Annotated in this window: 51 protein-coding genes, 1 pseudogene and 1 riboswitch (1 of these 53 cut by a window edge); of the genes and pseudogenes, 39 read left to right on the top strand and 13 right to left on the bottom strand. The window is 53.5% G+C overall.

The features are described 5' to 3' along the window. From ACFQI7_RS07105 to ACFQI7_RS07070, 8 genes are all read left to right on the top strand, one after another. Positions 1-193: the end of a transporter substrate-binding domain-containing protein gene (locus ACFQI7_RS07105; protein ID WP_230414856.1), read on the top strand. The gene continues 584 nt to the left of window position 1, outside the view; the window shows 193 of its 777 coding nt (coding positions 585-777); its start codon lies off the left edge, out of view; the stop codon is at positions 191-193. Between the two features lie 206 nt (positions 194-399). Next, positions 400-1209, top strand: a complete 810-nt coding sequence (locus ACFQI7_RS07100; protein ID WP_218098568.1) for a sugar phosphate isomerase/epimerase family protein — start codon at positions 400-402, stop codon at positions 1207-1209. 215 nt (positions 1210-1424) lie between these two features. Next, on the top strand, positions 1425-2030 hold the full coding sequence (cdaS, locus tag ACFQI7_RS07095) for a sporulation-specific diadenylate cyclase CdaS (RefSeq protein ID WP_218098567.1): 606 nt from the start codon (positions 1425-1427) through the stop codon (positions 2028-2030). Between the two features lie 368 nt (positions 2031-2398). Further along, positions 2399-4015, top strand: a complete 1617-nt coding sequence (locus ACFQI7_RS07090) for an arylsulfatase (RefSeq protein ID WP_218098566.1) — start codon at positions 2399-2401, stop codon at positions 4013-4015. Positions 4016-4099: 84 nt separating this feature from the next. Continuing rightward, the gene (locus ACFQI7_RS07085) at positions 4100-4888 is read left to right on the top strand and encodes a GntR family transcriptional regulator (RefSeq protein WP_218098565.1); all 789 of its coding nucleotides are present in this window, start codon (positions 4100-4102) and stop codon (positions 4886-4888) included. A gap of 54 nt (positions 4889-4942) precedes the next feature. Then, entirely contained in the window at positions 4943-6379 is a 1437-nt protein-coding gene (locus tag ACFQI7_RS07080) for an MBL fold metallo-hydrolase (RefSeq protein ID WP_218098564.1), read from the top strand. Positions 6380-6470: 91 nt separating this feature from the next. Next, a complete protein-coding gene (locus tag ACFQI7_RS07075; protein WP_218098563.1) occupies positions 6471-7124 on the top strand; it encodes an HAD family hydrolase in 654 nt (217 codons plus the stop codon). Positions 7125-7354: 230 nt separating this feature from the next. Beyond that, positions 7355-8167, top strand: a complete 813-nt coding sequence (locus ACFQI7_RS07070; RefSeq protein ID WP_218098562.1) for an MBL fold metallo-hydrolase — start codon at positions 7355-7357, stop codon at positions 8165-8167. Positions 8168-8237: 70 nt separating this feature from the next. Here ACFQI7_RS07070 and ACFQI7_RS07065 read toward each other — a convergent pair. From ACFQI7_RS07065 to ACFQI7_RS07055, 3 genes and pseudogenes are all read right to left on the bottom strand, one after another. Further along, positions 8238-8441 (bottom strand): annotated as a pseudogene (locus ACFQI7_RS07065) (spore coat protein); the annotation flags it as partial. A gap of 86 nt (positions 8442-8527) precedes the next feature. Continuing rightward, positions 8528-9643: a glycoside hydrolase family 88/105 protein gene (locus ACFQI7_RS07060; protein ID WP_218098561.1), complete on the bottom strand. Its 1116-nt coding sequence runs from the start codon at positions 9641-9643 to the stop codon at positions 8528-8530. Between the two features lie 200 nt (positions 9644-9843). Then, a complete protein-coding gene (locus ACFQI7_RS07055; RefSeq protein ID WP_218098560.1) occupies positions 9844-10968 on the bottom strand; it encodes a glycoside hydrolase family 88 protein in 1125 nt (374 codons plus the stop codon). 170 nt (positions 10969-11138) lie between these two features. On the opposite strand from ACFQI7_RS07055, the gene ACFQI7_RS07050 reads away from it, so the two are divergent. The 8 genes from ACFQI7_RS07050 (at position 11139) to asd (ending at position 19694) form a co-directional block, all read left to right on the top strand. Further along, complete coding sequence (locus tag ACFQI7_RS07050; protein WP_218098559.1) at positions 11139-12062, top strand: S66 peptidase family protein; 924 nt, start codon at positions 11139-11141, stop codon at positions 12060-12062. Positions 12063-12165: 103 nt separating this feature from the next. Further along, positions 12166-13134 (top strand): DUF3892 domain-containing protein, encoded by a 969-nt coding sequence (locus ACFQI7_RS07045; RefSeq protein ID WP_230414854.1) that lies wholly within the window; start codon positions 12166-12168, stop codon positions 13132-13134. A 118-nt stretch (positions 13135-13252) separates the two neighbouring features. Further along, positions 13253-14806: a stage V sporulation protein B gene (spoVB, locus tag ACFQI7_RS07040; RefSeq protein ID WP_218098558.1), complete on the top strand. Its 1554-nt coding sequence runs from the start codon at positions 13253-13255 to the stop codon at positions 14804-14806. A gap of 97 nt (positions 14807-14903) precedes the next feature. Further along, positions 14904-16271, top strand: coding sequence for a sodium-dependent transporter (locus ACFQI7_RS07035; protein ID WP_218098557.1), 1368 nt, complete (start codon positions 14904-14906; stop codon positions 16269-16271). Positions 16272-16520: 249 nt separating this feature from the next. Then, the gene (locus ACFQI7_RS07030; RefSeq protein WP_218098556.1) at positions 16521-17051 is read left to right on the top strand and encodes a nucleoside-triphosphatase; all 531 of its coding nucleotides are present in this window, start codon (positions 16521-16523) and stop codon (positions 17049-17051) included. Between the two features lie 27 nt (positions 17052-17078). Further along, on the top strand, positions 17079-17849 hold the full coding sequence (locus ACFQI7_RS07025; protein ID WP_218098555.1) for a nucleotidyltransferase domain-containing protein: 771 nt from the start codon (positions 17079-17081) through the stop codon (positions 17847-17849). Between the two features lie 87 nt (positions 17850-17936). Beyond that, entirely contained in the window at positions 17937-18557 is a 621-nt protein-coding gene (locus ACFQI7_RS07020; RefSeq protein WP_218098554.1) for an HAD-IA family hydrolase, read from the top strand. A gap of 63 nt (positions 18558-18620) precedes the next feature. Beyond that, positions 18621-19694 (top strand): aspartate-semialdehyde dehydrogenase, encoded by a 1074-nt coding sequence (gene asd, locus ACFQI7_RS07015; protein WP_218098553.1) that lies wholly within the window; start codon positions 18621-18623, stop codon positions 19692-19694. Positions 19695-19811: 117 nt separating this feature from the next. Here asd and ACFQI7_RS07010 read toward each other — a convergent pair whose 3' ends face one another. Continuing rightward, positions 19812-20342 carry a GNAT family N-acetyltransferase gene (locus ACFQI7_RS07010; protein WP_218098552.1) on the bottom strand — a complete coding sequence of 177 codons (531 nt, stop codon included), beginning with the start codon at positions 20340-20342 and terminating at the stop codon, positions 19812-19814. A 351-nt stretch (positions 20343-20693) separates the two neighbouring features. Between ACFQI7_RS07010 and ACFQI7_RS07005 the strand changes: the two genes are divergently transcribed. From ACFQI7_RS07005 to ACFQI7_RS06985, 5 genes are all read left to right on the top strand, one after another. Next, a complete protein-coding gene (locus tag ACFQI7_RS07005; RefSeq protein ID WP_218098551.1) occupies positions 20694-22007 on the top strand; it encodes an ABC transporter substrate-binding protein in 1314 nt (437 codons plus the stop codon). Between the two features lie 103 nt (positions 22008-22110). Beyond that, positions 22111-22683, top strand: coding sequence for a hydrolase (locus tag ACFQI7_RS07000; RefSeq protein ID WP_218098550.1), 573 nt, complete (start codon positions 22111-22113; stop codon positions 22681-22683). Between the two features lie 186 nt (positions 22684-22869). Next, positions 22870-24849, top strand: coding sequence for an ATP-dependent DNA helicase (locus ACFQI7_RS06995; protein WP_218098549.1), 1980 nt, complete (start codon positions 22870-22872; stop codon positions 24847-24849). Between the two features lie 55 nt (positions 24850-24904). Then, positions 24905-25822 carry a helix-turn-helix transcriptional regulator gene (locus tag ACFQI7_RS06990; RefSeq protein ID WP_218098548.1) on the top strand — a complete coding sequence of 306 codons (918 nt, stop codon included), beginning with the start codon at positions 24905-24907 and terminating at the stop codon, positions 25820-25822. A gap of 75 nt (positions 25823-25897) precedes the next feature. Beyond that, a complete protein-coding gene (locus ACFQI7_RS06985; RefSeq protein ID WP_218098547.1) occupies positions 25898-26434 on the top strand; it encodes a DinB family protein in 537 nt (178 codons plus the stop codon). 169 nt (positions 26435-26603) lie between these two features. On the opposite strand, the gene ACFQI7_RS06980 is transcribed toward ACFQI7_RS06985, so the two are convergent. Both ACFQI7_RS06980 and ACFQI7_RS06975 read right to left on the bottom strand, forming a co-directional pair. Then, entirely contained in the window at positions 26604-27914 is a 1311-nt protein-coding gene (locus ACFQI7_RS06980; protein WP_218098546.1) for an ABC transporter substrate-binding protein, read from the bottom strand. A 61-nt stretch (positions 27915-27975) separates the two neighbouring features. Beyond that, entirely contained in the window at positions 27976-31620 is a 3645-nt protein-coding gene (locus tag ACFQI7_RS06975) for a chondroitinase-B domain-containing protein (RefSeq protein WP_218098545.1), read from the bottom strand. 298 nt (positions 31621-31918) lie between these two features. On the opposite strand from ACFQI7_RS06975, the gene ACFQI7_RS06970 reads away from it, so the two are divergent. From ACFQI7_RS06970 to ACFQI7_RS06930, 9 genes are all read left to right on the top strand, one after another. Then, on the top strand, positions 31919-32641 hold the full coding sequence (locus tag ACFQI7_RS06970) for a hypothetical protein (RefSeq protein WP_218098544.1): 723 nt from the start codon (positions 31919-31921) through the stop codon (positions 32639-32641). 31 nt (positions 32642-32672) lie between these two features. Then, positions 32673-33089 (top strand): GntR family transcriptional regulator, encoded by a 417-nt coding sequence (locus ACFQI7_RS06965; RefSeq protein ID WP_218098543.1) that lies wholly within the window; start codon positions 32673-32675, stop codon positions 33087-33089. Further along, positions 33086-34006 (top strand): ABC transporter ATP-binding protein, encoded by a 921-nt coding sequence (locus ACFQI7_RS06960; protein ID WP_218098542.1) that lies wholly within the window; start codon positions 33086-33088, stop codon positions 34004-34006. Before ACFQI7_RS06965 ends, ACFQI7_RS06960 begins: the two co-directional genes overlap by 4 nt. Next, positions 34003-34911 (top strand): ABC transporter ATP-binding protein, encoded by a 909-nt coding sequence (locus tag ACFQI7_RS06955; protein ID WP_218098541.1) that lies wholly within the window; start codon positions 34003-34005, stop codon positions 34909-34911. The genes ACFQI7_RS06960 and ACFQI7_RS06955 overlap by 4 nt, the downstream gene beginning before the upstream one ends. After that, on the top strand, positions 34904-36181 hold the full coding sequence (locus ACFQI7_RS06950; protein ID WP_218098540.1) for an ABC transporter permease: 1278 nt from the start codon (positions 34904-34906) through the stop codon (positions 36179-36181). Before ACFQI7_RS06955 ends, ACFQI7_RS06950 begins: the two co-directional genes overlap by 8 nt. 111 nt (positions 36182-36292) lie before the next feature. After that, positions 36293-36874, top strand: coding sequence for a uracil-DNA glycosylase (locus ACFQI7_RS06945; RefSeq protein WP_218098539.1), 582 nt, complete (start codon positions 36293-36295; stop codon positions 36872-36874). A 1-nt stretch (position 36875) separates the two neighbouring features. Next, a complete protein-coding gene (locus tag ACFQI7_RS06940) occupies positions 36876-37496 on the top strand; it encodes a DNA-3-methyladenine glycosylase (RefSeq protein ID WP_218098538.1) in 621 nt (206 codons plus the stop codon). A gap of 214 nt (positions 37497-37710) precedes the next feature. Beyond that, positions 37711-38076: a group I truncated hemoglobin gene (locus ACFQI7_RS06935; protein WP_218098537.1), complete on the top strand. Its 366-nt coding sequence runs from the start codon at positions 37711-37713 to the stop codon at positions 38074-38076. A 165-nt stretch (positions 38077-38241) separates the two neighbouring features. After that, entirely contained in the window at positions 38242-38937 is a 696-nt protein-coding gene (locus ACFQI7_RS06930; RefSeq protein WP_218098536.1) for a DUF7002 family protein, read from the top strand. A gap of 5 nt (positions 38938-38942) precedes the next feature. Here the strand turns inward: ACFQI7_RS06930 and pyrE are convergent, their stop codons facing one another. Continuing rightward, the gene (pyrE, locus tag ACFQI7_RS06925) at positions 38943-39527 is read right to left on the bottom strand and encodes an orotate phosphoribosyltransferase (RefSeq protein ID WP_218098535.1); all 585 of its coding nucleotides are present in this window, start codon (positions 39525-39527) and stop codon (positions 38943-38945) included. Positions 39528-39762: 235 nt separating this feature from the next. Between pyrE and ACFQI7_RS06920 the strand changes: the two genes are divergently transcribed. Continuing rightward, positions 39763-40140: an OsmC family protein gene (locus tag ACFQI7_RS06920; RefSeq protein WP_218098534.1), complete on the top strand. Its 378-nt coding sequence runs from the start codon at positions 39763-39765 to the stop codon at positions 40138-40140. Positions 40141-40205: 65 nt separating this feature from the next. Here the strand turns inward: ACFQI7_RS06920 and ACFQI7_RS06915 are convergent, their stop codons facing one another. Further along, the gene (locus ACFQI7_RS06915; protein ID WP_218098533.1) at positions 40206-41837 is read right to left on the bottom strand and encodes a PucR family transcriptional regulator; all 1632 of its coding nucleotides are present in this window, start codon (positions 41835-41837) and stop codon (positions 40206-40208) included. 342 nt (positions 41838-42179) lie between these two features. On the opposite strand from ACFQI7_RS06915, the gene ACFQI7_RS06910 reads away from it, so the two are divergent. Genes ACFQI7_RS06910 through ACFQI7_RS06900 form a run of 3 tightly spaced genes read left to right on the top strand, consistent with a single transcriptional unit; the run spans position 42180 to position 45903 of the window. Continuing rightward, positions 42180-43274, top strand: coding sequence for an endospore germination permease (locus ACFQI7_RS06910; protein ID WP_218098532.1), 1095 nt, complete (start codon positions 42180-42182; stop codon positions 43272-43274). Next, complete coding sequence (locus ACFQI7_RS06905) at positions 43271-44746, top strand: spore germination protein (protein WP_218098531.1); 1476 nt, start codon at positions 43271-43273, stop codon at positions 44744-44746. The genes ACFQI7_RS06910 and ACFQI7_RS06905 overlap by 4 nt, the downstream gene beginning before the upstream one ends. Further along, positions 44743-45903, top strand: coding sequence for a Ger(x)C family spore germination protein (locus ACFQI7_RS06900; RefSeq protein WP_218098530.1), 1161 nt, complete (start codon positions 44743-44745; stop codon positions 45901-45903). The genes ACFQI7_RS06905 and ACFQI7_RS06900 overlap by 4 nt, the downstream gene beginning before the upstream one ends. 142 nt (positions 45904-46045) lie before the next feature. On the opposite strand, the gene ACFQI7_RS06895 is transcribed toward ACFQI7_RS06900, so the two are convergent. After that, complete coding sequence (locus ACFQI7_RS06895; RefSeq protein WP_218098529.1) at positions 46046-46438, bottom strand: ankyrin repeat domain-containing protein; 393 nt, start codon at positions 46436-46438, stop codon at positions 46046-46048. Positions 46439-46457: 19 nt separating this feature from the next. Further along, on the bottom strand, positions 46458-47372 hold the full coding sequence (locus tag ACFQI7_RS06890) for an ankyrin repeat domain-containing protein (RefSeq protein WP_218098528.1): 915 nt from the start codon (positions 47370-47372) through the stop codon (positions 46458-46460). 224 nt (positions 47373-47596) lie between these two features. Between ACFQI7_RS06890 and ACFQI7_RS06885 the strand changes: the two genes are divergently transcribed. The 4 genes from ACFQI7_RS06885 to ACFQI7_RS06870 all read left to right on the top strand — a co-directional run bounded on the left by ACFQI7_RS06885 (position 47597) and on the right by ACFQI7_RS06870 (position 52192). Next, positions 47597-48184, top strand: coding sequence for a TVP38/TMEM64 family protein (locus ACFQI7_RS06885; RefSeq protein WP_230414853.1), 588 nt, complete (start codon positions 47597-47599; stop codon positions 48182-48184). Positions 48185-48690: 506 nt separating this feature from the next. Next, positions 48691-50667 carry a ribosomal protection-like ABC-F family protein gene (gene abc-f / locus ACFQI7_RS06880; RefSeq protein WP_218098527.1) on the top strand — a complete coding sequence of 659 codons (1977 nt, stop codon included), beginning with the start codon at positions 48691-48693 and terminating at the stop codon, positions 50665-50667. A gap of 201 nt (positions 50668-50868) precedes the next feature. Continuing rightward, the gene (locus tag ACFQI7_RS06875; protein WP_218098526.1) at positions 50869-51453 is read left to right on the top strand and encodes an undecaprenyl-diphosphatase; all 585 of its coding nucleotides are present in this window, start codon (positions 50869-50871) and stop codon (positions 51451-51453) included. Positions 51454-51506: 53 nt separating this feature from the next. Next, a riboswitch (SAM riboswitch) is annotated at positions 51507-51615 on the top strand. 97 nt (positions 51616-51712) lie between these two features. Then, a complete protein-coding gene (locus ACFQI7_RS06870; RefSeq protein ID WP_218098525.1) occupies positions 51713-52192 on the top strand; it encodes an NUDIX domain-containing protein in 480 nt (159 codons plus the stop codon). Between the two features lie 205 nt (positions 52193-52397). Here the strand turns inward: ACFQI7_RS06870 and ACFQI7_RS06865 are convergent, their stop codons facing one another. From ACFQI7_RS06865 to ACFQI7_RS06855, 3 genes are read right to left on the bottom strand one after another with little or no spacing between them, the layout of a single operon-like run. Then, a complete protein-coding gene (locus ACFQI7_RS06865) occupies positions 52398-53201 on the bottom strand; it encodes an ABC transporter permease (protein WP_218098524.1) in 804 nt (267 codons plus the stop codon). A 3-nt stretch (positions 53202-53204) separates the two neighbouring features. Further along, positions 53205-54005, bottom strand: coding sequence for an ABC transporter permease (locus ACFQI7_RS06860; protein WP_218098523.1), 801 nt, complete (start codon positions 54003-54005; stop codon positions 53205-53207). Positions 54006-54016: 11 nt separating this feature from the next. After that, a complete protein-coding gene (locus tag ACFQI7_RS06855; protein ID WP_218098522.1) occupies positions 54017-55033 on the bottom strand; it encodes an ABC transporter ATP-binding protein in 1017 nt (338 codons plus the stop codon). Positions 55034-55375: 342 nt separating this feature from the next. Between ACFQI7_RS06855 and ACFQI7_RS06850 the strand changes: the two genes are divergently transcribed. Then, positions 55376-57457 carry a 5'-nucleotidase C-terminal domain-containing protein gene (locus tag ACFQI7_RS06850; protein WP_218098521.1) on the top strand — a complete coding sequence of 694 codons (2082 nt, stop codon included), beginning with the start codon at positions 55376-55378 and terminating at the stop codon, positions 57455-57457. Positions 57458-57671 lie beyond the last annotated feature (214 nt).

Genomic DNA, 57671 nt, shown 5'->3' with positions numbered 1-57671 from the left:
CGGCGGAGAAGGCAAAGTGAAGATCGTTGGCGAGACGTTAAATAAAGAAAGCTACGCCGTCGTCGCAAAAAAACGCAGCAAGTATATCGGCCGAATCAACCAGGCGATTGGCAAAGTCGTCAAAGACGGAACCTACGAGACGTTGTATGCCAAATGGTTCGGCGGAAAACCGGCGAAGCTTCCCGGCAAATAATGCGCTCCCCGCCAAATAGCCGGCTGATGAAACGTCCGTCTGACAAAGCTCAGGCGGTCTTTTTATTTTATGTCTCCCTTTTCCGTGCGGGAAGCGATATAATGGAGCTGAATACGTTTACATAGGCGCTGTGTTGTTAACGTGTACCGGATGACCGGCAACCATCATATGCCCGAGTGTTTCATATTACGCGGAGGTGATAAGCTGTGAAGTTATCGTTTACCACTTTGGGATGTCCCGATTGGGAGCTTGATCTTATTATTCGAAGGGCTGCCGAATACGGCTTCGACGCGATCGATTTTCGCGGCGTTGCCGGAGAAATGAACATTTACAAGCTGCCGGCATTTGCCGAATCGGCCCGGCAAACCCGCGACCGGATCAAGGATGCCGGCCTGGAAGTATCCTGCTTCTCCAGTTCCGTGAAGGTGTTCTCCCGTGAGATGATGGAGAGTCAGCTGCTCGAAGTCGAAGCGTACGCCAAGCTTTGCGCGATCTTCGAAACGCCTTATATTCGCGTGTTCGGCGGCGCCATCAAAAGCACCGGTCGCGAAGAAGCGGTACAAATCATGGTTCGCCATTTCCACGAGCTGGGGTCCGTCGCGAAGGAATACGGAGCGAAGCTGCTGCTGGAAACGCATGACGACTGGACTTCATGCAGATACGTGCGGGCGGTCATGGAGCAGGTCGATCCGGAAGCCGTCGGTGTCTTGTGGGACTTGCACCATCCGTACCGCATGGCCGGGGAGCAGCCGGAAGATACGTGGGCGACCTTAGGCCGCTGGATTCACTATACGCATGTGAAGGACTCCTCCGTGAAACCGGAATCCGGAGGCCAGTTCCAGTACTGCCTGGCGGGAGAAGGCGACGTGCCGCTGGAGCCGATGTACAGGCTGCTGAACCGCAACGGATATGAAGGCTATTACACGCTGGAGTGGGAAAAGAAGTGGCACCCGGAGCTGCTGGAAGCGGACATCGCATTCCCGCAGTATGTCGAATATATGAGAAAACTTGCTTGACGGCATAGCCGCGCCGTCTAAGACGAACGCAGCGGGCCGCAGCAACTCCGCACGTTCGTCTTTATCGTTTTGTCCGCGCTGTCATCGTCGGAGGGCTCCGTTCAGCTCCATATTGTGCCGGAAACCGTATATTGCCGGGCGCGGTTGGCAACGCTAACCAACAGAGAAACCGGCGATGGCCGGCCTAAAACGTTGTCGTAAAAGGAACGTGACCCATGGAGCAAACATGCGATTTTTCGCCACTCAAGCTAGAGCTCAAAGAACGGCTTCTAGGCTTGGTCGATAAGATGCAGGTCGCAATAGCGGAGCTGGAAGAAGACAAGCAATGTCTGTTGAACGAATTTCAACAAATTAGCGCGGAACTGGCGACGACGGAGTCGATGGCTGCAGCTTTCTACTTGAAATGTTATTTGTCCGCCTATACGGACAAATATGCGGATATCTCGCTGTGCGTCCGCCGGCTGTCCGAGCGAAGACACGGAGCGTTGATCGTCGTCGAACGCAGCGATTCGCTCGACGATTGGGTTACGGCGGGCATTCCGGTCGGCGCCGAGTTAAGCCCGGCCTTGCTGGAATCCGTATTCGTACCGGGTGCGCCCCTGCATGACGGAGCCGTGCGAATCAAACATAACAAAATCGTATCGGCGGCGAACGTTCTGCCGTTAAGCGCGCTCGCCACCGAGAAAAAGCTTGGCATGCGCCACCGGGCAGCGATCGGGATTACCGAGCGGTGCGATGCGCTGTCGATTGTCGTATCGGAGGAAACCGGAAAAGCGTCCTTCTGCCTGAACGGCCAATTGTACGCGTTTGCCCTCGGTTAGACGTACGAAAGCCATGCGGCCGAAACCGCATGGCTTTTTTCGACTTTAAATATATCCCGCCCACTCGACATGGGTGTGCTCCTGATTCGTCTCTTCTTCCGGCTCGGCTTCCTCAATGAGCGTCTCTTCCGTTGTTTCCAATTCCTCGGGCTCCATCGCAAACCCTCCTTTCCAATGTGCAGGTGATATTGCAAAGAACGACGATGGTATTATTTGCCGAAGCGGCTTGAAATAATCCTTGTAGTAAATGTTGGAAAGAAAAGTATTGAAACTCGGCATTCATTGTTATAACATGAATTCATTGATACAAATCATAATACAAATGAGTATTGTTATAACAAATAATAACCGAGAGAAGGCGATTGTCCATGGATCGAAAGCCAAACGTTTTGCTCATTTTAAATGACGATATGGGGTATTCCGACATCGGCTGTTACGGTGGGGAAGTGGATACGCCGCACTTGAACCGGCTTGCGGAGAACGGATTGCGCTTCACGCAATTTTACAATACCGCCAGATGCAGTCCCTCCCGCGCTTCGCTGCTGACGGGATTGCATCCGCATCAAACGGGTATCGGCATTTTGACGTACGATATGGGGCCGGAAGGGTATCCCGGGAACTTGAACAGGGAGTGCGTAACGATTCCCGAAGTGCTGAAAGAAAGCGGTTACGTTACCTATATGAGCGGCAAATGGCACATCGCCGGCAGCTTGCTCGAGCCGACCGATGCGTGGCCGATGCAGCGAGGGTTCGATCATTTTTACGGGACGATCATTGGGGCCGGCAGCTTTTACGATCCGAATACGTTAACCCGCGGCAATGAAAACATCGAGCACGAAGCGGCGGAAGACGAGAACTTCTTCTACACCGATGCGATCAGCGATCAGGCGGTCAAAAATATTGAGGATCACGCGGCACGGCATCCGGATGCTCCGTTCTTCCAGTATGTAGCCTATACCGCGCCGCATTGGCCGCTTCACGCGCACGAGGAGGACATTGCCAAATACAAAGGGCGTTTCGATCATGGCTGGGACCGGCTTAGGGAAGAACGGCTGCAGCGGATGATCGATATGGGCATCATTCACCCGTCATGGCGGCTCACCGGACGCGATTCCAGCCAGCCTGCATGGGAGGACGCCGAGCATAAGGACTGGCTGCTTCGCTGCATGGAGGTGTATGCGGCGCAAATCGACCGGATGGACCAGGGGATCGGCAAAATCATCCGAACCTTGGAACAAACCGGGCAGCTCGACAATACCGTTATTATGTTTTTATCCGATAACGGCGCATGCGCGGAAGATATTCCGACGAACGTGAGCGGCGAAGAACTGGCGAACAACCTGCTTATTGCCAAACTGAAGACCCGCAAAGGCGAGGATGTCGTGTTCGGCAACCATCCGCATATGATGCCGGGTCCCGAAAATACATACCAAAGCTACGGCAAAGCATGGGCTAATCTGTCGAACGCGCCGTTCCGGCTGTATAAGCATTGGACCCACGAGGGCGGCATCGCAACGCCGTTCATCGTCCATTGGCCGAAAGGCATTGCAGAGAAAGGGACTTTGCGGCATACGCCCGCTCAATTGACCGATGTGATGGCTACCGTGGTGGAGCTTACCGGTTCGTCGTACCCCGCGGCGTACAAGGGGAACGATATTTTGCCGTTGGAGGGACAAAGCCTTGTCCCGGTTTTGGCGACCGATACATGGAGCCGGAAGCCGCTGTATATGGAGCATGAAGGCAACGCTTGCGTTCGGTCAGGCAAGTGGAAGCTCGTGCGCAATTATCCGCATGCGTGGGAATTGTTTGACATGGATGCAGACCGGACGGAAATGAACGATTTGGCCGGCGTTTATCCGGAGCGGGTGAAGGAGATGAGCGAGCAGTACGAAGCTTGGGCCGAGCGCTGCAAGGTGGTGCCGAGACAAAAAATTTTGGAGCTCATGAAGCAAAGCGGGGCGCAAGCATTCTGGGAAGAAGAGTAAACGCCGCAATGAAACGGTACCGTCCGGTTCGGGTACTACACGATTCGGACTCCGTCAACTGCCGGTAGAAAGGATTGGCTGCATATGAACATAAAAGCAAATACAAACGATAACACATCTGGGAAACGAACGATTGACCCCCATAGCGGTACGCCGCTTCACCTGCAAATCCGCGATATTATTCGGCACGAGGCGCTGTACGACGGATTGGTGGACGAAACGGGGAAAATGCCTACCGAGCACGTGCTGATCAAACGGTTCGGCGTCAGCAGGGTCACGGTGCGCAATGCGCTGCAAAGTCTGGTGGAGGAAGGGCTGCTAGTCCGCGAAAGGGGACGCGGGACGTTCCTCAAAACGAATCAGGCGGAGCACTGGGTCGGGCAATTAATGGGGTTCACGGAAACGATCGAGGAAGCGGGATTTGCGCCCGGAGCCCGGATCATCGGCAAAGGAATGACCAACAAGCTGTCGGAGCAAGTGAAAACAAGCTTGAATTTGCGGGCGGCTTGGGAGTTGAAACGGCTTCGGCTCGCCGACGGCAAACCGATTGCGATCGAGCACGCTTACTTCCCGCCGGAAATCGGTCTCGAGTTGGAAACGCGGGATTTGACTTCGATCGCGATGTACAAAGTGCTGGAGGAGGAGCTGGCCATTCCGCTGAAGGAAGCAAAGCAAATGATCAGCGCAGTCAATGCAAGCGAGGAAGAAGCGAAACAGCTCGGCGTCGCGGCGGGCGACGCGCTGCTGTACATCGAGCGGGTGACTTACTCGCATCAGCTGCAGTCTGTCGAGTATTTAACGGCCGTGTACCGGCCGGATTACTTTCAATATATGGTGCAGCTCTCTAGGAAAAGGCCATACGGCGGAGGATAAGACCGGCTGGCGGAGAACGGGAATGAAAGGGCTAATAAGGGGAGGAGACGCGGTGTGGTGGCAACGGAACGGATTACCTTTTTCGGAGGTCTGGAGACGACGGGCGGCGTTCATTTATTGTACGGTAAAGGCGATACCGGCGTACTCTTCGATTGCGGCATCGCGCATAAGGATTTGATCGACGTATCGGGCGTATTTACTTTTAATCCGGTGCGGGCAACCCCGGGCAGAGAAGTGAGGCAGTACGTGCTCGGGCGAATGGCGCCGCCGCTGCCGCAATTGTATGTCGAAGAACAGGCGGCAACGATTCAAGCCAGCGATATTGGAAGTGTGTGGAATTTCCGGGATATTCCGAAGTACGGCCGGATCGGCATATTCGTCGGCCACATGCATCAGGATCACATGGCGCTGCTCCCTTATTTGCGCGAAGGGATCGCTGTGTACATGAGCCATGACGCATACGCCTTGTACCGCGGAATGGTGGCGTCGGGCGAATATGCGGATACGAGGGCGACGATTGTGCCGCTGGACGATTTGGCGGTTGTCGATTTCGGTGAGTTCCGCTTTCAGATTGTCGAGATGGACCACAATACGGTCGGCGCATCCGGGTATATCATCGAAAGCAGTGACCACTGCGTCGCTTTTACCGGCGATTGGAGGCGCCACGGTCGTCATCCTGAGCGCATCGACCGATTTATCCGCATGTGCAGGGAAAAGAAGGTCGACCTGCTCATTACCGAGGCAACGAAGGTGCCGGCCGAGCCGGGCGCGCAGCCGAAGCCGCCGCGTCCGGAAGCGGACGTGCTCGCGCAGTTTGCCCAAGTGCTAGCCGACGCGAAAGGAATGGTATATGCTCAGCTGCTGTCCAGGGATCTGGAGCGGATCGCCGATTTCATTCAGCTCGCCGCAAGCGCCGGGCGTCAGGCGGTCATGGATGCCCGCTTGGCAGCGCTTTGGCATGAAGGGGCCGTGCAAGGCGTACGCGTACTCTCGAACCATCCCGCAGCGGCTTCGCCCGAAGCCGTGCAAGTGCTGGATATGACGAGCACAGAATACACGTTGCCGTATGCATCCGTTTCGCTGGAGCAGCTTATCGAACGCAAGCTGGACTACGTCTATTTTATTTCTTACCCGAACATCGCGCATTTGATAGAGCTGGAGTCGCTCGGCGACACGGGCGTCCCTTCCCATTACGTGCACGCGGACCATCCGGTCAATCCGGGCAACAGCACGATCGGCAAAATCATTTCAACTTATGGCATCGTACATCATGCGATTGGCAACGGGGGGCACGCATCGGCGGCGGACGTATCAAGTCTGATCGAACAAATCGCGCCGAAAACGGTCATTCCGCTGCACAGTTGGTATCCGAAGCGTCTGGATACGCGCGGGGTGCCCGCATATTTTCCGGAACGAGGGGAAACTGCAGCGGTCGCCGATCTGATCGGAGCATGGACCCGCCCAAGCGCGCAGGAACCTTTGAAGCCGTAGCGTGCAACGAACTGCGATTGATGTAGAGGATCGGGAGGCGGCAGCGGGGATGCACCCGAAAAAGCGAACAGGATGGAGAGGTAACCGTTAAATGAAAGATGCACGACAAATTGACACGTTGTTATTTGATTTGGATGGAACGCTGCTGGACAGCAGAGATTTTCTCATTCAGGCGTCCTATGAGACGATGGAAGCTTATTTTCCCGGCGCCTGCCCTTACGATTACATCCAAAAGCATTTTGGAATCGGCTTTGCTCACTATTTGCCCAAGGAGCGCTCTCCTTTGCGGGAAGAGGCGCTGCGCCGTTTTTTTACGCTCAAAATGAACCATTATCACGAAAAATCGACGGTATTTCCCGGCGTCATCGAAGGCTTGAAAGCGTTGAAGGACAATCGTTACAAATTGGGCATCGTGACGAATCAGCAGAAGGCCGTAACGGAAAAAGCGCTGCAGGCGTTCGGCATGGCGGACTTATTCGACATTGTCATTGCGATTGAAGACGTTTCGAAGGGAAAACCGGACCCCGAAGGCATTGAGCAGGCGATGCGCGCGATCGGCGCCGCACCGGAAACAACCGCAATGGCGGGAGATTCGGCGTACGATCTGTTGGCGGCCCGACATGCGGGAGTCGCCTCCGTCTACTTGACCTGGTACGAGAACATGGAGACACTCGACGAATGCGGCCCGGACTGGACTTGCACCAGCTTGGAGCAGCTGCGGGCCGTATTGGGGAACAAGGCCTGACATAGGATTGGCGGTATGCTTGCGAGGAGACCGCGTCACCTGTTGAGTGACGAGTCTTCTTCTTTCGTTTTACTGTACGTTTTGAACGCTTTCGCATCGCTTCGTCGCCGTCAAAATTGTGCGTAGATTTATGCAGCCGGCTTCACTATAATAAACAGGAGGAAATTTATGGAGACAACGGCTGCCATGCGGCTGATCCACTACAAACGAACGATTGGAGCTGGTACACAATGAAACTTACTTTTCTGGGAACGGCGGCGGCCGAAGGCATCCCTTCCGCCTTCTGTGACTGTCCGACATGCGATCATGCGCGCAAACATCTGGGGAAAAATGTCCGCAAGCGGCAGGCTGTACTGGTGAACGACGATCTGCTGATCGACAACGGGCCCGATGTTTACGCCGCTTGCGGCATGTACGGCATCTCGCTTGTTCAGGTGAAGTACAATCTAATCACTCACAGCCATAGCGATCATTTTCTCGGTTCGAACTTGGCGATGCGGACGAGATCGTTTCGCCGGCAGTCTACGATCGTTCCGATGCAGCTGACAGCACCTCCATCCGTATTCAAGATGTTCGGCCAAGGCAACGACGAAGTGCTTGACTTGACGCGGATGACGATTCTTCCTAACCAGTCGTTCGAGCTGTCTCCTTATCGGATCAAATCGCTTACCGCTTCCCACCATGAGGCGTCCGGCGACGCGATGAACTTTATTATCGACGATGGCAAGAAGAAGCTGCTGTTCGCTTCCGATACCGGCACGTACAAGGAACAAGTATGGGACGAGATGGCAGGTCATTCGTTTGACTTGATCATTATCGAATCGACGACGACCGATACGGACCATCAGAAAGTTCACTTGAATTACGCGGGCGTACATACGATGCTGGAAAAGATGGAGAGCATCGGGGCCAAACGGCCGGACACCACCGTCTATGTCTCCCATTTCTCGCATCAGCACAATCCGTCGCATGAAGAGCTCGTCGAGCTGTACGGGCGGACCGGAATTCATGTTGCTTACGACGGCTTAACGCTGGAATTATAAAAAAATCATACAACCACACAAAAGAGCTGCCCCGGTGAATGGAACGCCGAAGGACAGCTCTTTGTGCTTGTTACATCGACAACGCGGCATTGGCGAGCTTCACGTCACCCGCCAGTAGTTGGTCCAGATTATACGCCGGATATAAGCCGCGCTCATACATGTAGTTGAAAACTTTTGCATGTAGGAGGATCGCGTTCAACAGCTGTTTGGTGAAGGTCTCCCGAAGCTGTGGCGTCGCCGTTTCCGTAATCGCGAGCGCGTAGCTTTTTACTGCATAACAAAAAAATACGGCGCTCTGTGCTCTGTGCCTTTTGATGAACCTGCCCAGCCGGTTGGGAATTCAGCATTTACCAGAGTCGATTATGATTCCAGGGCTTCGATCTCCAGGCAGGCCATCACGAACGGGGCAAAGCCCTTCGGGTCGTCGCGACGGGTCGGTTCGCTGATATAATATTCATACGAGCCGTCGCGGTAAGGCTTGTTGCCGAGACCGGCGACGCTGCAAATGCCGTTCAAATGCAAGGAATCGTCCGCATCGCGTTCGACGTACCGATCAAGCAGGCCTTGGTGACCTTTACGCGCAGCTTGAAGCGCCGAGCCGCCGAGGTATCCTTTTCTTGCGCCTTTGGCCAGTGCGCATGCGAACATGGCCGAGGCGGACGACTCCAGGTAATTGCCTTCCCGTCCTCCTTGATTCAGCACTTGATACCATAGTCCGCTTTCCTGATCCTGCACATCCATAATCGCTTCGGCCAACCGGTAAAAAATGCCGATCACTTGACCGCGCTTCGGATGATCCATCGGCAGGAAGTCGAGCACATCGACGACGGCCATGACGTACCAACCTAGCGCTCGCCCCCAGAAGTTCGGGGAACAGCCGGTTTGCTTGTCCGCCCAGCGCTGCTCCCGGCTTTCGTCCCAGCCGTGGTACAGCAGCCCGGTTCTCGGATCGCGGGAGACGCGTTCCATCAGCAAAATTTCATTCGCGACGTCGTCGTACCATTCATGCTCGCCGAACGTTTGCGCATAATGTGCAAGAAAGGGGGAGGTCATATACACGCCGTCCAGCCACATTTGGAACGGGTATATTTTTTTATGCCACAGGCCGCCTTCGCTCGTTCGCGGATGTCCTTTCAGCTGGGTTACGAGCAGTTCGATCGCCTTGCGATACTTGTCGTCCCCGGTTTCCCGTTGAAGCAGGAACAGCGTTTTGCCCTGGTTGGTCATATCGACGTTATATTCATTCAACGAGTACGTATCGATGGAACCGTCTTCCCGAATGAACAAATCCATATTTTCTTTAATATAGCGGAAGTAACGGTCGTCTCCCGTACGTTCCCACATCCGTTCGAATGCGGTAAGAATGCAGCCGTTCTCATAGTTCCAGCAGCGGCGTTTTTGAAACGGCATATCCGATACAAGCGGGTATTGCTTCATGAAGGATTCGGACATTGCCACAGACCACGGTACGCTCACAACAGATTCCTCCTAGGGCCGATTTGTCCCCTATGTTAGCGCATCCAAATCATATGTACAACCTGTCCGCTCAAAATGGGCAATATCGTATCATTCCGCGGCGCATATCGCAAAAAATGCAAAGCTTTTACCGGGACATCTGCATCGGCGGAAAAAAAAGCGCTCTCCGCAATCGGATGCAGCGCTTCCTGTATTCGCGATTAAAATATACGGTGTTTCCAGCCGCTTAGCTTGGCGAACGATTCCACGTAGTAATAATCTCCGTAAATGAGCGATACGTCGATATTCATCTCGGACGGCTTATTCCCCGTGCCGTGCAGTAGGATCGCCTCATGCTCCGGACGGTCCCACGTGGCGTACCGCTCCGTGAGCGAGTGCAGCATCTTTTTCGCCGATTGCGTATAGAAGCGAGCCTCCGCCTCGGGTACATGATCTGCGATTTCCAGCAGACCGGAAGCGGCGATGGCGGCAGCCGAGCTGTCCCGCGGTTCGCCCTCGAGCGTCTCGGTGCGGAAATCCCAGTGCGGCACATGATCGTCCGGTAGAGAAGCAAGGAAGAAGTGAGCGACCCGCTTCGCCGCTTCCAGATAGCGCTGATCGGCGGTGTAACGATACGTATTGGCAAAGCCGTAAATCGCCCAGGATGCTCCTCTGCTCCAGGCGGAATGCGGGCCGTAGCCTTGTCCGCCAAGAGACTCGACCGCTTCTCCGGTTTCCGGATCGAACACGACGATATGGTTCGTCGAACCGTCCGGGCGGACGAAATGCCGCAGTGCGGTGTTGGCATGGGCGACGGCAATATGCTTAAAGCGAGGGTCTCTGGAAGATTCGGACGCCCAGAAAAGGATCGACAAATTCATCATGCAGTCGACGATCGCCCAGCCGATATGATCCCGGTTCCACGCACGGATAAAGGAGCCTGCCGGATTGAACCTTCCGGCGAGAAAATTCGCGGCCTGCAGCCCGCGCCGCAACCCGTCTTCGTCGCCGGTTAGCGTATGCTTGATCACCGCCGTGGGCAAAAACTGAAAACCTACATCGTGGTGCAGCCCTTGCCCCGGTCCAACCAGCGGCCCCGCGAGCCATTGCTCGATGTTCTCGTCCCAGCTCCAGGCCGCGTCGCGGTAGTGCGGCTTGCCGGTAACGTCGTGCATGATCCACAGCAGCCCCGGCCAGAACCCGGAGGTCCATGCATGAGAAGGCGTGTCGTCATATTGCCCGTCCTCCTTGGCGACATGAGGGCATTTGGCTCCGATTTGTTCGATCATCCGGTCTACTTTGGTTTGCAGTCGCTGCATCACATTGTCGATATACGCTTGATTCATGGCGAGACCTCCCGCAATATTCATATTTTCACAAATTGAAACGTTTAAATTGTCAAAGCTATTATATCACTTAAGCGCTTCCACGAAAAGTAGAAATGGAAAGTTTGCGAGAATCATCGGGTCGCAGCGGCATATGATAAAGATAAACGCCTACACGGAGGGGAACTGGTTTGGCGATTAGACCGCCGAAGTTGCGACAGGGGGATACGATAGGCGTCGTTACGCTTGGAAGCCCGCTCGATGCGGAGATCATAAATGCGAGAGTGGCGACGCTGCAGTCGATGGGATTCAATGTTGTACTCGGGAATTACGTATATGCGTCCGACGGTTATTTGGCAGGCACGGATCAGCAGCGGGCTTCCGATTTCATGAGTATGATCGAAAACCCTGAGGTCAAGCTCATTCTTCCGTCACGCGGAGGCGTGGGCGTCGCAGGTATTTTGCCGTATCTCGATTTCGCTTCCATCGCCCGCAACCCGAAAATCGTCACGGGCTACAGCGATATTACAGTGCTGCTCAATGTGCTGTACCAGTTCGCCAATTTGATCACTTTGCACAGCTTGCTTCTGATCAGCTTTTCCCCGGATCAGCCGCAATACAACTTCAATCAGTTTTTCGAGGCGACATCTACCGTAAGGAACGTCCGGCCCATCGCGAATCCCCCGGGTCTGGAACTAGTTGGCAAAGTCGGAGGCAGCGTCTTCGGTCCGATCGTCGGCGGGAATATCACTTCATTCGTCGATACGTTAGGCACGCCGTTCGAGATCGATACCCGGGGGAAAATCATTTTGCTGGAAGAAACGCACGAGCCGATCAACAAAGTGTACCGCCTTATTAAACATTTGCAGCAAGCGGGAAAATTCCGCGACTGCGCCGGCATCGTTATGGGAGAATGCACGAACTGCTTGATCGCTTACGGGAAAACGTACGAAGATTTGATTAATGAAACGATCGTGCCGCTCGGTAAGCCGTTATTAACGAATTTGGCGTCAGGCCACGGCGTATATAAAGCGGCTGTGCCGATCGGTGCAATGGCTCATCTTGATGCGAATGCGGGGGCGCTGACGTTGGTCGAGAGTACCGTCAGCATGTAGACCGGCGTATTCTTTTATTTTCCATGGGTATAACCTCCAACCAAGCGGCGCATGCTATGGACATCCTTACACAACAAGACAGAGCAAAGGAGCTGGTTCAATTATGCCGCGTCGTCGAAAAAGTACATCGAACAACCAAAGTCAGACTTACAACACGGAAATGAGTCAGCAAGCGACAACGGGACCTGCGCAAGGTTACGAAAATGCGGTCGAGCCTACCCATAACGGCAATTTTGCCTGGAACGGCCAGCCGATTCCCGAGTTCAAATCGTACGGACAGGGAGGGCAAGGAAGCGGCCAATCGGCGGTAACGCAGTCGGGCAACGCTGTAGGAACGACGCAGTCGTCGTACGGCCAGTCGGCGGGCGTATGGACGGGCAACGCGACGGGAGCGACGCAGTCGTCGTACGGCCAGTCGGCGGGGGCATGGACGGGCAACACGACGGGAACGACGCAGTCGTCGTCCAGCCAACCGGCGGGCGTATGGACGGGCAACGCTGCAGGAATGACGCAGTCGTCGTACGGCCAGTCGGCGGGCGCATGGACGGGCAACGCTGCAGGAATGACGCAGTCGTCGTACGGCCAGTCGGCGCAGCCGCAATCATTTATGCCGCAAGCCCGCAACATCGGCGGGCAGACGTTCCAGGGCGGCATGCCCGTTCCCGGCTCCTCCGGCGATCCGAATGCCGAATACGGCAGCCGGAATACGGGGATTAACAATGCGGATGCGCGCGACGTAGGTTTTCAAGGCGGCTATACCGGCTACGGTCCGAACGGCCAACCGGTGCAATATGGCACGTTCATGCGCGACGGGACGCAGTACGGCAAAGGCCCGCACACGATCGACCCGAACAAAGCGATCATTCAAGCGGTTCGTTACAATGGCGGCGGGATCAGCGCAGTGAAGTTTCAGGACGGCTCGGTGGCGGACATCGCGACGGCGATCGGCATGGCGGAAGCCGGCTTGATCGAGGACGTCAACACGGGGAAAAACCGCGAAGGCCAGAAGACGCTCCGTTCGTATCCCGACGGAGATCCGAGCAATAACTTATCCAACTTGCCCCGGTTCTGATTCGCGCCGCTCTCACCACGAGCGGTTTATAGGGCAGGCTGCTCCGCAGCCTGCTCAAATTTTTGTTATTTCCACCCTTTGTCCTTCATACAATGGCTTAGACAGGGGGTGTACGTCATTGCAGAGTAAGCAGTCTTTCGTTCGTGGAACAGTCATCTTAACGATCTCGGCGTTCATTACCAGAATGCTCGGTTTCGTCAACAGCATCGTGATGGCGCGGTATCTTGGTCCGGAAGGTATCGGTTTGCTCATGATAGCGCAGCCGCTTGTGCCGATTATCGTCACGATAACGAGTCTGGGACTGCCCGTGGCGATATCCAAGCTAGTGGCGGAAGCGGAAGCGCAAGGCGATCAAGCCAAGGTGAAACGGATATTGGTCGTATCCCTTTCCATTACGGGCACGATCAGCATCGTACTGACGCTGTTTTCTTTTTTCGGGGCCAAGCTCATGTCGTCGTGGATTTTGTCGGACCCGAGAGCCTACTACGCGATGCTGGCCATTATCCCGATCGCGCCGCTAGTAGCGGTATCTTCCGTCATCAAGGGCTATTTTCGCGGGAAGCAAAACATGAGCCCGCTCGCCATCTCGGATGTCGTGGAACAGGTCATCCGGATTGCATTGATTGCCGCGCTGGTTCAATATTTGCTGCCGCTGGGCATTGAGTATGCCGCGGCAGGCGCCATGATCAGCACGGTCATCGGCGAAGGGGCGGGACTTCTTTACTTGATGCTCATGCTGCAGGTACACCGCAGGAAGCGGGAACGGCAAAGCCTCTCCCCGCAGCTGCGAGAGGAGAAGAAGACGCTGGTCGAATTGCTCGAAATCGGATTGCCGACGACCGGACAAGGATTTATTCATTCGATATATCGTGCGCTGCAGCCGCTGCTGATCACGAAAAGCATGGCCATCGCCGGGATCAGTGCCGTCGTGGCGACGAAGCAGTTCGGACTTCTTGCCGGCTACACGTTTCCGTTGCTCGTATTCCCGAGCTTCATCATGCATTCGCTTTCCACGGCGCTTATTCCGGCAATCAGCGAAGCCAAGGCGCGGGGCAACGGCCAATTGATCCATCAGCGTCTGGATCAGGCGATACGCATCGCGCTAATCATCGGAGCCCCGTGCACAGCCGTGTTATACGTGTGGGCTTTCCCGTTAACGATGGCGGTATACCATATGGAACAAGCGGGAGAGTTTTTGAAGCTGCTGGCCCCGATTTTTCTTCTGCAATATTTCGAACCGCCGCTGCACGCGGTTTTGGTCGGTCTCGGCATGGTCAATACGGTGATGAAAAATTTTATCGCGACGACGATCGTCAAAGCGGCTGCCATCTTCGTACTCGGGAGCATGATGGGCATTCACGGCATCATTTGGGGAATGAATATCGGTATTTGCCTTATCACGATGCTTAATTTTTTATCGCTTTCCAAAAGTATCGGCTTTTCACTAGATATTCGCACCTGGCTCAAGGTGGCGCTCAGTCTGGCCGCCATGGTGCTGATCGGGCACAACTCATTCGTATTTATGCAACATGCCGGCTATACGCTGATGCTCTCCGTTATCGGTTCGATTTCCGTTTCGCTGCTCGCTTATATGGTCTCGCTGCTTGCGACGAATACGATCAAACGAAATGACGTTCAGCGGTTTCCGGTCATCCGAAGGATGTTTACGTAAAAGGTTGCCGGTGGAATAATTTACATCATGACAGTGAAACGATCGTTGAATTAATATAATTTGGTTGGCTACTAAACAAAACGAGTGGGAGTTCATCATGAGCAGTAATAGACAGCACGAATCAACTCCAAGTTCAAATGCAGGCTCGGCAGAACGTTTTACCGCGACAGGATTTATACTGGCTGCCATCGGAAGCTCGGTAGGTCTCGGCAACATGTGGAAATTTCCGTACATAACGGGCAAACACGGGGGAGCCGCATTTTTTCTATTGTTTATCATTTGTTTGATCATCGTCGGTCTGCCCATTCTTCTGGCGGAAATGACCGTAGGACGCGGCGGCCGTGGCAGCGCCGGTACATCGTTTTACAACTTGACGAAGAAAAAATATTGGAGCGTCTTCGGCGTGTTCTCCGTCATCACGGCGTTTATTATCATGTCCTATTATGCCGTCGTAGCGGGCTGGACGCTTCATTACACGGTGGAATCGTTCACCGGCCTGCTGTTTCAAAGCGGTACCGATTACAAAATGAAATTCGTCTCATTTGCTTCCGGTTATACCCCGATCCTGTGGCAAGCGGTTGTCATGCTGATTACCGGCGTGGTGCTCGCGAAAGGGGTTTCCGGCGGCATCGAGAAGTTTAACAAAATATTGATCCCCGGTTTTCTGATCATTTTGATCGTATTGATGTTTCGCGCCTTGACGCTTCCCGGCGCTTCGACCGGCGTTGAATTTTTCTTGAAGCCGGATTTTTCCAAGCTGGATGCCGAGTCCGCGCTGATTGCGCTCGGACATGCTTTCTTCTCTTTATCACTGGGTATGGGCTGCATGCTAACGTACGGTTCTTATGTGGATAAGCGGCAGTCGCTTGGCGCGGCAACGCTTGCCATCGGATTCGGCGATTTGGTGTACGCTTTGATAGCCGGACTAATCATTTTTCCGACCGTATTTTCCTTCGGTCTGGAGCCGGGGGAAGGGGTGGGCCTTGCCTTCATGGCGCTGCCGGCCGCGTTCTCGCAAATGCCGTTCGGCTTTTTCTTCGGCGGGCTGTTCTTCGCGCTGCTGGCGATCGCGGCGCTGACATCAGCCATCTCGATATTAGAGGTTCCGATTGCTTTCGCGATGGAAAAATGGAAATGGCCGCGGAAAAAAGCGGCGATTTACGTCTCATCGCTTTGCTTCTTGATCGGCATTCCTTCGGCTATGTCGGTCGGCGGCTTGCTGGGCGGATTTACGCCCGGGGGCAAGACGATCTTCGATTGGGTCGATTTCGTCACCGCCTACATTATGATGCCGCTTGGCGGACTGGTCGTCACGTTGTTTACCGGTTACGCTTGGAAGCGGGCCGGGGAAGAGGCGGGGCTGAAAGGAATAGGGTACCGGTTATGGATGGTTGCGCTGCGCTATGTCGCGCCGGTATTGATTATCTTGATCTTCCTGTACTCCGTAGGGTTGATCCGCGTATAACGCATTTATTGAGGAAAAGCTTTGCTGCCCCGGTTCGGGCGGCAAAGCTTTTTTCAATACGGCGTACCCCGCTAAGCACGCAATCGCTTGCGCTTCTTAACGGCGGTCTGGATAAGCCGCTCCTTGCGTTTTCGGCGTTATGATGCAATCAGTAAGCTATCAGCGGCTCCGCATTGTATTAAACCGCCGATTTGCGATATAAATGATTACGCACATCATTTTACTTGTTACGGGAAGAGGCGAACGCGGGTGAACAATGTGTTATTGCTGACGGGAAAGCCACGGACGGGGAAGTCGACCGCGATCAGAAAAACGATTGAATGGATCGGACCGAACAAGTGCGGCGGTTTTTACACCGAGGAAATTCGTGATGACGTTGACCGGATCGGCTTTCGCTGCGTTACAGTCGCAGGAGAAAGCATCGAAGTTGCGCATATCGACAGCACAAGCCCGTTAAGAGTGGGAAGGTACGGGGTGATGATCGAGCCATTCGAGCAAATCGCCATACGGTCGGTTCAACAGTCTTTGCAGCACGGGCAAGTTACGGTTATCGACGAAATCGGGCCGATGCAGATGTTATCCGCTCCTTTTCGCGAGCTGGTCGAACGACTCATAGCCGATCCGCCGCATATCGTGCTCGGAACGGTATGCCTGGACGCCCATCCGGTCATCGACAAAATCAAGAACGGTCCGGGCGTAACGGTATATCATCTTGAGGAACATAATCGGGATACCGTTCCCGGCTTGCTGGCAAATGAAATTGCAAAACGGCTTCGCTGATCGAAAAGATAAAGGAGGCTGTGCGAGATGATACCGCCTAACGTCGAGCCGGCTGTGCGCATGCTGTGCGATTTGCCGGAAGCACGCCTGCCGGACGCCGTCGAATCGGTCTATTTATACGGCTCTATCGCGCTTGATGCCTATGTCGAAGGCTCGAGCGACATTGATTTTGTGGCTTTCGTGAAGCGGCCGCTGACCGAGGAAGACCTTGCGGCGATGGCCGACATCCATAAAGCCGTGGACAAAGCATGGCCCGGCTTGCAGTTTATGGGTTCCTACCTTTGCCGGGAGGATGCCGGTAAAGAAGCGGACGCGGTAACTGCGTTCCCGTCTTATTTTAATGAGCGGCTTGATCCGAACGGGGCGCATGCCGATTTGAACCCGGTCACCTGGTGGATTCTTAAGAAGCGCGGCATTTGCGTATATGGGACGGACGCGCCGTTTGCTTATGAAATACCGGCGAACGCGCTCGTGCGTTACGTGATCGGCAACATGAATACATACTGGCATAATCAAGTGAACCGGCTGGAGCATCGATTGCTTTCATTGCCGGACGATCCGGAGGGAAAGCTGCCGCCAGAGAGGCTGGACGAAGCGGTCGAATGGTGCGTGCTGGGCATGCTGCGGCAGCATTACACGATTGTGTGGCAGGACGTCACAAGCAAGCTCGGGGCCGGAGCTTACGGTCTGGAACTGCTGCCGGAGCGATGGCACGGGCTGATCCGCGAAGCGCTGGCGGGTATACGCTTCGGAGCTTTCGCGGCTTCGGGATTTGGCAGAACTGCTGCGCTTTATTGAAGCGGATGCCAACAAGCTGTATACTGAGCTATACCCGTCTTCATTTCAATAATTTCCCACTTATACGATGCTAAGGAGTGCAGGCACATGAATGCAAAACCCCAACTGGTTCTCGATATCGGAGGCGTGTTGCTGACCAATTTATCGCCGCAGCTGTGGCAGCAATTGTCCGTGGAAGCGAATGTCCCGGATAACGTGATTGCGTCGCAATTCAAACAAGAGGTGCGCGAAGCACTGTGGTCCGGGAAGATGACCGAGGAAGATTTCTGGAGCTGGCTGTGTGTATCGTTTCCTTCGATCGATGAGCAAAAGGCCCGCAAGCTGCTTCACGCCAATCTCGTTGCACTGCCGGCGCTATCCTATTTACCGGCATGGAGCCGGATCGCCGACATCCACCTGCTAAGCAACCACCGGAGCGAGTGGGTCGTTCCCGCACTGGCGGCGGTCAGCGAGTATATCGAGAGCATCACCATATCCAGCAGCATCGGCTTCTGCAAGCCGCATCCCGAAATGTTCGAGGCGCTTGCTTCCCGATTCGGCGCGTTCGACCGCATCTTGTTCGTCGACGATCAGGAGAAAAATTTGAAGCCGGCAGCAAAGATCGGATGGGATACGCTGCTCGCGGATTCAGGCGGAGCATGGATCGGAGATGTATCCCGTTACTTGTCCGACCCGCAGCTTGACAGCCGTAACCGCAGCGCCGTATAAACGGTTGACAAAAGCCCGGTTCCTCCATAGAATAGTGTAAATTATCAGGAGGAGTGGTTGTACATGGGAAGATTAAAAGCGGCTGTTGTCGGGGCAACCGGGATGGCAGGGCAGCAGTTCGTTCAAGCGCTATCCGGGCATCCGAATTTTGAAGTGGTGACGATGGTGACATCCCGAACGGTGAAGAGCTACGGCGAAGCGCTGCTCGAATCGAACGGATCGTCCCGCTGGACGCAGAGCGCCCCGGTTCCGGCCGATATGCTGGATGTACCGGTGTTGTCATCGCAGCAGTTCCGCCCGGAATCGGTGGACGTCATCTTTACGGCGATCGAGTCCGATCTCGCCAAAGAGCTGGAGCCTTGGTTCGCCAAGACAACGCCGACCTTCTCGACCGCTTCGGCCTTCCGATATTACGACGATACGCCGCTGCTCATTACCGGCGTGAATGACGATCACGCGCCATTGATCCGCAAACAGCAGCGGGAACGCGGCTGGAAAGGATTCGTGCTGGCGGTTCCGAACTGTACGGTGACCGGACTTGCCGTTACGCTGAAGCCGCTGCATGAGCGGTTCGGGATCGACAACGTGCTGATGGTTTCGATGCAATCGGTGAGCGGCGCGGGGAGAAGCCCCGGCGTGCGGACGCTGGACATACTCGACAACATCATTCCATACATTCCGAATGAAGAAGGAAAAGTAAGGAAGGAGCTTCTAAAAATATTGGGGCAGTATGCCGGGGAAGGTATTCGACCTGCCGAGATCAACGTCAACTGTATTTGTACGCGCGCCAATGTACTGGACGGACATACGGAATCGGTATTCGTCGGATTGAAGCAAAAAGCCGAATTATCGCAAGTCAAGGCAGCGATTGAGGCATTCAATCCGTTCGGAAACGTTAAGCTGCATTCCGCCCCGGAGCGAATGATTCACCTTCATGAAGATCCGTTCCGTCCGCAGCCCCGATTAGACAGGGAGCTCGGCGGCGGGATGACGACGAGTATGGGACGCTTGGAGGAAGAGCCGGTGCTTGGCGGCGTCAAATATGTGCTTGTATCGCACAACACGAAGATGGGGGCCGGCAAAGGCGCCGTTTTGCTTGCCGAATCGATGCTGGAGCAGGGCATACTGCAGGTATGATATAAATTTATTTTTCAGATCGTCCGAAGCCGCCGCAAGGCGGCTTTTTCCCATTAAGCTTGCGCTGCAAACGGAGGCCTCTTGAACCTCGCTCAAACTTCATGCTGTTTTGCAGCTTTATTTTCGATTGATATGGTATAGTACATGCGGATATAGAGGACTCTCTTTCTCGACTTTCGGGTGGTTGAACATTTTCACGAAACGCATGCCGATTTTGATCATAACGTTCTTCGAAGGTTGATTCACCTCAGCTGTAAAGCTGTACACATCGCTGAAGCCCAATTCGTTAAATCCGTATTGCAAGCAGGCTGAAGCCCCCTCGGTTGCATATCCTTTTCCCCAAGCCTCTCTTTTCAGCCGCCACCCAATTTCGATACATGGTGTGAAATCTGCCTCAAAGGTTGCCCTATGAAATCCTATAAACCCTATAAATTGTTTATTTTCCTTCACTTCCACGGCATAAAGTCCAAAGCAGCATTCGTTAAACTCGGATACGATCGTATGATAGAACGCATTTGTTTCTTCGGTTGATAATGTTTTTGGAAAATATCTCATCACCTCTTCATCCGCATTGAGCCGGCCAAATGGCTCCAAATCTGATTCTTCCCAGTCCCGCAACCGCAATCTCGAAGTTTCCAAATAGATCATTTTACACCTCCGGCACCATGGTTGTGAATTGGCGGTTTATCGCACGGAAAACAGGCGATATTTGTCCAGCATGGTTTCTTATTCGACGCCGTATTCTCGTATTCCTTGCCGTCTACTGGTGTCGCGCTGCAGCTTGTCGTTATAAAGGTCCATTCCCGCGAATATCAATAATTACATTGGTGTGCGGTTCCGGGAGTACAGAACCGGCATGCGCAAGGAACATCAGGAAATCATCCGGCGTAGATTCCAGCGGAAGAAAGGGGGGCGCTGCTGTTCTCCGAAAGGATAAAACAACATGCGAAACGATACCGCATCGGTAGGGGATTCTATTCGTGAGGAGATGTGTCGGGAATGACCATGTCAAATTTGAAAAAAATTTCAATGCCGCTTGCCATTATGCTGATGGCGTCTACAGCGGCTGCCTGCAGCGGAACAGGCCCGGCAAAGGAAACGGGGGGCAATGTATCCGAAAAGCCGGCCGCAAGCAAAGATCCGGTCGAAATCATATTTTACTCTCCGCTCGCGCCCCGTACAGTGGAACAGTTCATGAAAGAACGCGGGGATGACATTCAAGCCAAATTTCCGAATTATAAAATCAAGTTCATTCCATACGCTAAGGGGACGGAAACGGCCGATCTGATTGCCGCCGGTCAAACGGTCGACATCATTATGTCCACGACGACGACGATCAACGAGCTAGTGAAGCACGGATTGCAGTACGACATGACGGAGCTGATTAAAAAGCATAAGTACGACCTGAACCGGCTGGAGCCTTCGCTTGTTCAGTTTATGAAAGAGTACTCCGAAGGCGGCATGTACGGCCTTCCCGTCAGCGTGAGCACGTTCAATCTCGCGTACAACAAGAGCGTTTTCGATAAATTCGGCGTTGCCTATCCAAAGGAAGGGATGACGTGGGACGAGGTTTACGAGCTGTCGAAAAAGCTGACACGTACCGAGGGCGGGGTGCAATATTACGGTCTGACGATGTCCGTCCCGCACATGCTGAACATTAATCAGCTCTCTGCGCCTTATTACGATCCGAAGACGAACAAAGTGCTACTCGAGGAGGACAAGTTTAAAGCCGTGGTTAGCAACTATGCCCGATTTTACCAACTGGCCGGCGATAAAGCGGGCGATTTGATAACGCAATGGCAAAATTATTTCGTCAAAGATCAGACGGCGGCCATGATGGTATATTACGCCTCGTTTACGCTGGAAACGAAATTCGATTTCGATTGGGACGTCATTTCGATGCCTTATTTTAAAGAAGCGATGGGCGTCGCTCCGCAATATACGCCTTCTTATATGGAAATCGCGGCAAACAGCAAGCATAAGGATGAAGCGTTCGAGGTTCTGGCATATTTGACTTCGGATGAGTATCAGATGAAGCAATCGAGGCAGGGGATTATGACCTCGCTGAACAATCCCGGCGTGAAAAACGCGTTCGCCCAAGGCTCGGACATTTTGAAGGGGAAAAACATTAAGGCGTACGCCCCCGAAAAAGCTGCGCTCATTACGCCGAAAGATCAGTTAAGCGGCATTGCCGGAGCCAAAGCGACAAGCATCTTCAAAAATATCGTCACCGGCCAAAGCGATATCAATACGGCGTTAAGAGATGCGGCGGAAGCTGCCAGAAAAGAAATCGAGACGGCGCGAGTCAAATAACGGCTCGGGCGGTTGGCAAGGAGAAGTACGCGAGAGATTTGCAATGACATCCCCAAAGGATTAACATCGATAGTGACAAGATCATGCGAAAGGGGATTACGGGATGTCATTCCATATTCAAGCCGCCAAGACGGCGCTCGTCGTCATCGATTTGCAGAAAGGCATTGTTGCGCATAAGGGGGCTCCTCATGACTCCGGAACGGTTGTCGCGAACGCCTCCCGGATGGCGGAGGCGTTTCGCAGCAACGGCGCCTTCATCGTCCTTGTGCGCGTCGCTTTTACCGACGGGAAGGAGGCGCTGCGCCCGATCACGGATCAGCCCCCGGCCCCGGCAGCGGCACGGCCGGCCGATTGGGCCGACATCGTGGAGGAGATGCATCCGTCGCCGTCGGACCATGTGATCACGAAGCGGCAGTGGGGCGCCTTCTTCGGCACCGATCTCGACTTGCAGCTGCGCCGGCGCGGCATCGATACGATCGTGCTGTGCGGCATTTCCACGAACATCGGCGTCGAGATGACGGCGCGCGAGGCGTTTCAGCATCATTACCAGCAAATCTTTGCCGTCGATGCGATGACCGCCATGTCGGCTGAAGAGCACGACCATACGGCCAAGTATATTTTTCCGCGGATCGGCCGTATTCGGACGACGGACGAAATCGTTAACGCGCTGGAATAATCGGACGGCCGGAACGTACAAAAAAAACGAGCGCTTCAAGCCGCATGACGGCGGGAGAAGCTGCTCGTTTTTTGTTCCTTATATGTATATTATACCACAAAATGGAAGAAAAAAACAGACTGGTTCTGCTGCGGATTGCCGTGTAGACTGTTCCAGTAATGACTCCCATCCTCTGGAGGCGTGAATATGGACATTCAGAAATCGGCCTGTCACCCTGCAAGCAGTCGGTATCCTTTCGCATACGATCCTACCCGATCTTACCTTTTGCAAGTTCGCGAATGGGTGGCGGACGTGTTTTACGACAGGTTGCCGGACTGCGGTTTCGAAGTTCGCGAGGAACAAATTTATATGGCGTATCAGCTCGAACGGGCATTCAGAGGCAAAGAGACGCTGTTTGCCGAAGCGGGCGTCGGTACGGGAAAGACGATGGCGTACTTGCTGTACTCGCTTTGTTATGCCCGGTATATGCGCAAGCCGGTCGTCATCGCTTGTGCAGACGAGTCTTTGATCGAGCAGCTCGTCAAGCCCGAGGGGGATATCGCCAAATTGAGACGATACTTGAACCTCGATATCGACGCCCGTTTGGCCAAGTCCCATGACCAGTACTTGTGTCTGAACAAGCTGGATGACGCGAGATTCATGAGCGCGGAAGCGGAGTTGTTCGAGGAGCTGCATGAGACGCTGCCGGATTTTGTCCGTTCCCGCATGTCGATGCAACCGTTCCATGCTTACGGCGACCGGAAGCATTATCCGCATTTTACCGATGAGCAGTGGAACGAAATCAGCTGGGACGTCTTTCAAGACTGTTTTATTTGCGATAAAAGGCAGCGCTGCGGGCAAACGCTGTCGCGTGACCACTACAGGAAGGCGGCCGATCTTGTCGTTTGCTCGCACGATTTTTACATGGAACATATATGGACTGGAGAAAGCCGGAAACGGGAAGGGCAGCTGCCGCTGCTGCCTGATCATTGCGCGGTCGTGTTCGACGAAGGGCATTTGCTGGAAGCGGCGGCGCAAAAGGCGTTAACTTATAAGCTGAAGCATTCCGTATTCTTAGAGCTGCTCCAGCGTCTGCTTCAGGGGCAAATACGCGAGTCTTTGGCGCTGCTTATAGAACAAGCCATTGCACAGAGCGAGACGATGTTCGGTGTGCTGGAACGGCAAAGCATGGCGGTTCTAGGATCGGATCGGAAACGCATCCAATGGGACGACGGGCTGAAGCGGGAGATCGGACGGTTTCGACACATCGTCGTGGAGATCGAAGAAGAACTGGTATTGGAGAGCGGATTATATACGTTGAACGAATACCATCTTCGCATTGTGGAGGAACATTTGGAAATGCTGCAGAAAGCTTTGGGGCTGTTTGATCGACCGGAGCCGCCTCTCTGCTGGGTCGCGGAAGGCGAAGAGAGAGAGCCGGTACTGGCGATCATGCCTCGGAAGGTGAAGGAAGTGATGCAGGAGAACGTATTTGAGCAGAGCATGCCGATCATTTTTTCATCGGCGACGTTATCCGTGGACGGTTCCTTCAAGTATGTCGCGGAAAGTATCGGTGTCAGCAGGTATTTGTCGTTCACGGTTCCATCCCCGTTTGATTACGGGTCTCAGATGGAGGTCGTTGCGCCCCGGTGGGCGGACGAAGGTACGTTCGCGGAGAAGATGAATGCCGCCGTCTACTGGCTCAAGCGTACGGAAGGAAGAGCCTTGATTTTGTTCCGTACAAACGAGTCGTTGCTTCGCTTCAAGCAGGAAGCGGTCCGTCATCCGGAATGCGCAGGAATGCGGTTCGGGTTCGAGGGCGACCGGGAGCTTAGCGATCTTGTCGCTTCGTTTCAAAGCGGCGAACGAGGCGTCCTGTGCGCGGTTCGCTTGTGGGAGGGACTTGACGTGCCCGGGCCGTCGCTATCGAACGTCATCATTTGGTCACTGCCATTTCCTCCTCACGACCCGGTTTATGAGGCCAAACGCAGCGAATGCGACGATCCTTTCGCGGAGGTCGATTTGCCGTTTATGCTGCTGCGGCTCAGGCAGGGGATCGGGCGATTGATCCGTACGCGATACGATTCCGGCATCGTCGTTCTGCTGGGCGAGCAGATGCATGACGGCAGCGGCATACTTGCAAGCGTTCAATCGATTTTGCCGCCGGGCGTCGCGCTGAAAATATGATATAATATGGAAATGTTTTCGCGCAATGCAGCGATCCATTCATGGGGTGAAATAGATGAAACTGGAACGTCTCATATCAATGATTTATATGCTGCTCAATAACGAAGTGTTGTCGGCTTCGGCTTTGGCGGAAAAGTACAACGTATCCCAGAGAACGATATACCGGGATATCGATGCGATTTGCGCCGCCGGCATTCCGGTCGTATCCTATCAGGGCGTGAACGGCGGCTACGGCATTATGGAAGAGTACAAGATGGATAAAAGCTTGCTTGGTTCCTACGACGTCGAATCGCTGATCACCATCCTGCACAGTATGTCGACCGTGTTCGAGGACGAACGCGCTCTCGAAACGATTCATCGGCTGCAAACCGTAGGGCAGGAAAGCCAGACGCAAAGCTTGTCCATGGATATTGGGAGCTGGCGCGCGAATACGGAATCGCTTCGGCTGCTGCGAACGGCCATTACCGAGCGGCGCGTCATTCGGTTCGATTACATTAACGCCAAGAACGAGCGAACGAATCGCATTGTGGAACCCGTTCGTCTGATGTATAAGTACGGTGCGTGGTATTTATACGCCTTTTGCAGGACGCGCGCGGATTATCGCGAGTTTCGTGTGACACGCATGGCGGATGTGACAGCCACGTTGGAGACATTCCACCGCACGCACGTCGTGGAGCAAAGGGAACGCACCTACGACATGAGCCGGCAGGCACATAAGGCGGATGTAGTGCTGCATTTTTCCGTCGATTCGCTCGCCATGGCGATGGATCATTTTTACGATGCGGACAAACGATTCAACGACGACGGCTCGCTTACGATGACGCTGAAAATCGTCAATCCGGCGGAAGCGAGATGGCTGTTATCGATTCTGCTCAGCTTCGGCGACAGGGTCGAGGTGATGGAACCGGCGGAATTGCGACAGGTCATGAAAACGAAGCTCGAAAAAATGTTATCCCGTTATGCCGAAGTGTGACAGTCTGTTGTCATACTTCGCGGTGTATACTGAGTTCATCAAATCGCAATGTGAAAACAAAGGAGGAGATGAACAATGTCAAATGCCGTAACAATGTATAACTTTCACGTATGGGCGAACCAAACGATGATCAACCGGTTAAAGGAGCTGCCGCGCGACGTCTACACGCAGCAGATTCAGAGCATATTTCCTACCATCTCCAAATTGCTTGCGCACATGTATTTCGTTGATCTCAGCTGGTTCCATACGATTAGCGGGATAAGCATGAGCGAGGCTATGGAGAGGGCGCTGCAATCCCAGGAACAAGTGGAATCCAGCAGCCTTGAGGAGCTGGAGGCGATGTACGCTGAATTGTCCGTACGGTTCAAAGCGCTTCTTGACGGCCAAGACGATTTGGAAAAGACGATTGTACTTGACAACCCGTATGCGGGCGTGCGAAATACGAGGTTATCGGAAATGGTTCTTCAGGTGGTCAATCACGCAACGTATCACCGGGGCAATATATCGGCGATGCTCCGTCAAATGGGGCATGCCTCGGTTATGACGGAGTACGCATTGTTCTGGTATCAGGACGAAGCGAAAGCCGCCGAGACGGCACCGGCGTCGGTGTAAGAGAGAATGTGCGTCGCAAGGAGGGCCCAGGCTTCCGAAGGAACGCCAAGCCTATAGCATTATATAAGAAAAGCGGCTGGACAACGAGATGTCCAGCCGTTTCTGTATGAAGCTGACGCAAGAAGAACATGCTAGGCTCTCCGCATCTTTTTATGTCTGTGCGACGGGACTATTTTTTCGCGGAAGCTTCAATATCTTTGACCGCTTGCTCGGTTCCTTTGCGGAAGGCGGTATTCGCGTCGCTTACACCCTGCGCCAGCTCTCTAAACGCGTTCGAAGCTTGTTTTTCCGCCAAATCGTCATATATCGTCTTCGGGCTGATGGGAGCCGGCTTGGCGGGATAAAACGCCTTGATGTTCTTGCCCTTGAGCTGAGGAATGTCTTGCCCGAACGATTCGAGCAGCTTCGGATTTTTCACGATCGGCATCCCTAATCCATCTTTGGCGAACTTCTCCTGCATTTCATCCGAGGTCAAATATGCCAATACTTCGAAGGCGACATCTTTATTTTTGCTCGTGCTGGAGACGCTGGCGAAGGTCGGATACATCTGGGAGCCTACACCCGGCGCTTCTTTGAACGAAGGGAGCGGGACCGCATCCAGATTCATTTCGGGCGGTGCGCCTACCATCGTGCTGTTAAAGTAAGCATACATGGCGAGGGTCCGGTCTTTCGTGAACAGATCGGCTTCTTTGCCGTATTTGTCTTTCGGCAGTTCGGCCCCCGGCATGGAATAAAATCTCGTGAAATTTTCGGACATTTGCTTGAACTTATCCGAGCCGAACGCCGGCTGATTCGTCTTCTCGTCGACAAACGGCAGCGATAACTGGTTCACGCGAAGCATGTGCGAGATGGAGGTCAGGAAGCCGTAATGCTGGACCCCTCCGTCGACGCGCGTCATCTTTTTGGACAAATCATACAGGTCATCCCAAGTCATGCCTTCTTTCGGATACCCCACGCCGAATTTATCGAACAGATCTTTGTTATACATCAGCACTTCGGCGGTTGTAAAAAGCGGGAGGAAGTACGTCTTGCCTTTGCCGAATTGTTTAACGAAATCGTAAGTGGTCGTTTCCAGCTTGCTCGTATCGTAATTATACTTCTTCATGTATTCGTCCAATTCGCTTTGCAAGTTGAAATTTTGAAATTGGGGAATAAAGCCGATGGAAAGAATAACGATATCGAGCGGCAGACCGGACGCGATCACTTCGTTCACGCTGGTACCCGTCCCGAAAGGAATAAATTTCGGCGTGACGAACGGGAACTTTTCCTTAATTTTTTTGCCCATCAAATCCATAAATTGTTCTTCCGTCGTTCCGGTATTCGGACGGTAGAACGTCAGCTCGACCGGCTCCCGGTTCGCATTCGCCTCTTTTGCTTTTGGCGCGTCTCCCGCCTTCGTACCCCCTCCCCCGCTGCAAGCGGACATTCCGAGCAATGCGATAATGGCGGTGGAAAGCAGTACACGGTTTCTTTTGTTCATTTCCGTATCGCCCCTTTTCCTATAATGATCCCTTCGCAAACACTTCGTTCGGCAGCGCTTCCTATTTAATACTCAGCTGACCTTTAAAGTTCTTCCCCTGCAGGTTGACGAGGGGATTGCCTTCGGCTCGTTGTCCTTGCCAGACTTGAACGGTCAGTATCGAAGACGGCTTGGACGCGTCATCCATCCGTATGCGGACCGTGTAAACGGCGCCGTTGTCGTCCGTGGCTTTGCCCTGAATATAGGCTTCCGTTCCGGCCGTCACAAGCCACTCGGCCTGCGTCATCGTCAGACGCAATCCTTGAGGCTCCGAATGGAAGCGCGCGTAGCCGGTAATGCCGCCCTGCGGCGTCCGTTCCCATCGGCTTTCGAGGTGAAGCTTCTTGGCCTTGCTTCCGATAAGGCTTGAAGTGTCGTCAAGCTCGATAAAGCCGTTCGCCTGCACGGAGCTTGCGCCGGGACTGTACACCGCGACGGTCACGGGCGAAGCTTCAAGCGCCTTGTAATACGGATTGCCGCCGAGCGCGGCTTTGACCTCATATAGCCCGGCTGTCAGGTTCGTTTCGGCCGCGGCCCGGCCATACGCATCGGAAGTAACGGTTACGGCGGCGTAAGGTACCGCTTGACCGTTTGTCTGCAAACGGCGAACGTCAAAACGTACGGGAAGCCCCAGCATCGATCCGGGCTCTCCGTCATCCTGCTGCGTGACCGCAGCGGACAAGGGCGATTTGGCTCCGACCGGCACGGCGGCGGAACCGGTATAGACGACGTTGGCTTCTTCTTTGCCGACCATCAGCACGCCGGCTGCATTGCTGCCGAGCATCGACCGATCGGCAGCTCCCGCATAAACGGCTTCCATGGGGTATTCGGCCGTATCCGTTTCCGGTGCGGCGCCGGCGTTGACACGGAGGCTGACAGCGGCTTTGCCGCTGCTGTCGGTTACTGCCGTTCCGGCCGGTTCGTGATTCACGGTGAAGCCAACCGTTTGGTTAGCCAGCGGCGTACCGTCCGCGTCCGTTAACAGTGCGCTGAGCGTTACGGAATCGCTGTACGTTGCCGAAACGGAAGGAAGCGTAAGCTTCGTGGCAACGGCGCGGCCGGCCGCAATAAACTCGTTGATATTGTTCCACGCATCTTTCGTATTGCCGTGCCCGCTGAACAATACGTATCTGGCCGGCGTTTGTTCGAACGCGAACAGCTCGAGATCGGATGTTTGCCCGCTGCTGGCGCCGCTGAACACCCGTTTCCAGGCAACTCCGTCGTTGGATAGGTCCAGGTCGAAGCTGTACTTGTCTTTGTCGCCGTTCAGGAAGGCGATCAGCGCGTATTGGAGCGGCTTGCTCTCGCCGAGATCGAACCGGATCCAGTGCTCGCCCTTCGCCGCCCATCGCGTCGACAGCGTCCCGTCGATCGTGTTCGGCGGCGGGTAGCTTGCGTGATAGCCAGGGCTGGCTGTGACGCCTGCGATGCCGTAGGGGAGCAGCGGCTCCGTCACGCTGCCGTATACCGGAAGGCCGGTGAGGCGGACCTCGTAGCGCGAGTAAAAGTACCGGTCCTGCCGGTCTCTGACGTAGATGACGGCGGTCCCGAATGTTTCCTGCGGCGGAACGATTTCCACCGTATGCGAGCTGGATGCCGTGACTGCAGGGATTCCCGATGTGCCAAGCGGCAGCTTATACGTGTAGCTGTACTGTGACGGAGCGAAGTCAGGAACGGGGATGCCGTTCACCTGGATGCCGTCAAGCTTCGGAAGCGGGGATTCGACCGGCGGCTTGCCGCTCTTGGATAGGGCGATGCGATCCAGTCCTGCGCCCGGAGTAACCGGCCGGATCGTTACATCATGTGTTCCGTCCGTCAATGCGATCGGCGCTTGCGCGGTCGTCCATCCCCAGTCGCCTCGCGCCGCCGCGGCCGGTGCTTCCTGTCCCCCGTCGACGGACACCAGAAAGTCGCGCGTTCCGCCGGAAGAAGCGTCGGCCGTTTTTCCAAGCAGATGAAGATAGAGCGTTCCGCCGTGCGATACGTTGATCCGGTAGACGAGCTGATCGGATGCGCTGCCTGCGCCGGGCGATTGCATATATGCTCCGCCGCTGCAAGCGCTGCAGGCAAGCTTGGCGAAACCTTCGGTTCGAATCGAAGCATCCTCCGCTTCGATAAAGGTCGTAAATTCAGCGTCCGCCGGAATCGGAGTGACGGGAGGCGAGAGTGGGCCTCTGACGATCGGATCGACCGAGTACTCGTCGGCCCCGGCATCACGCGACCCGTTCCGCGCCTGTCCGTCCATGTCCTCCGCAACGTAGGCGTAACTTCCGCTGGCGGAATCGATGGCCGGGCTCCCTGCGGACAGCTTCTTCATGCCGTCGGTGACGGTAAACAGCGGATCGGCGCTGCGGACTTCGGCAGCGGATCGCGAGCCGTTCGTCAAAGTGGAGCCGAAGCCGATATTGCCTTCGAATGCGGTGTTGCCTGGTTTGTATTCGTTATACAGCGTACCGGTCGTATTATTGACGATATTGTTTGCAAGAACGCTGTCCACCGGGGGATATGTGTAGCTTTTTCCTACCATGATGCCGGTTTTGCTGTCCACGATCGTATTGAAAGCGACTTGCGTGCGGTAGACGCGCCAATGCTTGGTCAGATCGCCGCTAACGTAGTCTTTGGAGTCCGGCCCGCCGTCGAAGTCGCCGCCGTCCAGACTGAGTGTATCGCCGGTCAGTTTTTCCATGTAGTTGTTATATATTTTGTGGTCCGTGCCGTAGATGCGAATGCCGCCGACGCCGGACTTTATGCCGTCTCCGAAAAAGTAGTTGCCGTAAACGCTATTGTTGTTTCCGTGGCGCAATGTGAGCTGGCCTTGCGAGTTCCGGAACGTGTTATACCGGATCTCGTTGCTGCTGCTCTTCACGGATACGACCTCGGGATCGCCGTCGCAATCTTCGAACAGGTTGTACTGCACGGTGGAGAAGCCGTCCAGCAGCGATACGCCGGACAGCCCGAGGCGGATCGTTTCCAGGCCGTTGGCGATGCGCGGGCCGACATTTTTGAAATAGTTGTATTCGATGAGCGTATATTGCGCCATATTCGTCGAGCCGTTGCCGTCCACGGCAACGACCGGTCCCGGATCGGTTTTGTTCGCAAACTCGTTATGGTCGATCCGGTTATGGTGGCTGTTCGATCCGCGGATGTTCAGCCACTTGATGTTGGCACCGTCCTCGTTCAGGTCGAAGCGGCTGTTCGTCACCCGGACATGATGGGAGGCGTCGATGGCAACGGCGTTGTTGCCGGTATTGGTGAACTTTAGGCCATCGATTACGACATAGGAAGAACCGCTGACGGTCATATAAGCGCCGCCCGAAATTTCCGCCTGGCCTTGATTGGCGGCCTTGATGATAATCGGGTTCGTCTCCGTCCCTTGCTTGCCGCTGATGGTGAAGGAACTGTTCTTCGTGTAGATGCCGTTCGCCAGTACAATTGTCGTTCCGGCGGAAGCGCCGGCAAGCGCGGTTTCCAATTGGGCCGGGCTGGATACGTTCACTACACTGGCGGCAAGCGGCGCAGAGCTAATTGCGTCGACCGGCCCTGCGCTGCGAGTCACGCCGCTGTCATGTAAAGGTACGGGCTCTGCTCCGATGGCAGGTGCAGCAGGCAATGACAAAGTCAATGATGCGATCATTCCGAAATGCAGCAACGTGCGGTAAAGCTTCATTAAGAGCATCTCTCCTTTGAATGGGGGATAAGTAGAAAAATGTACGGGCGATCAACAAATTTTTAAAGCGCTTTCTTTTATTGTAAGGCAAATCATTGGGGCGGGTGATGTCCGAAATACACATGTTTTCGCCTAATATTCACCAATTTGATAGATATTTCAGAAAATTCAGGGTTGAGCAAATGGTTACTCCGGCCTATTTTTTCATGAATAATTGAAAGCCTTACCTTATATGTGTATACTGTTAATATAAATATACACAGTAAACACACTTTATTGTTGAGGCAGGTGCTGTCGAATGTGGAATAACGCCTTGTTTATTATGAAGCACGAGCTTAAGCGTTCCAACTGGGGCAAGCTCGTATCCGTCGCATTGTATTTGTATCTCGGCATATTTTCCGGACTTATTGCGAGAGGGATGTACTTTTCCAGCACGGGAATTGCGGATCGCTCCTTAAGCGCAGCGGTCGATATCATCTTCCTGTGCGGCATAAGCTGCCTCGGGTTTGCGATGGCCGGCGAATATTTGACCTACCATCGAACCGATTTCTTTTCGCGAAAGGTGCAGTATATGAGGCAGCTGCCGATCAGCATCTCGGAAACGGTAGGCGCCAAATATTTGCAGATGGGCGTGACGCTCATCGCGCAGACGCTGCTGTTCTTCCTTCCGTTTTATTTCATCGGCCGGATCAGCGACCTGCTCACGTTCGGGCAAAGCTTGGCTTTCATCCTGGTCTGGGTCTACTTCGGGGCATGCATGAGTGTCGTGTTCGCTTACAAAGAGCTTGGCGGCACCGGGAAATCTTACATGCGGTTTAGCTTGATCTTCACGGTTCTTCTCGTTGCCGCGTCGGTAGGCATCAAAGTTTTGGGAACCGGCTTCCTGGAGCTGACGATGCAAGGCGCTGTAAGCTTCGGCCTATGGATCATCGTTCTCGGTGCTGCATTATCCGCTTTTTGGATATGGCTATGGTTCCGCTTGACCGTGAATAAAATTCGCAGCCGTTCGTTTGTCAGATAAGTCCCGCGCGGCCTGGAAGGAGGAATATCAAATGCAGGTGCCGATTCAATTATCCGCGGATTCGGCGGAGCCGATGTATCATCAGATCGAAGTGCAGCTGCGGTCGCTTATTTTGAGCGGGAAGCTGCCCCAGGGAACGCTGCTCCCTTCCATCAGGGAGTTTGCCCAGGACCTCAGCTGCAGCATCATTACGATTCGCAGAGTATATCAGGATTTGGAGAATGAAGGGCTGCTTCGAACGAAGCAAGGTACCGGCACGTTCGTTGCGTCCGTTAGCGAAAGCGAGCGGGAGCAATACCGCACGGGAGCGGTCGAGGAAGCGTTCCGCGCCGCGGTCGCAACGGCGCAGCGCGTGCAGCTGACGCGGGGGGAGACGGAGAAGCTGTTTCGCGATTGCCTGGACGCGATGATGCCGGAGAACGCCGATGAAGGAGGAAACAAGGAATGAACGCATATGAGGTCGTATTGCAAGGTGTGGAAAAATCGTTCGAAACGTTCCATTTCGGACCGTTCGACTTGAATATCGAGCCCGGGGTCTGTACAGCTTTCGTCGGGCCTAACGGTTCGGGAAAAACAACGCTGTTCGAAATGTTATTGAATATATGCCGGCCCGATCAAGGGAAGATCACCCTGTTCGGCAGCGAATACGAGCAGCACGATGTCGATATCAAGCGAAGGATCGGCTATGTGCCGGATCGGTCGTTTATCGAGGAATCCTCGAGCCGAATCGAGGAATTGGCTGACTTTCACAATCATTGGTTCCCGGCATGGAGCAAGGACAAGTGGAACGAATTAAGCGAACGGTTCGAGCTGAACCCGAAAGCAAAGGCGAATTCGTTGTCCAAAGGGATGAAGCGCCGGCTTGCCTTTTGCCTCGCGATCGCCCAGCAGCCGGATCTGCTCATCCTTGACGAGCCGTCTTCGGGCTTTGACCCGTATATTTGGCGCATTATGCTGGATGTAATTCGCGAATTTATGAACAGCGGCGAAAAAAACGTGCTGATCGCCACCCATACGATTGAGGAAGTGCGACGGCTTGCCGATTATGTCGCTTTTCTGTACGGAGGCAAGCTGCTCGATTACAAAGAGAAAGACGCGATGCTGGACGAATGGAAAGCGCTGTGGATCGAATCGATGGATCCGGATAGGCTGAAGCTTCCCGGCGTAGTCGAATGCGAGCAAGGAGCGCTGACGCGGTTCGTTACGCGGAACGCAGCATTGACGGAAGAAGCGCTGCAGGCGGCCGGAATCCCGGTAATCAAGCGGCAGTCGCTCGAATTGGACGAAATTTTACACCATATGATTGCGGAAAAAAAGCATAAGGAACAAGCCGCAAAAAGCCGGAAAGGAGCGGAAAACACATGATTCCGTTAAAGATAGACCACGTCACGAAACGGTATGGCGGCAATGTCGCCGTGAACGAGATCGACATCGAGGTGCGCCCCGGAGAAATATTCGGCCTGCTCGGCGCGAACGGTGCAGGAAAAACGACGACGATGCGTATGGCGCTCGGACTCATTCTTCCCGACGAAGGCTCGATTTACTGGAAGGGCAAAGGGTACTCCGACGAAGTGCGCCGATGGATCGGCTATTTGCCGGAGGAACGCGGATTGTACCCGAAGGTGAAGGTGAGCGAGCAGGTGCTGTATCTCGCCGAGCTGCGCGGCATGAAGCGCTCCAAGGCGGAGCAAAGCTTGCGCAATTGGCTGGAACGGTTCGAGGTGCCGGAATATTACAACAAAAAGGTCGAGGAGCTGTCCAAAGGGAACCAGCAAAAGATTCAATTCATCTCTGCGGTCATTCACGATCCGGACATCCTGATTCTCGACGAGGCGTTCAGCGGTCTGGATCCCGTCAATGTCGAGCTGCTGAAGACCAACGTCACCGAGCTTCGCCGGGAAGGGAAGACGATCTTGTTTTCCAGCCACCGGATGGATCATGTCGAAGAGCTGTGCGAGAACATTATTATGCTTCACCGCTCGAATACGGTATTGAAGGGCAATCTGAGGGCTATCAAGCGTTCATTCCCCCGCGAGCGGGTGCTGCTGGAAACGGAACGAGGGGTGCAAGGACTCGAGAGCATCCCTGGCGTCCGCTCGGTTAAGACGGGCGAAGCGAGGACGGAAATTATGCTCGACAAGCCGGATGCGGCGCAGGAAGTGCTGCACACGGCGATGTCGCAAACGGAAGTGTACCGCTTTCAAATTATGGAGCCGACGCTGAACGAGATTTTCATCAAGACGGTAGGGGGGCAAGGACCTCATGAATAAGCTGATGACCGTTATTCGCTTTACGTTTCTTAGCCGGGTGCAAACGAAATCATTTGTCGTAACAACGCTTATTTTTGCCGTAGTGCTATCCGTCATGATTAATTTGCCGGCCATGATTTCGAAGTTTTCCTCATCCGGCGAACAGACCAAGATCGGCTTTGTCGGGCAAGAAACCGAAGTAACCCGGGCGCTGGCCGGATACTTTGACAGGCAGGAGACCGGGCTGCTGCTCGTGCCGCTTGGAGATGCCGGCTCGAAGGAAGCGAACGCCAAGCTGGGGAAGGAGAAGCTGGAGGCGAAGGAGGTTAAAGGCTATCTCGAATGGAGCGAGGATGCCGCGGCCGGTTTCCCGAAAGCGACCTATTATGCGAAAAGCTCGATGGATTCTTCGCTCACGGCGAAGCTGAGAAACGGTTTGCAATCTGTCAAGGCGGAAATCGTCGTGAAGGACCTGGGGCTGACGGCGGAGCAGCGCGCCAAGCTGAACGCGCCGGTATCGCTGCAGTCGGTGCAGGTGCATGAAGGCACGAGCGGCAAGACGGAATCGCAAATGAAGATGGCTTATGTGCTCGTGTACGCGCTGTTGTTCCTTCTGTATATGACCGTCATAGGCTACGGCAATATGGTTGCGACGGAAATTACGGCGGAGAAAAGCTCCCGCGTCATGGAAGTGCTTATTACGAGCGTTGCTCCGCTCAAGCAAATGTTCGGCAAAATCATCGGGATATGCCTGCTCGGTCTCGTTCAAATCACGGTATTCATTGTCGTTAGCGCCGCGAATATGCTTATTCCACAAAACTTGGACAAAATCAAAGGTCTAAACATCGATCTCAGCGATATGCAATTTTCACTGCTCGGCTTTTTCATCGTTTTTTACTTACTCGGTTATTTTATATACGCTACGATGTTCGCTGCGGTAGGTTCGCTTGTCAGCCGTACCGAGGAAGTCGGGCAAGCGATTATGCCCGTGATGTTCCTCATTATCGGGGGATTCATGATCGCGATATTCGGCTTGCAAAACCCGACCGCCCCGTTCATCGTCGCGATGTCGTACGTGCCGTTCTTTTCGCCGCTCATTATGTTCCTGCGCATCGGCATGAGCGACCCGGGCTGGTGGGAAATCGCGATTTCGATCGCGGTGACGACGGCGACCATGCTTGCGCTAAGCTGGCTGGCCGCCAAAATTTACAGGGTCGGCGTATTGATGTACGGCAAGCGGCCCTCGTTCAAGGAGCTTCGCAAGGCGATGAAGGCGCTCAAAGTCAACTAATCGGGAATAGCTTGAACCGTATATTGGGAAAAGTAGTCACGAACCTTCGGAAGGGCGGAAGTCTTAAGTCTAATGCCGTTCGCTTATCGAACATTTGAAGGAGGACCGTTTATGCAAGCGTTCAGGCCCGTAATACTGCCGGAGGAGGCGGCTCCCCCGCATGCGGCGCAGTGCGAACGATGCGAGCTTGCCAAGCAGCGGCATCGCGTAGTCTGGGGCGAAGGCAACCCGGATGCGCCCGTGTTTATTGTGCTCGATAACCCCGGCTCACGCGAGGATCGGGAAGGGAACCCGTTTGTTTGCGGTACGCGGGAAACGCTGCAGATTGGAATGAAGGAAGCGGGTTTGGATAACGGGCTTGTTTATGTGAGCTACCTGCTGAAATGCCGGCCGGTACGGGCCTATAATAAACCGGCTGCCCGAGAAGCGTGCTTCCCGCATTTGCAATTCCAGTTTGCGGAGAAGAAGCCGCAAGTTTTGTTTGGATTAGGAAATGTCGTTGTCGAGACGTTGTTTCCGGGCCTTGAGGCGGACGTCAAAAGCTACAGGGGAAAATGGCATGACGTACAAGGCGTACCGGCGGCTTTTTCCTACCATCCGCTAGCGGTTCGCCGCCGCCCGGTTCTGATGAAATATTTCATACAAGATTTGCAGCTTGTTGCCGATAAGGTAAACCGCATGGCTGTCGAATGAAATGGAGATTTTTCAAACAGGGGGAGGGAGCCCGTTGAAGTTTGAGCCCGTGGACGTTTCTTTGTTTCAATGGCCTACGCTTGAACTGGCGCAGGCGCTGCTCGGCAAGCTGCTGGTAAAGGAAACGGAAGCCGGTACGGCTTCCGGGTGGATTGTGGAGACGGAAGCTTATATCGGACCGGGGGACCGTGCGGCGCATAGCTTCGGCAACCGGAGAACGCCCAGGACGGAAATCATGTTCGGTCCGCCCGGCTACGCCTACGTGTATGAGATGCATACGCATTGTCTCATCAATGTGGTCAGCGGGCCGGCCGGCCATCCGGAGGCGGTTCTGATTAGGGCGGTCGAGCCGTGTACCGGACTGGAGTGGATGTATGAACGCCGCGGTGCGGGGAAAAAGAAACAAGAGCTTGCCAATGGCCCGGGAAAGCTGACCAAAGCGCTGGGGATCGTGAAGGCGGACTATGGGAGGCCGCTGTTCGAGCATCCGCTCTTTATCGCGGAAGGGCGTCCGGTCGCTACGATCGCCGCAGGGCCGAGGATCGGTATCGGCAATACCGGCGAAGCCGTGCACTACCCATGGCGTTTTTGGGAGGCTGGCAGCACCTTTGTTTCGAGGTAATGAGTAGTCGGAATGAATTCACAGTGTCGAATACGCTTGTTTCTACAATCGTATATTATGCGGACTTGATTTTACTTTTACAGTAGTCAAGTCTTTTGTGTCGTATGGAGATTGGAAAGCCGGCTCGATCGATTAGTTGGAGACAACGCATATTATTTAGGCAGTGCCGAATAATAACCCAATGAAATGATTTCATCAGGGGGAAAATAGACGCATGACGGAACCGACGACTCTATATCAAAAATTTGGCGGAGAAGAAGCGATAGCCAAGGTGGTTGACTATTTTTACGATCTTGTACTCGCTGACGATACCGTAAATCATTTTTTCGAACACACGGATATGGAAAAGCAGCGACGCCACCAAACGAAATTCATCAGCTACGCTTTAGGAGGACCGAACCAATACACGGGACAATCGATGGCGAAAGTCCATACAGGGATGAATTTGCAGCCAGTCCACTTCGATGCCATCGTCAAACATCTTCATGATGCGCTTGCCCATTTTGGCGTTAACGAATCCGATATTGAAACGGCTTTAGCGAAAGTGGGCTCGCTTCGGGAAGATATATTGTATAAATAGGGTGGAGTCCGAGGATACGCTGCAATGCCGACCACGATGTCATGGTCGGCATTTTTGCGCCCGGATGGCCGTTGTACCGTTATAATCTCAACCTGCAACGACTGGCACATTCAGGATAACTGTCTTAGGCCCGGAGGGGATAATCGTGGGAGGAGGTTCGTGGGCATGGACTGCATGGAAACCGTGGTCGCCGCAGTTACGAAAGCTGCAGGCAGAAAATCGCTTTATCATTTTACGAGAGCCGGCAATTTGAGGGCGATGGCTCATTTGGATTGCTTAATGTCAAGTTATGCCTTATATCCATATAGCGCGGGCGAACGCCGTCCTGAGGCCAAACAAGTGAAATATGGCGAACACGCGGCTACCATAAATGCTCATCTCCGGATTCCGGAACATATGATGGATGCCGCTTGTACGCTGGAGCAATTTCGGAGCATTCTCGACCGTCATGTCTTTTTTTGGCCTACCGTCAGGGATTGTCGGAAGATGCTGGACACCTACACGAGAAGAGAGCCTGATGAGTCATTTGCGATTCTGAAGCTCGACGCGTATTCCTTATTGTCCGCTCATTATGGAGCCGTCAAGTTATCCAAATACGACTCGGGCAGCTCGCCGCGGTTTCCGCATCGGTGCTCGTACAGGAAAAGTCCGGCCATGTTCCTCCAGCTGGCGCGGTTTCAGACCGTCTCGAACAGCGTAGTTCCGGCAAAAGCGTCCGAAATTCGGGAAATCCTCGTAGAAGGCAGGGTAACTCGCTTATCTGACTATTTGCAATGCATTTACATCGAAGAAAAAGACCGCCAAGCAGTACCCGAGCGATGGAGAAATATTGCTCAGCCGCTCATCGGCGTATTTCGGTGAACCGATTACGGGGTTGACCGGCAATCCGCATGTGGCAGAGCCGCTGCCTCTGTATGATCTGACTGCGTTCCTGCGGAATGCAATTCATCCGTCGTAAATAAAGCAGTGAGCGCAAGTCCGGCATCTTCCAGCGCTTTCCGATTTCGAGGTGATCGCTCAATGACGCACAGTACCGGGCCGAGGCGTGCTCCGAGCACTGCGAGATCCTCGGCGCTTGCAATAATTTGTCCGCCGGTCGTGACGACATCCTCGATGATGCACACCCGTTTTCCCTGGATGCCGATCCCTTCGGCCAACTTTTCCGTCGCGTACGGCTTTGCTTTTTTTCGCACGAAGACGACCGGGATTCCGGTCTCGAGCGATAACGCGGTGGCAATCGGGATTCCTCCCATCTCGATGCCGGCCAATACTTCCGTATCCGCCGGAACGATATCCTTGAGCTTCTTCGCAATCGCACCGAGCAATTTCGGATCGGATTCGAACAAATATTTATCCAGGTAATGATCGGACATTTGTCCGGAGCGCAGTTTGAACGTACCCGCGACATAGGCGGTTTCGTAAATCGTTTTTGCCAGTTCATTACGGTTCATGGTATCCCTCCATTTGTTTGCTTCCGATATCATAACAGGAAGGGAGCGCCGTCAATATGTTGGGATCGACAAAAAAAAGCGCCGATCTTTGTAGATATGGCTAATGCAATGGATGTTCCGTTTGATTATAGATAATACCTATAAAATTAATAGTATTTATATATTTCGATAATAGCATGAAATGGATCATAATAACTCTACCATACTTGGTACAAAAAGGAGAACGGATGGAATTATGGTCATTTCAAAAAACGGAAACGAAAACTACACCACTGAAATTTTTAACGGTACCGAGACCATCTGCTCGGACGTTACCAAAGAAAAAGGGGGAAGCGGCCAACATTTTCGCCCGCATGATCTTATCGAAGCCGGATTTGCATCCTGTTTGAACATAACGACAAGAATGGTGCTTGACTCCATGAATTTGGGTTATGAAGATGTTACCGTTCAAGTGGATTTGGATCGAAGCAGTGACGCGAGAACGATTTTTAACTACCGCATTGACATCGCCGGAGAGCTGGATGAAGAAACGAAGCGGGTCGTAGTGAACAAAGTCATGAACTGTCCTGTCAAAAAAACATTGTCCAAGCCGCTGGAATTTCGGATGGCATAGACCGTCCTCGTTCCCGAACGTTCGATACGCATGTGGCACGAACATATCGAACGTTCGGCAGTGAATCAGACGGTTTCGGTTAGCAGCAATTGGCGTATTTTCAGCCCGACATGCAGCAGCAGCCGATCTTCCGCGTCGTTTACGCTGCAGCCGGTCAATTGCTCGATTTTTTGCAGCCGATATTTTATTGTATTCACATGAACAAACAGCTTCTCCGCGGTTTCCGTTAAGGAGCCATGATGTGCGAAATAGCTCGTCAGTGTTTCCACCAGATTCGCCCCGTGAATCGCATCGTATTCGGCAAGCTTGCCGATCGACTCCGCGTGCAAACTTTCCAGCTCGCTGGAATCGCGGCACTGGCTCAATATTCGAAAGAGGCCCAGGTCTTCGTAATGAATGATGCCATGGTTTCGGAGCGGCCTGCCGAGTTGAAGCGCCTTGCAGCATTCGGTGTAGCCCTTGTGGATGCCATCCAGGCCGGGATACCATCTTCCAACGCCAATCGTAATCGATAACTGTTCGAATTCGTCGGTAAGCTGCCGGTGCATCGAGTCCGCCGGCCGCATGGCGGATTGCCTGGAGGGGCAGTGCCGATACGGATACAGGACGACAATGTGCTCCTGTAGACACGTAACAATGACGCTGGATTTATCGAATCGAAAGGCGGCGTTCACTTTGTTCAGCAGCTTTCGTTTCCATTCGGGGTTCCAGATCGCTTCGCGGGTATCGACTTCATGGCCTGTCGTTCGCCGGTTAGCGGCAATGCTGTAAACGGCATAATGCGATGTTAAATCCCACCCGAAACGCCGGCCTTTCTCGATCGTTTCCGCGATGTCCGCGACCCGACCCTGCAGCACGTCCGCCATGACGTTGTCTTTGAACGTCTGCTCTACGTCCGATTTGGTAATCGCTTTGAGAAATTCAAGCGCAATCAGGATCATCGTGCGTTCCAGCACATGAAAATCGTGCTCATGAAAGTCCCGTTCCGAAGACCGGCACGTTATATCGCCGACCAGTTCTTCGTTCAACAGCACCGGTGCGACGAGGCAAGGGAGCTTTTGCCGGTTGACCATGCGCTCCATTCGAACCGGGCGCTTTGCGGCCGTCAATTGTTTTTTTTGGAGGCCGGTTAAGGGCGCAACCTCGATTCCGTAACGAAGCTCCGGCGAGGGAAGCTCCGTTCCGATCGAGAATTGATGGCCCGTCATCTGCTCCACGGCTTCGATTAACGCAGGGACGCCTTTCCCGCTCATGGCCAATTCCGTAATCCATTGGTAAAATGATTCCAGGTGCGCTTCGCCCGGATCGGTTTGGCTCAAGATGAACTCCATAAGCGGAGTCATAATATCCAAATAAGTCGCTTCGCTGTCAATTTCGATGATCGGCAGCCCAAGCCGGTCGCCCGCTTCGACGATCGCCGCGGGGATTTGTTTCACATACTGCCCGGTTTTGATCGCGAGCCCTGCGCTCCCCGCTAAAAGTAACCGTTGCACCAAGCTTCCGATCGCTTCCTCATCATCCTTGATCGGGTATAAACTGGTCAGCAGCAGGACGTTCCTTTTCAACCAGCGAATGACATCGGGCACTTCCATGACCGTAACCGCATCAAGCGTTCGATTCAACCCGTCCGCGCCCGCAACGACTTTGCAGTGAGCAAGACCGCCGATTCGCATCGCCTCTCTCATGGTGATTCCCATTTCGTTCTGCTCCCCCATTTTGGTCATCGATGGTATTTATTATAACAAAACTTGCCTGCGGCGCATCGTGAAAAACAGCCGTCCATCTGCCGTGCATTTAGGGGATTAGGGTATGATGGTTACCCGACAAGTGATTGCAGATGCTGTCGATCCGAAGATCACCCATTGCGGAGTAAGCGATTGCGATCGCTGCAATGACGGGATTGAGGGAGGACCTGTCTTTTAAACGGGCAACTACGTTACCCAGCGTCTCCAGAAAATGTCATACATGTTTATCCCCATGTTGTGGCACGCTAAGGGACAAATTGGAATTTCCAGAAATAACCCTGGTGGAGAATGACATTGGATAAAAAAATTCCCGCAATCCTGCTGTATTCCATCTTCATGACTTCCGTCGGCTTGTCGAATCACGTGTTGTTAATCCCTGTCTTGCTCCAGCTCGGAAAGAGAGATGCGTGGATCAGCTCCGCAGCGGCCCTTATTCCCGTACTGCTATGGGTCTGCATTTTGTATGTCATTGTTCGAAGGGTGGGAAGCGACAAAGTGACGGACTTGATCCGTCACCGTTACGGTAAGGCCGCCGGGCTGTTCGTCATGATCCTGATCATTATATACTGCATTGAAAATTCGCTCGTCTCGATCAATGATTTCGTGACATGGACGAACATTTCCTACCTCCCCCAAACGCCAAGATTCGCGGTCATGTCCAGTTTTATTGTCCTGTGTTTTTTTGCCGCCTATGCCGGCATTCGGGCGATTGCAATTACGTCCGGAATGCTTCTTCCGCTCGTGATCCTGCTCGGCTATTTGGTCATGGGCGCCAATATGCAGTATAAGGACTATTCCTTGTTGTTCCCGTTATTTACGCATGGCTATATGAATTCGCTCAAAGATACGATGCTGACCGGCGGCGCCCTGTTCGAGCTGGTGCTTATCGTATTTCTGCTGCAGCATGTGACTTCCCGTCTGCGGCTTTCTTCGCTGCTGCTGCTCTCATTCTTTTTGATCGGGCTGACCGTTGGACCACTGATGGGAGCGATTTCCATCTTCGGTCCGTTTGAGGCCGCGGCTTTACGGTACCCGGCATTCGAGCAATGGCGCATGGTTCAAATGGGAAAATATATATCCCACCTCGATTTTTTTTCCATTTACCAATGGGTGACGGGAGCGTTTATCCGCGTTTCCCTGCTGACGTATCTTGCACTGGATGTAACCGGTCTGCGCAAAGGGCGATTGCGAACGGTTCTTTTGGCCGTTCTGTGCCTGGTTTTCGTGCTGCTCGAATTCGTTCCATGGAACGACACGATGTTTTTCGATTATTTGCTCCATTGGCATTTTTACGGAGTATTTGCTTTTAATCTATTCCTGACCTTGCTGCTGCTTGTGATGACGGCTTTTACCAGGAATCGGAACAAGAAGGAGGCGGATTCGCGTTGAAAGAAACCGAAGTATCGCAGCTGAACGAACCGTTTCTTCGCGATTGGTTCGCTCGTTCCGGCGATGTCAGTATACAGAGCTTTAAGTATGGAACGCAGACGGATGATCAGCAAGTATTGCTCATGTACTGCCAAGGCATGGCCAATACCGATCTTATAGACAAGGTGGTGCTTCCGCAGCTTCAATCGGCGCTGCATTCCACCGGGAAGATCGACGCCTCCCTGCTGAACCGAAGTACGACGCTCCAGCTTGAGCCGATTCGCGATCCCGGCGCCATTGAGCAATTGACGCTTCGGGTATATTGCGGCGAGCTTGTGTTCTTCTTCAAAGATCCGAATTTGCTATTCTCTTTGAATATCGCCAAGCCGCCGAACCGGACGCCGGAGGAATCCAGCTCGGAAACGTCGATTAAAGGGCCGCAGGACGCTTTTACGGAAGAGCTGAGCACCAATATCGCCTTGATTCGCAAACGCTTGAAGACGCGATCGCTCTGCTGCGAGAAGTTCACGATCGGCGCTAGAAGCCACACCTCGGTTGCACTGATGTACATAGACGATGTTATTCGCCCGGAATTTGTTGAGGAAGCGCGGAAGCGTTTGAACGCATTGAACGTGGACGGTCTGCTCACCAGTGCTCAGTTGGAGGAAGGGTTGGTAGGGAAGGGGTATGCGTTATTTCCGTTGATGGAATACAAGGACCGTCCCGACTTTGTGGCGGAGAGTTTACTGAGAGGCCGGTTTACGATTCTGGTTGACGGTTCGCCGATGGCCGTGATCGCCCCGACGAACCTCATGCTTTCGCTAAAGTCTTCGGAGGATATCCACTTTCCTTATTACTATGTGGCCTTGGAACGGGCACTGCGCTTTCTCGGCTTTATTGCTTCGACCTTTCTCCCGGGATTTTGGATCGCCGTGTCGGGCAACAATATCGATCAAATTCCGCTGCCGCTCGTAGCGACGATCGCCTCTTCGCGCCTCGGGCTGCCGCTGTCCGGGCCGCTCGATTTCTTAATCATGCTCGGGCTGTTCGAATTGTTTCGAGAGGCGGGCATGCGGCTGCCGCGGGCGGTCGGGCAGACCGTGTCCGTCGTCGGCGGATTGATAGTCGGGGATGCGGCCATTCGGGCGGGGATTACAAGTCCTACGACCCTCGTCGTCACTTCCATCGCGACGATTTCAATGTTCACGATCGCCAATCAGTCGCTTGCCGGAACCGTCACCGTCTTGCGTCTGGTGACGCTGTTTGCCGCTATGGCTTTGGGCGTTTACGGCTTTATGCTGTCGGTAATGGGGTTAGTTCTTTACTTGTCGACCTTGGAATCGTTCGGGGTGCCGTACCTTGCGCCGCTATCTCCGCCGAAATTCCGGGAAATGCTGCCCGCCCTGCTTGCCAAGCCGTGGAAAAGTCTCAAACGCCGTCCTGCTTTTCTGCAGGGTGACGATCCGACGCGCCGGGGGGGCGACACTACATGAACAGGAGAACTTTGGCGATGGTCATGCTGCTGCCGCTGTTGTTGACGCAAGCGGGTTGTTGGGATATGAAGTCCATTCAGGACATGAACTATTTAACGGCGCTCGGTGTCGATTATAAGGACGGGCATTTCGTCGTCTATGCGCAAATGCTCGATTTTGCCAACGTCGCCAAGCAGGAAGGACCGAAGACCACTGCGCCTTCGTCCGTTTGGACGGGGCAAGTTGAGGGGGAAACCGTGGGCGAAGCGTTCGACGAGTTGTACAAAACGTCGCAGCAGCGAGTTTTCTGGGGCCACGTGACCTCGATCGTCTTTTCGGAATCCGCGCTTAAACGGGGGATCGGCGCCGGCCTCGACGGATTGCTCCGTTATAACGAGACGCGTTACACCCAATGGGTATACGGCACGCGCGTACCGATTGATCAAATATTCGGAACGACGCCATTCTTCGGCATGTCGCCGCTCGCTTCCATTTTGTCGCAGCCCATTGAAAATTATAGGCAGCGGTCGTATATTCGCCCCATGAAGCTGTACAAATTTTTCGTTGAATTGCGGGAGCCGGGATTTACGATGCTGCTTCCTTCGTTAACGATCGACAAGGAGGTATGGAAAAAAGACAAACGCCCCGATCCGAAGCTGTCGGTCGACGGCGTGTTTGCTTTATATGACGGGAAAATGACGGATTGGCTTGAGTATGACAAGCTGGACGGGCTGCGCTGGCTGGAAGATAGTACGGTCCGCACTCCGATCATTTTGTATATGGAAGGAAAGCCGGTAGGCAAGATCTCGATAGTGAGACCGAAATCCCGGATCATTCCTAAAGCGCAAAACGATAAAGTGCGCGTTTCCATCCAAATCGAATGCAAGGCGATCGTTGCCGAGATGCTGCAAAACATCGATGAAGCGACGCTGAAAAAGGAGATCGCGAAGGTCATCCGCTCGCAGATCGAGCATACGTTTGCGGAAGGGAAAAAAGATGCGGTCGACGTGTACCAGGTTGAGCATACGCTCTATAGGGATCATTTCCGGGCATGGAGCAGGCTGACGATGAACAACAGCAAGCGGCTGCAGGATTACACGCTGGATTCGGTGGAAGTGGCTGTTGATCTTGCCCATACCGGCATGTACAAGCTAAGGGACATAATCCACGAGTATTGAAAGGTGCGCTGCCTGTAAAAGAGGAATGAACGGAATTCGCCACCGAGCGGAGGGAGTGTGAGCGATGAAGACTTCGGAAAATTCATCGTCACCACACACAATGACCGGGGGGCGCCAACCTCCCGGTCATTGTGTGTGGTGGCTAGGATGGGAATGCTTCCAGATAACGGACGACTTCGGCCGCGTCGTCACCGCCGGCTTTGGCATGGGCCAGGAGCGATATCGTATGCGGACCCGGCGCATGAATCACTTGCGGGCGATCCGCAAGAACGGCCTTGACGATCTCCAGCTTGCCGAGCATGGCAGACGCGAATACATCGATTCTTGCGCCTTTATCGAGCAAATAAAGCGCAATGTCCCGTCTGCCCATATGCGCCGCGGCACCGAGTGCGGTTTCCCAATCTCCGTTCCCCCAATCCCACGCGGCATTCAGCAGTCCCGGTTCCTTTTCCAGCATTTCGGTTACTTTGTCGAGGCTGCTGTGGGCGTTATACACAAATTGTTTGACAAGTTCGGCTTGCAGTGTACCTGACATGGAACGTTCCCCTTTCCGATTATGGAGCTTCCGCTCCAGGTTCTTGCGTTTCCGCTGAATGCCCGGAGCGGACGCAGCTTGCCATGACTTCCGTGAATTCGGTATTTCCTTTCGCGTGCGCATATTCCGCAGCCGTTAACGCATCGCTATTGCGCAAGAACGGGTCGGCGCCATGCTCCAGCAGCAGCTTGGCCGCCTCCAGCCGGTTGAAATGCGCGGCAACATGCAGAGGGGTGAAGCCTCGGCGGACTTCGCCTTCGCACCGGGAGTCGGGATCGGCGCCGCGCTCCAGCAGCAGCTTCGTCAGCAGCGGATGGTTGCCGGCAATAGAGGCATGCAGGGGCATATTGTTCAGCTTCCCGTCCCGGCTTCGAAGGTCAATATCGGCCCCGGCATCGAGCAAGTAAGCCGCTGTCTCCTCGTGGCCGAAATGAGCGGCAAGACCCAGAGGCGTATAGCCGTCGAAACTGTGGCTGTTGATCAGCCAAGGGCTTTCCTCTGCAATTTCTTGAACTCTGGCCTTGTTGCCTATGGCTGCCGCTTCGAATACATTAAGTTCGGCACCACTACGCAGAAGCAGCTCTTTAATTTCATTCGCGCGGTAGTAAGCCGCCGTCAATACAGCGGTCTGGCCATCCTCCGAAGCTGCGTTTTTGAGCGTTGCGTCCATTGCAAGCAGTTGCTTGACCTTTTCCAGGTTTTTGCTTTTTACCGCATCAAGCATTTCGTTCTTCAGCTTGCGTACGTTTTCTTCGAGCGCTTTCGCTTTCAGCAGCAGCGCTTCGGAATTTTGAACGCCGATGGCAATGAACTGCGAAGCGGCCTCGGAACGGCTTTGAGCGACACCGGCATGAACCAGTAGATCAACAGCCGCGAGGGTGGTTTCATCCAGCCTTACGGAAATGACGACACTTTTTTTTGTTTTTTTACTCATAACAGCAAACACCCTAAACTATAACATTGTAATTTCAATTACAATGTCACTTTATCACGGTCCTGTTTCGAATGTCAATTCATGGATGCTGCTTTCAATCCCCGGAAAGCATGCAAATCGTGAGAAAAAAGCAACCGAACCAATGGGATGCCGACGGTCGACCGCATTTGCTTTCAGACACGACCCCATATATAGTAAATAGTAGTTTGGGAAGAGGTGAGCCGTTGACTTCGTTGTTATCTCGGTTATCATGGGAAGATATTGAAAATTGGTTGCAGCATTATGAATCGCTAGGCCCTATTCCCGGTGTTGCGGCGGCGATGGTCGAATCGTTTATCCCGGTGCTCCCGCTCGTTGCCATTATCGTTGCCAATGTGAATGCATACGGGCCGATCATCGGCGCATTGTTATCATGGCTCGGCATTGTTTTCGGCGCCGTCAGCGTTTTTTTGCTTGCCCGCAAATTCGGCAGCAGGCTGCGCGGCTGGATCGAGCGCAAATATCCCGGTTCCAGAAAATTGATCCATTGGGTCGAAACGCACGGATTCACCCCGATCTTCGTGCTAAGCTGTTTCCCGTTTACTCCGTCGTCGCTCGTCAATGTTGTATCGGGCATATCCAGACTGCCGCTTCATACGTTTGTAACCGCGACTATGCTCGGTAAAGCGGTCATGGTCGGGATCGTAGCGGTAGCGGGATACGATTTGGAAGGTTTGTTCCGGAAGCCGTGGAAAGCCGTGGCCGTCATCGTCGTTCTTGCCGTAATCTGGCTGATCGGACGGAAGCTGGAGTCCCGATACATGAAGCAGTAGTAAGCGGCTTGCGTTGGAAAAACGTGAGAATGAAGAATATCCGGGACAAATAGTGAACTAACGGCAGACACTTTTTGTATAATCGTTTTTTACCGACTGCGCTTTTCCATTTAGGTGTATCCTAGCCTTATTGGATTACTGCATATCTTTTTGCAAAATAATACGTTAACGATTATCGGAGGACCCCACGACGATGAATTAAGCACACGTTTCCTGAAACAACTTGTTACGGTTCGCAATCCGGCATCGGCCAGCCAGTCGATTCGGTTGCAACGGCATACAAGCGGTATTTTTCATTGGAAAAACACCGGTCAGGGATACGTGCGTCGTGTTTGGGGACTTTTTGCGTGCGAGCATAGGCAGAAAACCGTAAATCGCAGACCGTGAACGCAACTGCCGCAGTTTTGGTTTTTCACGCTCATGCGACGCTCTATTTCCCCAATCCATTCGACCGTATGCCGCCGGCTGCGGTTTTTTTGTATATTGAAACGGAACGGGGGATTTCTATGCTAGTACTCAAAGTGAAAGATTTGCATAAGGAATGGGACGGCGTGAAGCTGTTCGAGCAGGTGACCTTCGATGTGAAGGCAGGTGAACGCGTCGCATTATTCGGACGCAACGGCGTTGGCAAGACGACGCTGCTCCAAGGGCTGCTAGGCCGAATATCATTGGATGGCGGAAGGGTCACGAGGCTGATTCCGTTGGACGAATGGGGCTGGATGGATCAACAGGTCCAAAGCGCCCGCTCACTCACGGCACTCGAATTTGTACAATCCGGGTCCCCGGCACTATTCAGGCTGAAGCATACGCTTGCGCAGCTGGAAAGACGGATGAAGGAGACGGCGGATGCAGGCGGAGGGCAAACCGGAGGAGAAAACGACGATTGCAAGCAACCCGAACCGGCCGGTGTCAGAATGAATGACCGGGTCGAAACCGAAAGCGCGCCGGATAGCGGCGCCGATCCGCTCGCGGCATCCGAAGGCGATTTGGAAACGGTGATGACGCAGTATAACGATGCCTACGCGCAATATTTGCAGCTCGACGGCTACGGTTGGGAAGTGAAGGTGGAGAAATGCTTGCAGCAGTTGAAGCTGGAGCCGTCGGTATGGGGCCAGTCGTTCGACCGGTTAAGCGGCGGGCAAAAGACAAGAGCGCAGCTGGCCGCCATGATGGTGCGCGAACCGAAATTGATCGTGCTCGACGAACCGACGAATCATCTGGACGCGGAGACGCTCGATTGGCTGGAGCAGTGGGTCCGGACGTATCCCGGCACCGTATTGTACGTTTCCCACGACCGGACGTTCATCGACCGGACGGCGACTGCGATCATCGAGCTGGAGCCGCACGGCTGCCGGCGCTATGAAGGCGGGTATACCGATTACCGTGCGCAAAAAGAGCTGGAGCTTCGCACGCAGGAAGCGTTGTACAGGAAACAGCAGCAGGAACGCGAGAAGCTGCTGGAAAGCATTCGCAAGTATGCGCAATGGTTTCAGCAATCGCACAAGGCGGCGGGACAGAACGATTTTTACCGCTCGAAGGCGAAGAAGAACGTTTCCCGGATGCATGCCAAAGAGGCGGCCTTGGAGCGGCTGGAGCTAAACGAAGTGAACAAGCCGCGCGAAACGGCGCAACTGAATATGCAACTGGACAGCGAAGCGGTCGGCGCAGCCGTGTTGCTGCGCGTGGAAGACGCAAGCTTTGCTTATGAGGAAGGGCGTTCGATCTTCTCGCAGTTCAGCCTGACGGTGAACCGGGGCGACCGCATCGCGGTGATCGGCCCGAACGGTGCAGGCAAGTCGACGCTGCTGAAGCTGGTCACCGGTCAGCTGTCTCCGGCATCCGGGCACGTGCGGACGAATCCGCAATTGTCCGTCGGCTATTTTGCACAGGAGCTCGGCAACCTGGAGATGGAGGAAACGATACTGAACAGCTTGCTCAAGCTGCCGGACATGACGCAATCGCAGGCACGGACCATACTCGGATGCTTCTTGTTTTCGCGCGACGATGTATTCAAGAAAATCGGACATTTGAGCATGGGGGAGAAATGCCGGGTCGCATTCCTGAAGCTGCTGTTCGGTCGAGCGAACATGCTTGTGCTGGACGAACCGACCAACTATCTGGATATCGATACGCGCGAGCGGGTGGAAGATGCGCTCCATCATTATCCCGGTACACTTCTGCTCGTTTCGCATGACCGCTACTTAGTTCGTAAAACGGCGAATCGGCTCGTGATCATGGATGGGTGTCATCCGCCGCAGGCATTTCCCGGAACGTATGACGAGTACATGTCCAAAGATCGGAGCAAACCGTTCACGGCAGAGGCGCTTCGTAAAGAAAACGAGCTGGGGCAGCTCGAACTGCGTCTCGCTCGACTCATCGGCAGCCAAGAACCGGAGCAGCCGAAGGAGCGGCAAGAGCTTATGAAGGAAATACGACAGGTGCGCGAGCGAATTGCGGATCTCCGTCGGGAGAAGAACGAATGACGGCAGCGGGGTTTTCCGCCGCATTGTTTCACGGACAACAACATTAACATCGGAGATTCAGCAAATTACTACAGCTTTTGGTTGAAAAATCGCGCTTTCAGACTTTTTCCGACGAAATCATTTCATCAGGTGAAAAGATTGTAAAGATTATGTTAAAATGGGTTGGTGCTCGATATCATAGAAATGAGGTCATACAGGTCGATGAACTACGAATTATTCCAATCCATTAATGATTTAGCGGGTCAAAGTCCATTGTTGGACGCAATCATGATTTTTATTACGAAAAAAGCGCTGTACATGTACGCACTTATCCTGCTGCTTATGTGGTTCCTGGGAAGCGAGCGTTCCAAAAGAACCGTTGTGTTCGCCGCAATTACCGGCGCGCTGGGATTGCTGATCAACTTCATTATCGGCCAAATTTATTTCGAACCGCGGCCGTTTGTCGCACACACGGTGAAACTTCTGGTGGATCATGCCGCCGACGCATCTTTCCCGAGCGATCATACGACCGGCGCCTTCTCGCTTTCGCTCGCCGTATTGCTGCTTAACCGCAGAATCGGTTCGTTTATGCTGGCGCTGGCGATTTTGACCGGATTTTCGCGGATCTATGTCGGTAACCATTATCCGTTCGACGTGCTTGGAAGCATCGTTGTTTCCTTGGTGGTCAGCATCGCAGTGTACAAGCTGAGCCCGGTATTTGAGCCGGTTTCTCGTGCGATTATCGCCATTTATAACCGCATTCCGTTCGTCCCGAAGAATAAGAAGGGCGTATCGGCCGGACATTAAATTTCAGTTGAAGTTTTGGAAAAGTATGTTAATCTATTGTCACAATTGAAAATCTCTTATCCAGAGTTCGGTGGAGGGACTGGCCCTATGAAACCGCGGCAACCGGCTTGCTCAGCAAGAACGGTGCAAATTCCTGCAAGGCGCATGCCTGGAAGATGAGAGGGAAGAATACGGCGATTTATGCTGCAGCCCCCTGTCATTTTTTGATGATACGGGGGTTTTTCAATTTGTACATAAACAAGAACAGGGGAGACGAGCCGTGACAATAAGAACAAGGGTCGCCTGCATAGCGGTGCGGGACAACGGGGTGGTTCTAATGAAAAAGCTCATTCCAAGCTATTTCAACTTCAATCAATTAACGCCGCCTGGAGGAGGGCTGGAGCTGAACGAAACGTTGGAGGAGGCTTGCATTCGGGAAATGTACGAGGAAACCGGCTTGATCGTCGAACAGCCGGTCATGAAAGGCGTTATTTCTTACATTAATTACGCGAACAATACATGTGCCGTGACGATGCTGTTTTATACGAATCAAGTACTCGGCGATCTCGTAACAAAAGAGCCGGAGAAGCATATCCCGGAATGGGTCGATCTGACAACCATTCGGGAGAACAAGCTTGTTCCCGAATATTACAATGCGTTTATTGGGATGGTTTTGGCCGGACGGCCGCTAGTCAACGCCAGGCTGGAATGGAACAAGCCGGGAGCTGGCGTGCCTTTCGGGTGGACGGTCGTATCGTAGCAGAAATGCGAGGTGCAATTGCTCGAATATGAATCGCATGCTCCCATAACTGGGCGGAACGGACGAGGCGGAGCTAATCCAGCGGTACCATGAGAGAGCGGGCTTGCCTGAAAATCAAAAAGCGCCCCACGCATCGATGCTCTCGTCGAACATGCCGGACGATTGCACTGTATTAACGGAAGCGCCTGTTTTTTTGCGCATGATTCTATGATCCAGTACTCTGGTACCGGTTAACGCCTTTGTGCCATATAAACAGCGACAATACAAGCAGCACGATGCCGATGATCGGGGTGCCGAACCGGAACCACGAATGGAACAAGCCTTCTCCTTCTTTACCCAAAAAATATTGCGATGGATAAAAATTGACGAAGCCGTACGGGACCACAAACGTCAAAAAGATTTGAATCCACTTGCTATAAATCGAGATCGGATAGTCCATGAAGCCGCGAAAACCGTAAATCATCGTATCGGTAAACGAATTCGATTTGACGAACCAGAAACTCATCGCCCCGGAAATAATCAGCAAGGCGGCCTGGATGAACGTCGCGCCGGCAATCGTCAGGATGAAATAACATACATTCAGAACGGTCCATTCGATATGCAGATGCTGAAAGCAAATGGAGAATACGATGGCCGACAAAATAATATGCCCGAGGAAATGCTGGTTGAATTGCCGGAAGATCAAGTGGACCAGCGGATTCATCGGCTTGACAAGCACGCCGTCGAACTCTCCGCGCTGAACCATCCATTCGAGCGCGCGCATCGGCGACCAGACGAACAAACTGCAAATGCCGTAGGACAGCAAATTCAGCGTGTAGAGAAACAACACTTCATAGAAACTCCACCCGCCAATGCTTTTGAATTTCGAAAGCACGATCCAAATCCCCATGTACGTCGAACCGTAGGTCGTAAATTGAATGAATATATCCATGAAAAACGAGAAACGGTATTCCATCCTTGATTTCAAATAGATGGACAAAAATTGCGAATACAGTTTCAACACATGCATGCGTTAACCTCCCTGGATGACCAGCTTGCTGATGCCTCTTCTCCATACAAGCTCCGAGACGAGAAGAAGGATGCCGATCCACATGAACTGCTGGACAATGAGCAGCAGTGCGCCGGACCATTCGGTTTTGCCCAAATAGATCGAGATTGGCGAGAAATAAATGAGGCGAAACGGCAGGAACGCCGATACGTGCGTCAAGATTTGCGGGAAAAACCATAGCGGAATCCAGACGCCGGAGAACACTTTGATGACGTCGGACAGCAGTCGGCTCAAATGGTAAATGTTAAGGTACCAGAAACCGACCATGCCGAGAATATAGGCGAGCAAAAAGTTAATGACGAATCCGTTAATCAGCGCGACTGCGAACAGGAGCAGCAGGTGAACCGGCGGAATATGCAGCGGGTAAAAGATTGCCGCGATCACGACGAGCGGCGTGAGCTCGAAGAAAATCCGCGAAGCGCTGGTGCCCATCGCTTGGAACAGCATGCACGTCTGCAGACTGATCGGCTTCATCAACTGCAGGCCGATATCGCCAGAGCGGATTTTATCGCCGATGCGAAAGATCGTATCGTTGTTGACGAATACCGATATGCAAGTGCTGATGACCACATAGTTGATCATGTCGTTCAAGCTGATTTGCCCCATGCCGGTGGTTGCGCTGTCCGTGCTGTGATAGAGCGCCGTCCACAGCGCGATTTGCACGAACAGCCCCATGACCCGGCCGAACATTTTCAGGAACACGTCCGTTTTGTAAGCTAAATTCGATTGAAATTCGTTCGTCATAAAAGCGAGATAAAGTTTCAAGAGCAGCCCTCCTACGAACCGGCAACGACTTTGGCGGCGGATAAAGGATTTTCGTACATTTTTCTAATGATCTGCTCGATTTCGCACGGATGCACCACAAAGTCGGTGATCGTAATTTTCGACATCAGCACTTTCAGGATGGCGGTGGAGTTCACGACCGTCTTGTCGTACTTGACCGTGATGCTTTTTCCGTCGTATGTAAAATCGTCGATGCCGAGGTGCACGAGCTCGTTCCAGTGTTGAACGGGGTCTGCCGTTTCCACGACCATCGTTTCGCCGGAGCCGTAAATCGTTTTGAGCTGGTTCAGCACGCCGTCGTACATCAATTTGCCGCGGTCGATGACGATAACCCTCGAGCACAGCTTCTCGATGTCGGACATATCGTGCGTCGTTAAGATGACGGTTGTTTTGCGTTCCAAATTGACCTGCTTGATGAATTCGCGAATGTTTTCCTTCACGACGACATCCAAACCGATCGTCGGTTCATCCAAATACAAGATGTCCGGATTGTGCAGCAGGGCGGCGCACAAATCGGCGCGCATCCGCTGGCCGAGGCTGAGCTGCCTCACCGGAGCGTTCATGAATTCATCGATGTCCAGGATGTCCGAGAACAAGTCGATGCTGCGCTTGTACTCCTCATCCGATATTTTGTACATGTATTTCATAAGCCGGAACGATTCGGAAACCGGGATATCCCACCAGAGCTGCGTCCGCTGGCCGAAAACGACGCCGATGCGGCGGGAGTATTCCTTGCGGTTCCTGTAAGGCACGATCCCGCCGACTTCCACGACTCCGGCGGTCGGCACGAGAATGCCGGAAAGCATCTTGATCGTCGTCGATTTGCCCGCGCCGTTCGGTCCGATATATCCGACAATCTCGCCGCGGCCGATCTCAAAGGAAATGTTGTCGACCGCGACTTTGTCCGTGTACTTGCGGTAAAACAAATCTTTGATCGTGCCTGTGATCCCCGCGCTCTTCTGCTGTCTTTGAAACACTTTGGTCAATTGATCCACTTTTATTAGCGTCATGCAAGCTGCTCCTTCCAAAAACATCCAGTTATAAATTGAATTTAATCATACAATGAAACATATGTTCGTGCAACCATTTTTTCAAATGATTCACTAAAAAATGACAGCTATCCAACAATAATCGACACGCAGGTTCCGCTTCAATGGAAAAAATGAATATAGTCAATTTGTCGCATATTGCATTACTCCGTGAGTTAACGGGACTTGACCAAATTTTAATAATCCGTTGATCAATTGCGTCCGCGCCTGTGATAAGATACTTTTGTCGCTCTTGGATTCTATGAAACGACAGTTTCATAGATTCGAAGCGAAATACACATACTCGGGAGAGGACGATCCATTATGAAAAAGCGTTGGATCAGCACCGTCGCTGCAGGAACGCTTCTGTTCGGACTGCTGTCTCCGCTCGCGCATGCGGAAGAGGCGGGCGCCGTACATGTACAGCTGCTCGGCATGAACGATCTTCACGGCAAAATCGATCAAGAGTACAAGGACATGATCAATGGCGTGATGGACGTCAAGATCGGACGGATCGATTATGCGGCGGCCTTATTGAAAGCGCGCAAAGCGCAAGAGAAGAACACGATCATTATGCACTCCGGGGATATGGTCGGAGGAAGCCCGCCGCTGTCGGCGCTGCTCCAGGACGAACCGACCGTTGAGGTCATGCAAAATATCGGCTTTGCCGTCGGCACGCTCGGCAATCACGAGTTCGACGAAGGCGTTCCCGAGCTGATGCGCATGATCAAGGGCGGCGACCATCCGAAGGGGACGAAAGGCTTCAAAGGTATGGGCTTCCCTCTAGTCGCAGCGAACGTCATCGACGAATCGACCGGCAAGCCGCTGCTCGATCCATATACGATCATCGAAACCGGCGGCGTCAAGATCGCTTTCATCGGCGTCGTAACCCGATCCGTACCGGGCATCGTCGTGGCCGGAGCGACCAATGGCGTGAAATTTACCGACGAGTCGGAAGCGATTAATACATATGTGCCGGAAATCCGCGCGAAAGGCGTCGAGGCGATCGTCGTGCTTGCGCACGTGGCCGGCGAACAAAAAGAAGACACCGTCACCGGCGAAATCGCCGACATCGCGAAGAAAACGGATCCGGCCGTCGATGTGATTTATGCGGCGCATAACCATGTGAAGCTGAACGGCCTTGTGAACGACAAGCTGATTGTGCAAGCTTGGGAATACAGCAAAGCGTTCGTCGACATCGATCTCGACATCGATAGGAAAACCGGCGATATCGTAAAAAAATCGGCGCAAATCGTAGATGTTGTGCAGGCCGACGTGCAGCCGGACCCGGAGGTGGCGGCGATTCTGAAAAAATACGGCGACCAGGTCAGGGTCAAGCTGGAGGAAGTCGTCGGTAAAGCCGCTGTGGCGATGCCGGGAGGTTACGGCGTGAAGGGCGCGACCGGCGACAATGCGCTCGGCAACCTGATCGCGGACGGCATGCGTTACGAGATGAACAGCGACTTCGCGCTGATGAACGGCGGAGGCATCCGTGATAACCTGAGCGAGGGCGACATTACGTGGGGCGAAGCGTTCAACATCCAGCCGTTCGGCAACACGCTGGTGAAGGTGAACGTTACCGGTGCGCAGTTCGAGGAAATTTTGAACAACCAAATTACGCAAAAGTACGGTCCCGATTACAGCGTCGGCGGCTTCTCCTATACGTGGAACGGCTTGACGAACAAAGTGGTCGACATCATCCCGGCCGACGGAACGAAGTTCGATAAGAACAAAGAGTATACGGTCGTTGTCAACAACTTCATGTACGGTCAAACCGGCGCGAAAGGACTGCTGAACAAGTACGGCAAAAATGTCGTGAACGGACCGGAAGATTTGGAAGGAACCCTGAACTACATCAAATCGTTTAAGGAACCGATCAAGTATGCAGCCGAAAAGCGCATTAGCCAGAAGACGTTTGCGGATACGCAAGGGCACTGGGCGAATGCCGAGATCGAGGAGCTGATCGGCAAGTCGGTCGTAAACGGGAAATCCGACAAAGCGTTCAGTCCCGATGAAGCGGTGACGCGGGCGGAGCTGGCCAAAATGGTCGTATCCGCGCTTGAGCTCAAATCCGACGACAAAAACTTGCTGCCGTTCGACGATTTGACGCCGGCCGCTTGGTATTATGATTTTGTACGCACCGCCTACAATCAGAAGCTGATGGACGGCGAAGGCGGCAGCTTTGCGCCGGACAGCGAGGTGACCGGCGAGACGGCGCTGGCGATGGTGCTTAGCGCGCTCAAGACGGGCGATGCCGACAAAGAAGCGGTGACGGCCAAGCTGTCCGCGGGTCTTGAAGGCGGCGACGCTTCCAAGCAATGGAATGCGGCCGAACCGGTGGGCCGCGCGCAGGCAGCCGTGCTGCTCTCCCGTATGCTTGCGCTGAAAGCAGCGCAGAAGAAGTAACGGGCCGATTGGCAATCATACATCTTACAGCAAGCAGGTATTGCTGCTGCCAGCTTAACCGGTTTAAGCAGGCACGGCAGCCTGCTTATTTTTTTTGCGTGTTAACCGTTCTCAAATAGTTATTTATTTATAATGAAATCATAACTTTTTGAGAACAATTTGATCGAAAAACGGTTTTAGAAAATTTTCCAAAGGGAGAATAGAATGATAGCGA

It is taken from the genome of Paenibacillus allorhizosphaerae (assembly GCF_042659105.1).
GTDB lineage: Bacteria > Bacillota > Bacilli > Paenibacillales > NBRC-103111 > Paenibacillus_G > Paenibacillus_G allorhizosphaerae.
The sequence above is the reverse complement of the archived record's forward strand: the minus strand, read 5'-3'. Positions and strand labels throughout refer to the sequence as shown.

Bases quoted from the DNA above. Each gene is read 5' to 3' on its own strand.
- ACFQI7_RS07055 (WP_218098560.1), bottom strand. From the start codon at position 10,968: ATGAATCAAGCGTATATCGACAATGTGATGCAGCGACTGCAAACCAAA.
- ACFQI7_RS06960 (WP_218098542.1), top strand. From the start codon at position 33,086: ATGAACGCATATGAGGTCGTATTGCAAGGTGTGGAAAAATCGTTCGAA.
- pyrE (WP_218098535.1), bottom strand. From the start codon at position 39,527: ATGAACCGTAATGAACTGGCAAAAACGATTTACGAAACCGCCTATGTC.
- ACFQI7_RS07085 (WP_218098565.1), top strand. From the start codon at position 4,100: ATGAACATAAAAGCAAATACAAACGATAACACATCTGGGAAACGAACG.
- ACFQI7_RS07035 (WP_218098557.1), top strand. From the start codon at position 14,904: ATGAGCAGTAATAGACAGCACGAATCAACTCCAAGTTCAAATGCAGGC.
- ACFQI7_RS06930 (WP_218098536.1), top strand. From the start codon at position 38,242: ATGGACTGCATGGAAACCGTGGTCGCCGCAGTTACGAAAGCTGCAGGC.
- ACFQI7_RS06950 (WP_218098540.1), top strand. From the start codon at position 34,904: ATGAATAAGCTGATGACCGTTATTCGCTTTACGTTTCTTAGCCGGGTG.
- ACFQI7_RS06965 (WP_218098543.1), top strand. From the start codon at position 32,673: ATGCAGGTGCCGATTCAATTATCCGCGGATTCGGCGGAGCCGATGTAT.
- ACFQI7_RS06970 (WP_218098544.1), top strand. From the start codon at position 31,919: ATGTGGAATAACGCCTTGTTTATTATGAAGCACGAGCTTAAGCGTTCC.
- ACFQI7_RS06955 (WP_218098541.1), top strand. From the start codon at position 34,003: ATGATTCCGTTAAAGATAGACCACGTCACGAAACGGTATGGCGGCAAT.
- ACFQI7_RS06975 (WP_218098545.1), bottom strand. From the start codon at position 31,620: ATGAAGCTTTACCGCACGTTGCTGCATTTCGGAATGATCGCATCATTG.
- ACFQI7_RS06900 (WP_218098530.1), top strand. From the start codon at position 44,743: ATGAACAGGAGAACTTTGGCGATGGTCATGCTGCTGCCGCTGTTGTTG.
- ACFQI7_RS06980 (WP_218098546.1), bottom strand. From the start codon at position 27,914: ATGAACAAAAGAAACCGTGTACTGCTTTCCACCGCCATTATCGCATTG.
- ACFQI7_RS07010 (WP_218098552.1), bottom strand. From the start codon at position 20,342: ATGATCTATTTGGAAACTTCGAGATTGCGGTTGCGGGACTGGGAAGAA.
- ACFQI7_RS06935 (WP_218098537.1), top strand. From the start codon at position 37,711: ATGACGGAACCGACGACTCTATATCAAAAATTTGGCGGAGAAGAAGCG.
- asd (WP_218098553.1), top strand. From the start codon at position 18,621: ATGGGAAGATTAAAAGCGGCTGTTGTCGGGGCAACCGGGATGGCAGGG.
- ACFQI7_RS07070 (WP_218098562.1), top strand. From the start codon at position 7,355: ATGAAACTTACTTTTCTGGGAACGGCGGCGGCCGAAGGCATCCCTTCC.
- ACFQI7_RS06985 (WP_218098547.1), top strand. From the start codon at position 25,898: ATGTCAAATGCCGTAACAATGTATAACTTTCACGTATGGGCGAACCAA.
- ACFQI7_RS06990 (WP_218098548.1), top strand. From the start codon at position 24,905: ATGAAACTGGAACGTCTCATATCAATGATTTATATGCTGCTCAATAAC.
- ACFQI7_RS06850 (WP_218098521.1), top strand. From the start codon at position 55,376: ATGAAAAAGCGTTGGATCAGCACCGTCGCTGCAGGAACGCTTCTGTTC.
- ACFQI7_RS06915 (WP_218098533.1), bottom strand. From the start codon at position 41,837: ATGGGAATCACCATGAGAGAGGCGATGCGAATCGGCGGTCTTGCTCAC.
- cdaS (WP_218098567.1), top strand. From the start codon at position 1,425: ATGGAGCAAACATGCGATTTTTCGCCACTCAAGCTAGAGCTCAAAGAA.
- ACFQI7_RS07075 (WP_218098563.1), top strand. From the start codon at position 6,471: ATGAAAGATGCACGACAAATTGACACGTTGTTATTTGATTTGGATGGA.
- ACFQI7_RS07005 (WP_218098551.1), top strand. From the start codon at position 20,694: ATGACCATGTCAAATTTGAAAAAAATTTCAATGCCGCTTGCCATTATG.
- ACFQI7_RS06855 (WP_218098522.1), bottom strand. From the start codon at position 55,033: ATGACGCTAATAAAAGTGGATCAATTGACCAAAGTGTTTCAAAGACAG.
- ACFQI7_RS06895 (WP_218098529.1), bottom strand. From the start codon at position 46,438: ATGTCAGGTACACTGCAAGCCGAACTTGTCAAACAATTTGTGTATAAC.
- ACFQI7_RS06995 (WP_218098549.1), top strand. From the start codon at position 22,870: ATGGACATTCAGAAATCGGCCTGTCACCCTGCAAGCAGTCGGTATCCT.
- ACFQI7_RS07090 (WP_218098566.1), top strand. From the start codon at position 2,399: ATGGATCGAAAGCCAAACGTTTTGCTCATTTTAAATGACGATATGGGG.
- ACFQI7_RS06865 (WP_218098524.1), bottom strand. From the start codon at position 53,201: ATGCATGTGTTGAAACTGTATTCGCAATTTTTGTCCATCTATTTGAAA.
- ACFQI7_RS06920 (WP_218098534.1), top strand. From the start codon at position 39,763: ATGGTCATTTCAAAAAACGGAAACGAAAACTACACCACTGAAATTTTT.
- ACFQI7_RS07045 (WP_230414854.1), top strand. From the start codon at position 12,166: ATGCCGCGTCGTCGAAAAAGTACATCGAACAACCAAAGTCAGACTTAC.
- ACFQI7_RS06875 (WP_218098526.1), top strand. From the start codon at position 50,869: ATGAACTACGAATTATTCCAATCCATTAATGATTTAGCGGGTCAAAGT.
- ACFQI7_RS06890 (WP_218098528.1), bottom strand. From the start codon at position 47,372: ATGAGTAAAAAAACAAAAAAAAGTGTCGTCATTTCCGTAAGGCTGGAT.
- ACFQI7_RS07025 (WP_218098555.1), top strand. From the start codon at position 17,079: ATGATACCGCCTAACGTCGAGCCGGCTGTGCGCATGCTGTGCGATTTG.
- ACFQI7_RS07000 (WP_218098550.1), top strand. From the start codon at position 22,111: ATGTCATTCCATATTCAAGCCGCCAAGACGGCGCTCGTCGTCATCGAT.
- abc-f (WP_218098527.1), top strand. From the start codon at position 48,691: ATGCTAGTACTCAAAGTGAAAGATTTGCATAAGGAATGGGACGGCGTG.
- ACFQI7_RS06945 (WP_218098539.1), top strand. From the start codon at position 36,293: ATGCAAGCGTTCAGGCCCGTAATACTGCCGGAGGAGGCGGCTCCCCCG.
- ACFQI7_RS07020 (WP_218098554.1), top strand. From the start codon at position 17,937: ATGAATGCAAAACCCCAACTGGTTCTCGATATCGGAGGCGTGTTGCTG.
- ACFQI7_RS06940 (WP_218098538.1), top strand. From the start codon at position 36,876: ATGGAGATTTTTCAAACAGGGGGAGGGAGCCCGTTGAAGTTTGAGCCC.